The 54,349-nt window shown below is 71.8% G+C and carries 58 protein-coding genes and 2 pseudogenes (1 of these 60 cut by a window edge); 31 read left to right on the top strand and 29 right to left on the bottom strand.

Features of this window, described 5'->3' with window-relative positions; genetic code table 11:
- The 4 genes in view from E1285_RS04880 to E1285_RS04865 are tightly spaced (at most 21 nt apart) and all read left to right on the top strand, a layout consistent with a single transcriptional unit that may run on beyond the window.
- A protein-coding gene (locus tag E1285_RS04880; RefSeq protein ID WP_132148463.1) for a cupin domain-containing protein crosses the window boundary here: on the top strand, window positions 1-107 show its final stretch. It extends 1,048 nt beyond the left edge of the window; the window shows 107 of its 1,155 coding nt (coding positions 1,049-1,155); its start codon lies off the left edge, out of view; the stop codon is at window positions 105-107.
- On the top strand, window positions 107-937 hold the full coding sequence (locus E1285_RS04875) for a fumarylacetoacetate hydrolase family protein (protein ID WP_132148461.1): 831 nt from the start codon (window positions 107-109) through the stop codon (window positions 935-937). The genes E1285_RS04880 and E1285_RS04875 overlap by 1 nt, the downstream gene beginning before the upstream one ends.
- Entirely contained in the window at window positions 937-1,560 is a 624-nt protein-coding gene (locus E1285_RS04870; RefSeq protein WP_132148459.1) for a maleylpyruvate isomerase family mycothiol-dependent enzyme, read from the top strand. The genes E1285_RS04875 and E1285_RS04870 overlap by 1 nt, the downstream gene beginning before the upstream one ends.
- Window positions 1,561-1,581: 21 nt before the next feature.
- Window positions 1,582-2,856, top strand: a complete 1,275-nt coding sequence (locus E1285_RS04865) for an FAD-dependent oxidoreductase (RefSeq protein ID WP_243722563.1) — start codon at window positions 1,582-1,584, stop codon at window positions 2,854-2,856.
- Here the strand turns inward: E1285_RS04865 and E1285_RS04860 are convergent.
- Genes E1285_RS04860 through E1285_RS04850 form a run of 3 tightly spaced genes read right to left on the bottom strand, consistent with a single transcriptional unit; the run spans window position 2,843 to window position 5,380 of the window.
- The gene (locus E1285_RS04860) at window positions 2,843-3,490 is read right to left on the bottom strand and encodes a 3-oxoacid CoA-transferase subunit B (protein ID WP_132148457.1); all 648 of its coding nucleotides are present in this window, start codon (window positions 3,488-3,490) and stop codon (window positions 2,843-2,845) included. The genes E1285_RS04865 and E1285_RS04860 overlap by 14 nt on opposite strands.
- Before the next feature lies 1 nt (window position 3,491).
- Complete coding sequence (locus E1285_RS04855) at window positions 3,492-4,187, bottom strand: 3-oxoacid CoA-transferase subunit A (protein ID WP_132148455.1); 696 nt, start codon at window positions 4,185-4,187, stop codon at window positions 3,492-3,494.
- On the bottom strand, window positions 4,184-5,380 hold the full coding sequence (locus E1285_RS04850; RefSeq protein WP_207946400.1) for a thiolase family protein: 1,197 nt from the start codon (window positions 5,378-5,380) through the stop codon (window positions 4,184-4,186). Before E1285_RS04850 ends, E1285_RS04855 begins: the two co-directional genes overlap by 4 nt.
- 71 nt (window positions 5,381-5,451) lie before the next feature.
- Here E1285_RS04850 and E1285_RS04845 point away from each other — a divergent pair, with 71 nt between their 5' ends.
- Window positions 5,452-6,339 carry a LysR substrate-binding domain-containing protein gene (locus E1285_RS04845; RefSeq protein ID WP_132148451.1) on the top strand — a complete coding sequence of 296 codons (888 nt, stop codon included), beginning with the start codon at window positions 5,452-5,454 and terminating at the stop codon, window positions 6,337-6,339.
- Between the two features lie 31 nt (window positions 6,340-6,370).
- On the opposite strand, the gene E1285_RS04840 is transcribed toward E1285_RS04845, so the two are convergent.
- The 3 genes from E1285_RS04840 to E1285_RS04830 are packed head-to-tail and all read right to left on the bottom strand — an operon-like array spanning window position 6,371 to window position 9,409.
- On the bottom strand, window positions 6,371-7,309 hold the full coding sequence (locus tag E1285_RS04840; protein WP_132148449.1) for an MBL fold metallo-hydrolase: 939 nt from the start codon (window positions 7,307-7,309) through the stop codon (window positions 6,371-6,373).
- Window positions 7,310-7,320: 11 nt separating this feature from the next.
- Window positions 7,321-8,292, bottom strand: a complete 972-nt coding sequence (locus E1285_RS04835; RefSeq protein ID WP_132148447.1) for a DUF5954 family protein — start codon at window positions 8,290-8,292, stop codon at window positions 7,321-7,323.
- Between the two features lie 52 nt (window positions 8,293-8,344).
- The gene (locus E1285_RS04830; RefSeq protein WP_132148445.1) at window positions 8,345-9,409 is read right to left on the bottom strand and encodes a rod shape-determining protein; all 1,065 of its coding nucleotides are present in this window, start codon (window positions 9,407-9,409) and stop codon (window positions 8,345-8,347) included.
- A gap of 312 nt (window positions 9,410-9,721) precedes the next feature.
- Here E1285_RS04830 and E1285_RS04825 point away from each other — a divergent pair, with 312 nt between their 5' ends.
- The 4 genes and pseudogenes from E1285_RS04825 to E1285_RS04815 all read left to right on the top strand — a co-directional run bounded on the left by E1285_RS04825 (window position 9,722) and on the right by E1285_RS04815 (window position 12,899).
- Window positions 9,722-10,528 carry a protein phosphatase 2C domain-containing protein gene (locus tag E1285_RS04825; protein ID WP_207946399.1) on the top strand — a complete coding sequence of 269 codons (807 nt, stop codon included), beginning with the start codon at window positions 9,722-9,724 and terminating at the stop codon, window positions 10,526-10,528.
- 107 nt (window positions 10,529-10,635) lie between these two features.
- A pseudogene (locus E1285_RS48075) lies at window positions 10,636-11,583 on the top strand (N-6 DNA methylase); the annotation flags it as partial.
- 323 nt (window positions 11,584-11,906) lie between these two features.
- Window positions 11,907-12,149, top strand: a pseudogene (locus E1285_RS47125) (NYN domain-containing protein); the annotation flags it as partial.
- A 102-nt stretch (window positions 12,150-12,251) separates the two neighbouring features.
- A complete protein-coding gene (locus E1285_RS04815; protein WP_243722562.1) occupies window positions 12,252-12,899 on the top strand; it encodes a tetratricopeptide repeat protein in 648 nt (215 codons plus the stop codon).
- Window positions 12,900-12,966: 67 nt separating this feature from the next.
- Here the strand turns inward: E1285_RS04815 and E1285_RS04810 are convergent, their stop codons facing one another.
- A complete protein-coding gene (locus E1285_RS04810; protein ID WP_243722561.1) occupies window positions 12,967-13,533 on the bottom strand; it encodes a hypothetical protein in 567 nt (188 codons plus the stop codon).
- The gene (gene tnpB / locus E1285_RS04805) at window positions 13,505-14,824 is read right to left on the bottom strand and encodes an IS607 family element RNA-guided endonuclease TnpB (RefSeq protein WP_243722567.1); all 1,320 of its coding nucleotides are present in this window, start codon (window positions 14,822-14,824) and stop codon (window positions 13,505-13,507) included. Before tnpB ends, E1285_RS04810 begins: the two co-directional genes overlap by 29 nt.
- Window positions 14,825-14,989: 165 nt before the next feature.
- On the opposite strand from tnpB, the gene pyrE reads away from it, so the two are divergent.
- On the top strand, window positions 14,990-15,526 hold the full coding sequence (gene pyrE / locus E1285_RS04800; RefSeq protein ID WP_132148437.1) for an orotate phosphoribosyltransferase: 537 nt from the start codon (window positions 14,990-14,992) through the stop codon (window positions 15,524-15,526).
- A gap of 125 nt (window positions 15,527-15,651) precedes the next feature.
- Here the strand turns inward: pyrE and E1285_RS04795 are convergent, their stop codons facing one another.
- Both E1285_RS04795 and E1285_RS04790 read right to left on the bottom strand, forming a co-directional pair.
- Window positions 15,652-16,044 (bottom strand): RodZ domain-containing protein, encoded by a 393-nt coding sequence (locus E1285_RS04795; RefSeq protein ID WP_243722566.1) that lies wholly within the window; start codon window positions 16,042-16,044, stop codon window positions 15,652-15,654.
- A gap of 105 nt (window positions 16,045-16,149) precedes the next feature.
- Entirely contained in the window at window positions 16,150-16,878 is a 729-nt protein-coding gene (locus E1285_RS04790; protein ID WP_132148433.1) for a DedA family protein, read from the bottom strand.
- Window positions 16,879-17,051: 173 nt separating this feature from the next.
- On the opposite strand from E1285_RS04790, the gene fbaA reads away from it, so the two are divergent.
- The 5 genes from fbaA to E1285_RS45325 all read left to right on the top strand — a co-directional run bounded on the left by fbaA (window position 17,052) and on the right by E1285_RS45325 (window position 20,019).
- Window positions 17,052-18,074, top strand: a complete 1,023-nt coding sequence (fbaA, locus tag E1285_RS04785) for a class II fructose-bisphosphate aldolase (protein ID WP_132148431.1) — start codon at window positions 17,052-17,054, stop codon at window positions 18,072-18,074.
- Between the two features lie 75 nt (window positions 18,075-18,149).
- Window positions 18,150-18,599, top strand: a complete 450-nt coding sequence (locus tag E1285_RS04780; protein ID WP_132148429.1) for a helix-turn-helix domain-containing protein — start codon at window positions 18,150-18,152, stop codon at window positions 18,597-18,599.
- Between the two features lie 86 nt (window positions 18,600-18,685).
- Window positions 18,686-19,231 carry a dihydrofolate reductase family protein gene (locus tag E1285_RS04775; RefSeq protein WP_132148427.1) on the top strand — a complete coding sequence of 182 codons (546 nt, stop codon included), beginning with the start codon at window positions 18,686-18,688 and terminating at the stop codon, window positions 19,229-19,231.
- 50 nt (window positions 19,232-19,281) lie between these two features.
- Window positions 19,282-19,806 (top strand): GNAT family N-acetyltransferase, encoded by a 525-nt coding sequence (locus E1285_RS04770; RefSeq protein WP_132148425.1) that lies wholly within the window; start codon window positions 19,282-19,284, stop codon window positions 19,804-19,806.
- Window positions 19,807-19,881: 75 nt separating this feature from the next.
- A complete protein-coding gene (locus tag E1285_RS45325) occupies window positions 19,882-20,019 on the top strand; it encodes a hypothetical protein (RefSeq protein ID WP_165966458.1) in 138 nt (45 codons plus the stop codon).
- On the opposite strand, the gene E1285_RS04765 is transcribed toward E1285_RS45325, so the two are convergent.
- Window positions 20,006-20,620 carry an isoprenylcysteine carboxylmethyltransferase family protein gene (locus E1285_RS04765; protein ID WP_132148423.1) on the bottom strand — a complete coding sequence of 205 codons (615 nt, stop codon included), beginning with the start codon at window positions 20,618-20,620 and terminating at the stop codon, window positions 20,006-20,008. The genes E1285_RS45325 and E1285_RS04765 overlap by 14 nt on opposite strands.
- A gap of 107 nt (window positions 20,621-20,727) precedes the next feature.
- On the opposite strand from E1285_RS04765, the gene E1285_RS04760 reads away from it, so the two are divergent.
- Together E1285_RS04760 and E1285_RS04755 are read left to right on the top strand one after the other, a co-directional pair.
- On the top strand, window positions 20,728-21,351 hold the full coding sequence (locus E1285_RS04760; protein WP_132148421.1) for a TetR/AcrR family transcriptional regulator: 624 nt from the start codon (window positions 20,728-20,730) through the stop codon (window positions 21,349-21,351).
- A gap of 128 nt (window positions 21,352-21,479) precedes the next feature.
- Window positions 21,480-22,445: an alpha/beta fold hydrolase gene (locus E1285_RS04755; RefSeq protein WP_132148419.1), complete on the top strand. Its 966-nt coding sequence runs from the start codon at window positions 21,480-21,482 to the stop codon at window positions 22,443-22,445.
- Window positions 22,446-22,629: 184 nt separating this feature from the next.
- Here the strand turns inward: E1285_RS04755 and E1285_RS04750 are convergent, their stop codons facing one another.
- Complete coding sequence (locus E1285_RS04750) at window positions 22,630-22,818, bottom strand: DUF397 domain-containing protein (RefSeq protein ID WP_132148417.1); 189 nt, start codon at window positions 22,816-22,818, stop codon at window positions 22,630-22,632.
- Window positions 22,806-23,621, bottom strand: coding sequence for a Scr1 family TA system antitoxin-like transcriptional regulator (locus tag E1285_RS04745; protein WP_165966457.1), 816 nt, complete (start codon window positions 23,619-23,621; stop codon window positions 22,806-22,808). Before E1285_RS04745 ends, E1285_RS04750 begins: the two co-directional genes overlap by 13 nt.
- Window positions 23,622-23,774: 153 nt before the next feature.
- On the opposite strand from E1285_RS04745, the gene E1285_RS04740 reads away from it, so the two are divergent.
- The 3 genes from E1285_RS04740 to E1285_RS04730 are packed head-to-tail and all read left to right on the top strand — an operon-like array spanning window position 23,775 to window position 24,833.
- A complete protein-coding gene (locus E1285_RS04740; protein ID WP_132148413.1) occupies window positions 23,775-24,167 on the top strand; it encodes an ATP-binding protein in 393 nt (130 codons plus the stop codon).
- A gap of 5 nt (window positions 24,168-24,172) precedes the next feature.
- A complete protein-coding gene (locus E1285_RS04735) occupies window positions 24,173-24,385 on the top strand; it encodes a hypothetical protein (RefSeq protein ID WP_132148411.1) in 213 nt (70 codons plus the stop codon).
- 25 nt (window positions 24,386-24,410) lie between these two features.
- A complete protein-coding gene (locus E1285_RS04730) occupies window positions 24,411-24,833 on the top strand; it encodes a DUF3151 domain-containing protein (protein WP_207946398.1) in 423 nt (140 codons plus the stop codon).
- Here E1285_RS04730 and E1285_RS04725 read toward each other — a convergent pair.
- Window positions 24,820-26,250 (bottom strand): FAD/NAD(P)-binding protein, encoded by a 1,431-nt coding sequence (locus tag E1285_RS04725; RefSeq protein ID WP_132148407.1) that lies wholly within the window; start codon window positions 26,248-26,250, stop codon window positions 24,820-24,822. The two genes, E1285_RS04730 and E1285_RS04725, sit on opposite strands and share 14 nt — an antisense overlap.
- 121 nt (window positions 26,251-26,371) lie before the next feature.
- On the opposite strand from E1285_RS04725, the gene E1285_RS04720 reads away from it, so the two are divergent.
- From E1285_RS04720 to E1285_RS04705, 4 genes are all read left to right on the top strand, one after another.
- Window positions 26,372-27,466 carry a helix-turn-helix transcriptional regulator gene (locus E1285_RS04720; protein WP_132148405.1) on the top strand — a complete coding sequence of 365 codons (1,095 nt, stop codon included), beginning with the start codon at window positions 26,372-26,374 and terminating at the stop codon, window positions 27,464-27,466.
- 121 nt (window positions 27,467-27,587) lie between these two features.
- The gene (locus tag E1285_RS04715; protein ID WP_132148403.1) at window positions 27,588-28,871 is read left to right on the top strand and encodes an adenylosuccinate synthase; all 1,284 of its coding nucleotides are present in this window, start codon (window positions 27,588-27,590) and stop codon (window positions 28,869-28,871) included.
- Between the two features lie 2 nt (window positions 28,872-28,873).
- A complete protein-coding gene (locus E1285_RS04710; protein WP_132148401.1) occupies window positions 28,874-29,713 on the top strand; it encodes a glycerophosphodiester phosphodiesterase family protein in 840 nt (279 codons plus the stop codon).
- A 37-nt stretch (window positions 29,714-29,750) separates the two neighbouring features.
- Entirely contained in the window at window positions 29,751-30,545 is a 795-nt protein-coding gene (locus tag E1285_RS04705) for an alpha/beta hydrolase (protein WP_132148399.1), read from the top strand.
- Between the two features lie 3 nt (window positions 30,546-30,548).
- On the opposite strand, the gene E1285_RS04700 is transcribed toward E1285_RS04705, so the two are convergent.
- Complete coding sequence (locus E1285_RS04700; protein WP_132148397.1) at window positions 30,549-31,634, bottom strand: magnesium and cobalt transport protein CorA; 1,086 nt, start codon at window positions 31,632-31,634, stop codon at window positions 30,549-30,551.
- Window positions 31,635-31,967: 333 nt separating this feature from the next.
- On the opposite strand from E1285_RS04700, the gene purD reads away from it, so the two are divergent.
- The 3 genes from purD to E1285_RS04685 are packed head-to-tail and all read left to right on the top strand — an operon-like array spanning window position 31,968 to window position 35,393.
- Entirely contained in the window at window positions 31,968-33,221 is a 1,254-nt protein-coding gene (gene purD / locus E1285_RS04695; protein WP_132148395.1) for a phosphoribosylamine--glycine ligase, read from the top strand.
- A gap of 50 nt (window positions 33,222-33,271) precedes the next feature.
- Window positions 33,272-34,582 (top strand): adenylosuccinate lyase, encoded by a 1,311-nt coding sequence (gene purB / locus E1285_RS04690; protein WP_132148393.1) that lies wholly within the window; start codon window positions 33,272-33,274, stop codon window positions 34,580-34,582.
- A 28-nt stretch (window positions 34,583-34,610) separates the two neighbouring features.
- Window positions 34,611-35,393: an MOSC N-terminal beta barrel domain-containing protein gene (locus E1285_RS04685; RefSeq protein ID WP_132148391.1), complete on the top strand. Its 783-nt coding sequence runs from the start codon at window positions 34,611-34,613 to the stop codon at window positions 35,391-35,393.
- Window position 35,394: 1 nt separating this feature from the next.
- On the opposite strand, the gene E1285_RS04680 is transcribed toward E1285_RS04685, so the two are convergent.
- The gene (locus tag E1285_RS04680) at window positions 35,395-36,438 is read right to left on the bottom strand and encodes a suppressor of fused domain protein (protein WP_132148389.1); all 1,044 of its coding nucleotides are present in this window, start codon (window positions 36,436-36,438) and stop codon (window positions 35,395-35,397) included.
- A gap of 272 nt (window positions 36,439-36,710) precedes the next feature.
- Between E1285_RS04680 and murA the strand changes: the two genes are divergently transcribed.
- Window positions 36,711-37,997 carry a UDP-N-acetylglucosamine 1-carboxyvinyltransferase gene (gene murA / locus E1285_RS04675; protein WP_132148497.1) on the top strand — a complete coding sequence of 429 codons (1,287 nt, stop codon included), beginning with the start codon at window positions 36,711-36,713 and terminating at the stop codon, window positions 37,995-37,997.
- A 652-nt stretch (window positions 37,998-38,649) separates the two neighbouring features.
- Window positions 38,650-39,981 (top strand): transcriptional regulator, encoded by a 1,332-nt coding sequence (locus tag E1285_RS04670; protein WP_132148387.1) that lies wholly within the window; start codon window positions 38,650-38,652, stop codon window positions 39,979-39,981.
- Between the two features lie 57 nt (window positions 39,982-40,038).
- On the opposite strand, the gene hisC is transcribed toward E1285_RS04670, so the two are convergent.
- The 7 genes from hisC to E1285_RS04635 all read right to left on the bottom strand — a co-directional run bounded on the left by hisC (window position 40,039) and on the right by E1285_RS04635 (window position 45,561).
- Window positions 40,039-41,118, bottom strand: a complete 1,080-nt coding sequence (hisC, locus tag E1285_RS04665; RefSeq protein WP_132148385.1) for a histidinol-phosphate transaminase — start codon at window positions 41,116-41,118, stop codon at window positions 40,039-40,041.
- Between the two features lie 101 nt (window positions 41,119-41,219).
- Window positions 41,220-41,501: a DUF6401 family natural product biosynthesis protein gene (locus E1285_RS04660; RefSeq protein ID WP_132148383.1), complete on the bottom strand. Its 282-nt coding sequence runs from the start codon at window positions 41,499-41,501 to the stop codon at window positions 41,220-41,222.
- Between the two features lie 39 nt (window positions 41,502-41,540).
- Window positions 41,541-42,236 carry an NUDIX domain-containing protein gene (locus E1285_RS04655; RefSeq protein WP_132148381.1) on the bottom strand — a complete coding sequence of 232 codons (696 nt, stop codon included), beginning with the start codon at window positions 42,234-42,236 and terminating at the stop codon, window positions 41,541-41,543.
- Between the two features lie 113 nt (window positions 42,237-42,349).
- Complete coding sequence (locus E1285_RS04650) at window positions 42,350-43,699, bottom strand: flotillin family protein (protein ID WP_132148379.1); 1,350 nt, start codon at window positions 43,697-43,699, stop codon at window positions 42,350-42,352.
- A 98-nt stretch (window positions 43,700-43,797) separates the two neighbouring features.
- A complete protein-coding gene (locus tag E1285_RS04645; RefSeq protein ID WP_132148377.1) occupies window positions 43,798-43,998 on the bottom strand; it encodes a hypothetical protein in 201 nt (66 codons plus the stop codon).
- Between the two features lie 98 nt (window positions 43,999-44,096).
- Window positions 44,097-44,792, bottom strand: a complete 696-nt coding sequence (locus tag E1285_RS04640; protein ID WP_132148375.1) for a hypothetical protein — start codon at window positions 44,790-44,792, stop codon at window positions 44,097-44,099.
- 97 nt (window positions 44,793-44,889) lie between these two features.
- A complete protein-coding gene (locus E1285_RS04635) occupies window positions 44,890-45,561 on the bottom strand; it encodes a lysophospholipid acyltransferase family protein (RefSeq protein ID WP_132148495.1) in 672 nt (223 codons plus the stop codon).
- Between the two features lie 371 nt (window positions 45,562-45,932).
- On the opposite strand from E1285_RS04635, the gene E1285_RS04630 reads away from it, so the two are divergent.
- A complete protein-coding gene (locus E1285_RS04630; protein WP_243722559.1) occupies window positions 45,933-46,322 on the top strand; it encodes an STAS domain-containing protein in 390 nt (129 codons plus the stop codon).
- A 55-nt stretch (window positions 46,323-46,377) separates the two neighbouring features.
- Here the strand turns inward: E1285_RS04630 and E1285_RS04625 are convergent, their stop codons facing one another.
- Genes E1285_RS04625 through E1285_RS04600 form a run of 6 tightly spaced genes read right to left on the bottom strand, consistent with a single transcriptional unit; the run spans window position 46,378 to window position 53,947 of the window.
- Window positions 46,378-47,205 (bottom strand): glutamate ABC transporter substrate-binding protein, encoded by an 828-nt coding sequence (locus E1285_RS04625; RefSeq protein ID WP_132148373.1) that lies wholly within the window; start codon window positions 47,203-47,205, stop codon window positions 46,378-46,380.
- 11 nt (window positions 47,206-47,216) lie between these two features.
- Window positions 47,217-48,746: a hypothetical protein gene (locus E1285_RS04620; protein ID WP_243722558.1), complete on the bottom strand. Its 1,530-nt coding sequence runs from the start codon at window positions 48,744-48,746 to the stop codon at window positions 47,217-47,219.
- Window positions 48,743-49,504, bottom strand: a complete 762-nt coding sequence (locus tag E1285_RS04615; RefSeq protein ID WP_132148371.1) for an FHA domain-containing protein — start codon at window positions 49,502-49,504, stop codon at window positions 48,743-48,745. Before E1285_RS04615 ends, E1285_RS04620 begins: the two co-directional genes overlap by 4 nt.
- A gap of 5 nt (window positions 49,505-49,509) precedes the next feature.
- Window positions 49,510-50,868 (bottom strand): VWA domain-containing protein, encoded by a 1,359-nt coding sequence (locus E1285_RS04610; RefSeq protein WP_132148369.1) that lies wholly within the window; start codon window positions 50,866-50,868, stop codon window positions 49,510-49,512.
- On the bottom strand, window positions 50,865-51,890 hold the full coding sequence (locus E1285_RS04605; RefSeq protein ID WP_132148367.1) for a protein phosphatase 2C domain-containing protein: 1,026 nt from the start codon (window positions 51,888-51,890) through the stop codon (window positions 50,865-50,867). The genes E1285_RS04610 and E1285_RS04605 overlap by 4 nt, the downstream gene beginning before the upstream one ends.
- Window positions 51,891-51,892: 2 nt before the next feature.
- Window positions 51,893-53,947 (bottom strand): serine/threonine-protein kinase, encoded by a 2,055-nt coding sequence (locus tag E1285_RS04600; protein ID WP_243722557.1) that lies wholly within the window; start codon window positions 53,945-53,947, stop codon window positions 51,893-51,895.
- On the opposite strand from E1285_RS04600, the gene E1285_RS47120 reads away from it, so the two are divergent.
- Complete coding sequence (locus tag E1285_RS47120; RefSeq protein ID WP_243722568.1) at window positions 53,883-54,212, top strand: hypothetical protein; 330 nt, start codon at window positions 53,883-53,885, stop codon at window positions 54,210-54,212. The two genes, E1285_RS04600 and E1285_RS47120, sit on opposite strands and share 65 nt — an antisense overlap.
- Window positions 54,213-54,349: the final 137 nt, after the last annotated feature.

Here is a 54,349-nt window from a genome sequence, read left to right as displayed (position 1 = left end):
AGGCCGGATCGTCCGACTCCGACTCCGGTGCGCTGGACCTGTTCCGCTTCTGCGACGCGCCGGTCTTCGAAGCCCTCAAGCTCGACCGATACGCCAAGGACGTCTGATGAAGCTCTCCACCGTCCGCACCGCCGGCGGCACCCGCGCCGTCCGTCTCGACGACGGCAGGCTCGTCGACCTCGGCTACCCCGACCTGGGCGCTCTGCTGGCGGAGCCGGACTGGCGGACGAAGGCCGCCGGAGTCTCCGGCGCGGACCACGACGCCGAGGGCGCCGACTTCGCCCCCGTCGTGCCCCGGCCGTCGAAGGTGATCTGTGTCGGCCACAACTACACCGGCCACATCAAGGAGATGGGCCGGGACCTTCCGCAGTACCCCACCCTCTTCCCGAAGTTCGCCGACACCCTGATCGGCGCCAACGACGACATCGTCAAGCCCGCCGAGACCGACGCGCTCGACTGGGAGGTGGAACTCGCCATCGTCATCGGCCAGGAGGTCCGCCGCGCCGATGACGCCCAGGCCGAGGCGGCGATCGCCGGCTTCACCGTCATGAACGACATCTCCGTGCGCGACTGGCAGTCCCGCACCATCGAGTGGACGCAGGGCAAGATCTGGGATTCCTCGGCTCCTGTCGGCCCTTACCTGGTGACGCCCGACGAGGTCGGCGGCGTCCGTCCGGCCCTGCGGGTGAAGACCGTGGTCGACGGTCGGGTGATGCAGTCCGACGACACCGGCACGCTGCTGTTCGACCCCGTCTTCCTGGTCAAGTACATCTCCACGGTCGTCCGGCTGCGTCCCGGCGACCTGATCGCCACCGGCACCCCCGCCGGTGTCGGCCACGCCCGCGACCCCAAGATCTACCTGACCGGCGGCGAGACGGTCGTGACCGAGATCGGGGGACTCGGCGCCTGCACCAACCGCATCGTCAAGGACGCCTGATGGCCCGCACGTCCGCCGACGCCCGCCGCTGGACGCGGGAGGGCACCGCGCTGCTCCTCGACGCCGCCGGCGGCCTGACCGAGCCGGAGTACGACGCCCCGAGCCTGCTGCCCGGCTGGACCCGCAGGCACCTGGCCGCCCACGTCGCGGCGAACGCCGAAGCGCTCGGCAACCTGGTGCACTGGGCGGCCACCGGTGAGGCGACCCCCATGTACGCCTCGCCCGAGGAGCGCGCGGCCGGGATCGAGCGCGGCAGCGGCATGGGCGCCGCGGAACTGACCGCCTGGATGAACCGATCCGCCGCGACGCTGCAGACGTCGATGGACGGCCTGACCGAGCGCCAGTGGCGGGCCGAGGTCGTCACGGCGCAGGGCCGCACCGTGCCCGCTACCGAGGTTCCCTGGCTGCGGGCGCGGGAGGTCTTCGTCCACGCCGTCGACCTGGACCGCGGAGTCTCCTTCGCCGACCTGCCGGACGACTTCCTGGAGGCCCTCGCCGCCGATATCTCCGCCAAGCGGCGGCTGGACGCGCTCCCGGACGGGCCGCTGCCCGAGGTGGCCGCCTGGCTGGCCGGACGCCCGCACACCCTCGGCGGCGCCCCCCTTCTCGGCCCGTGGCTCTGACCCGCCCGAAAGAACGTGATCATGACCAACCCTGATGTGCTCATCGTCGGCGGCGGGATCGGCGGGCTGGGCGCCGCCTACGCGCTGGCCCGCCGGGGCCTCGCGGTCCGGCTGCTCGAGAGGTCCGCCGAGTTCGGCGAGGTCGGCGCCGGCATCCAGCTGGCCCCCAACTGCACGCGCATCCTCGACGACTACGGCCTGCTGGACGAGGCCATGGACCTCGGCGTCGTCCCGGACGCGATGATCATGCGCGACGCCGTCGACGGTTCGGAACTCACCCGCCTCGACCTGCGCGATCTGGAGCGCCGCTACGGCTTCCCCTACCTGGTCATCCACCGCAGCGACCTGCACGCCATGCTGCTGCGCGCCTGCGAGCGCGCCGGGGCCGACCTGGTGACGTCGCAGCGGGCGGTCGCCTACGCCAACATCGCCGGCAGTGCGAACGCGCCCGGCGGCGCCCGCGTGACGCTCGCCGACGGCCACACCGAGGAGGCGCGGGTCGTCATCGCGGCCGACGGGCTGCACTCGGTGGCGCGCAAGCTCATGGCGGACGACCAGCCGGTCTCCTCGGCGTACGTCGCCTACCGCGGCACCGTGCCGACGTCGGGCGGCCGGGGGGCGGGCGTCGACCTCAGCGAGGTCGTCGTGTACGTCGGCCCCCGCTGCCACTTCGTCCACTACGGACTGCGCGGCGGCGAGCTGCTCAACCAGGTCGCCGTCTTCGAGTCGCCCAAGGCGCGCGCCGGCGAGGAGGACTGGGGCACGCCCGACGAACTCGACGCGGCCTTCGAGCAGACCTGCGACTTCGTGCGCGACGGGCTGCCCCACATGTGGCGCGGCAAGTGGTGGCGGATGTACGACCGCGACCCGATCATGAGGTGGGTGGACGGCGCCGTCGCGCTGCTCGGCGACTCCGCCCACCCCCCGCTGCAGTACATCGCCCAGGGCGCGATCATGGCGATCGAGGACGGCTGGGTGCTCGGCGAACACGTCGCCCGGCACCTCGCCGGGGACGGCTCCGTCGACTGGCCGGCCGTCCTCGCGGCCTACCAGGCCGTACGCCCCGAGCACTGCCGCCGCGTCCTCACCACGTCGCGCGCCTGGGGCGAGCTGTGGCACCTCGACGGCCTGCCCCGCCGGCAGCGCAACGTCCTGCTGCGGGAGCGCGACACCCGCGACTACTCGTTCGTGGACTGGCTCTACGGGCCGACCGCGCTGCACCCCTCCGACGAGCCGCCGATGTTCACGCCGGTGCCCCTCGCGTCGGCGAAGGCGGACCCGCTCACGGTGACCTGAGGGGGACGGGCAGCCGGTCGCGGAGCTCTTCGGCCGTGACGCCGAAGGTCTCCCGGATCGCCGCCCCGTCCGGGCCCACGTCGAAGACGGCGACGTCGGTGTAGACCCGGCTGACGCAGCCGACGCCGGTCAGCGGGTAGGTGCAGGCGGGCACGAGCTTGGATCGGCCCTGCTTGTCGAAGAGCGTCATCATCACGAAGACCTGCTTGGCGCCGATCGCCAGATCCATCGCGCCGCCGACGGCCGGGATGGCGCCGGGGGCGCCGGTGCTCCAGTTGGCGAGGTCCCCGGTGGCCGAGACCTGGAACGCGCCCAGCACGCACACGTCGAGATGGCCGCCGCGCATCATGGCGAAGGAGTCCGCGTGGTGGAAGTAGGACGTTCCGGGAAGCTCGGTCACCGGGACCTTGCCGGCGTTGGTGAGATCGGGGTCGATCTGCTCGCCGGCCGCGGCGGGACCCATGTTGAGCATCCCGTTCTCGGTGTGCAGCACGACGCCCGAGTCGCCGGGAAGATGGTCGGCGACCTTGGTGGGACGGCCGATGCCGAGGTTGACGTAGGAGCCGGCCGGGATGTCGCGGGCGACGACCGCGGCCAGCTCGTCCGGGGTCAGAGACCCTGTTGCGGGAGACATGTCAGCGGGCTCCTTGGACGGTGTAGTGCCGTTCCTCGACCCGCACCACGCGGTCGACGAAGATGCCGGGCGTGACGACCGCTTCGGGGTCGATCTCCCCGGCGGGGACGACGCCGCCGACCTGCGCGAGCGTGGTGGTCGCGGCCGTCGCCATGACGGGCCCGAAGTTGCGGGCGGTCTTGCGGTAGACGAGGTTGCCCATGGTGTCGGCCCGATGGGCGCTGATCAGCGCCACGTCCCCCTTGATGGGGTATTCCAGGACGTGGACGCGCCCGTCGATGGTCCGGGTCTCCTTGCCCTCGGCCAGGGGAGTGCCCACGCCGGTCGGGCAGTAGAAGGCGCCGATGCCCGCGCCCGCCGCGCGCATCCGCTCGGCGAGGTTGCCCTGCGGCACGACCTCCAGCTCGATCTTCCCCGTCCGGTAGAGCTCGTCGAAGACGTGGGAGTCGCTCTGCCGGGGGAAGGAGCAGAGCACCTTGCGCACGCGTCCCGTCTTGAGCAGCGCGGCCAGCCCGACTTCTCCGTTCCCGGCGTTGTTGGACACGATGGTGAGGTCCTTCGCGCCCTGCCGGATCAGCCCGTCGATGAGGTCGAACGGCATCCCGGCGAAGCCGAAGCCGCCGACCAGGACGGTGCTGCCGTCCTCGATCCCGCGGACGGCCTCGTCGACGCTCTCCAGAATCTCCGCCCTGCTCATGCTCCGGCCTCCCTGTTCTCCGAGCCCGTGTTCTCCAGGACGACGGCCAGGCCTTGCCCGACGCCGATGCAGATCGTGGCGACGCCCCAGCGCTCGCCGCGCTCGCGGAGCACCTTCGCGAGCGTGCCGAGGACGCGGGCGCCGCTGGCCCCGAGGGGGTGGCCGATCGCTATCGCGCCGCCCCTGGTGTTGACGATCTCCGGATCGATACCCCAGGCGTCGACGCAGGCGAGCGACTGGACGGCGAAGGCCTCGTTGAGTTCGACCGCGCCGACCTCGTCCCAGCCGATCCCGGCCCGCGCGAGGGCGCGGTTCGCCGCCTCGACGGGGGCGTAGCCGAAGTCCTGCGGGTCGAGCGCGAACGCGCCCCGTCCGGCGATGCGCGCGAGGGGTTCGAGGCCGATCCGGTCGCCGGCGGTCGCCGAGCCGAGGAGCAGCGCGGACGCGCCGTCGCTGAGCGGCGAGGCGTTGCCGGCGGTGATGGTGCCGTCCGGGCGGAAGCTCGGCTTGAGCCCGGACAGCTTCTCCAGCGAGGAGTCGGCACGGACGCCCTCGTCGCGCTTCAGTTCGCCGGCGGGGACGACCAGGTCGTCGTAGAAGCCGTCGTCCCAGGCGGCCGCCGCCAACCGGTGGGAACGCAGCGCGAACGCGTCCTGGCGCTCGCGGCCGATGCCGTACCTCTCCTGGAGGAGTTCGTTGGCCTCGCCGAGCGAGACCGTCCACTCCTTCGGCATGCGCGGGTTCACCAGCCGCCAGCCGAGCGTGGTCGAGACCGCGGTGAGGTCACCGGCCGGGAAGCCCTTCGCCGGTTTCGGCAGCACCCACGGCGCCCGCGTCATCGACTCGACCCCGCCGGCCAGGACCAGATCGGCGTCGCCCGTCTCGATCGTCCGGGAGCCGATCATCGCCGCGTCGAGGCTGGAGCCGCACAGCCGGTTGACGGTCGTGCCCGGCACGCCGGTCGGCAGCCCGGCGAGCAGCGCGGCCATCCTGCCGACGTTGCGGTTCTCCTCACCCGCGCCGTTCGCGTTGCCCCAGACGACCTCGCCGATCGCGGCCGGGTCCAGCCGGGGCGCCCGGTCCAGCAGCGCGGTGATCACGCCCGCCGCGAGGTCGTCCGGCCGGACGCCCGACAGGGAGCCGTTGAACCGCCCGAACGGGGTCCGGACGGCGGAGTACAGGAAGGAGCTCATGATCCGAGGCTAGGTGACCACCCTTGATATAATGAAATATCAATATTCGCTCCTATTAAGACGTTCACGATATGGATCTGCGCCACCTGCGGTACTTCGTCGCGGTCGCCGAAGAGCTGCACTTCGGACGTGCCGCCGAGCGCCTCACCATGGCCCAGCCGCCGCTGTCGCAGGCGATCCGCCGGCTGGAGGCAGAGCTGGGCGTGGACCTGTTCCACCGCAGCACGCGCCGCGTCGGCCTCACCGACGCGGGCCGCGGCTACCTGGCACGCGCCCGGAAGATCCTCGGCGAGGTGGACGAGGCGGCGCACGAGGCCCGCCGGGTCGCGGCCGGCGCGGTCGGCCGTCTCGCGATCGGCTGCGTGGGCTCGGCGACCTACAGCCTGCTGCCCGCGATCTCCCGCGGCCTCTCCCTGGAACTGCCCGGCGTCGACTTCTCCTTCCGCGGCGAGATGCTGGTGCCCGACCAGACCGCGGCGCTGCGGGCCGGCGAGATCGACCTGGCACTGCTGCGGCCGCCGATCGAGGACCTCTCGCTCACCGTCCTGCCGCTGCGCCGGGACCGGCTCGTCGTCGCGGTCCCCTCCGGCCACCCCCTGTCCGCACTGCGGGAGGTGGGGGTCACCGACATGGCGGACGCCGACCTCATCGTGCACTCCGCGGACCGCCGCTCGGTGATGTACGGCGTAGTGCTCGGGCTCTTCCGCGACGCCGGCGTAGAGCCCCGGATCCGACACGAGGTCGGCGAGACCTCCACGCTGATCACCCTCGTCGCGGGCGGGCTCGGCGTGGCCGTCGTCCCGGAACCGGTGACGGCCCTGGCCCTCGAAGGCGTCGACTTCCGGCCGATGGTGCGCCCCGCCATGGACATCGACCTCGCGATAGCCCACCGAACCGACCGCACGGAACCGCACCTGGCCCGAGCCGTCTCGGTGATCCAGCAGGTCGTCCTGCGCTGACGGGGCGCCCCGGGCCCGCGCCCCGCCGGGATCAGGCGCGGCAGGTCAGGGGGCGGCCGCCGTTGAAGGTGATCATGTCGCCGATCGCGGAGATCACGTCGATCTCGCCGCCGGGTTCGAGGCCGTCGAGCTCGGCGTACGCGCGGTGCAGGTTGCCGACGAGCCGCTCGGCGTCGGTCAGCTCCGCGAACGGGCCGAGGTCGGCCTCGCGGGCGGCCTCCAGCGGAGTCAGCCCGGCCGGTTTCGCCGCGGCGGCCGTCGTCTGCACGAACCGGAGGTAGCCGGCCACGCGGTCGATCAGCTCCGGGCCGCCGACGGGGCCGTGGCCGGGGACGATCGTCTCCGCGTCCAGCGGCGCGATGACCTCCTCCAGCACCTTGATCGCACCGGAGACCGAGCCTTGCAGCAGGAACGGGGTGCCGCCGTTGAACAGCAGGTCCCCGCAGAACAGCACGCGCCGCTCCGGGATCCACACGATCGAGTCGTTGGTGGTGTGCGCGGGCGTCCCGACGTGCCGGACCTCGCAGCGCAGCTCGTCCACCCACAGGGTCACGCCGTCGGTGTAGGTGAGGAACGGCGGCTCTATCTCGACGTCGCCCCAGTCCACCTTCGTCCAGACCGGCTCGTCGAACGGCTTGCCCCAGGCGAGCGCGCTCGTGCGCGTCTCCTCGTGGCCGATGACCGTCGCGCCGGAGAACAGGTAGTTGCCGAACGTGTGGTCGCCGTGGTGGTGGGTGTTGACCAGCGTCCGGACGGGCCGGTCGGTGACCGACCGGATCGACTCCAGGTAGGCGCGGGTCCTGCGCTCGGTCGAGCAGGCGTCCACGCTCGTCACGCCGCGTTCCCCGACGAGGAAGCCGGTGTTGTTGATCCACCAGGTGCCGTCGGGCTGGACGTAGGCGTACACCCCGTCCGAGACCTCGTGCAGACGCGGGGTTCCGGGACCTTCGCGGTCGGGTGCGTCGCTCATGGGACGAGATACTATTCCGATCTCCGCGGGGGCCGGAGGTCCTCGTCGGAGTGGCGAGCGGGCTCGGGACCGTCGGGGCCGACCCGGATCATCCGGGTGACGCGCACGATCCGGAACCGCCGCCCGCACGCCACGAACTCGATGCCGCCGTCGGTGTCGATGCGGTCGGCGGCCCACGCGTACTCGGCCAGCTCGCCGGGGCTCGGCGGCGCGCAGCCGGCGGGCGTGTCGAGCGGCAGCAGCGCGCGGAAGTAGTGCGCGAGGGAGTCGCGGGCGTCCTGCGGGCCGGTCCCGCCGGTGATCGGCCGCCACTGGTCGTCGCGGTCCTCCATGACGGTGAAGTCCGGGGGCAGCAGCACGACGCCCGGATACGCCTTGACGGCGGTGACGGCCTCGTGGCGCAGCTCGTCCGGGACGGTCCCGGTGGCCGGGACCACGCTCAGCAGCTCCAGCCGGAGCGCCGCGTCGGCCGGGCCGACCGGGGCGGCCGGGTCGATGGGGTGATCGAACAGCGGCCCGTCCTCGCCGTCGGTGACGCGGGCCGGCTCGGGCCCGTCGCCGCCGAACCGGGCGAAGCCCAGCACCCGGACGACCCGGAACCGCAGCGGCCCGGCCGCGCACTCGTTGCCGCCGGCCGCGTCCCCGGCCGCGCCCGGCCCCTCGTCCCCGAGAGCCGCCTCTTCGAGGGCGTCCGCGAGCAGCAGCATCTCCTTGTGCACCGCCGGTTCGTGGTCCGCGGCGATGTCGCGCAGGTGCACCGACAGGTCGATGCGGGCCTCGCCGGGGTCCAGCGCGCCGAGCGACAGGAGCCGCCACGCCCCTCCGGCCTGCTCGGCGCAGCCGAACTCCGGCGGCCCCACGCCGACGAGCTCCGGGTAGGCGCGGCGCCGTTCGGCGGCCTCCTGGTCGCGGACGGCCGCCACCGGCTCCAGGTCCTTGACGACGTTGATCAGGTCGTGTCCCGGCATCCCTTCGAAGGACATGCGTCCATCGTGACGCGCCGCCGCGTCCCGCGCCGTGGAAACGGCCCATGCGTCAGTAATCGAGATCGGGCAGCGTCGTCATCAGGTGCGGGTTCGGCGCGCTGTCGCGGGTGGGCGGCTCCTGCGAGCGGGCCGAGCGCAGCACCTCGCCGGCGCCGAGGACGGCCGCGTCGCCGGTGTCGTCCCCGATCCGCGCCGCGAGGCCCGTCCGGTCGCGGATCAGCCGCTCCAGTCCGGGCAGCCGGGAGCATCCGCCGGTGAGGGTGACGCCGACGCTGAGCAGGTCGCCGGAGATCTCGGGAGAGCAGCCGGTCACCCCGGCGCCGATGGCGTCGACGATCTCGGCGACGGGACCGGCGATCGCCCGGCCGACGTCCACGGTGGTGAGCACGAGCGACCGCGGCATCCCCGAGGCGATGTCGCGCCCGTGCACCACGGTCTGCCGCACCGGCCGCCGCCCGAGCGGCGGAACCGCCCCGACCTCCAGCTTCGCCGCCTCCGCCGCCGACCGAGACAGCGCCACGTGGTGCTCGCTGCGGACGAGATCGACGATCGCGCGGTCCAGCGCCGACCCGCCGACGAGCGTGGTGCGCGAGGTGACGAGACCGCCGAACGCGATGACGCCCACGTCGGTGACGTCCGAGCCGATGTCGGCGACGACCGTGATCTCCGACCGCAGGGACGAGGTCATGCCCATCCCGATGGCGGCCGCGATCGGCGTCGGCACGAGCGTGAGCCGCCGCGCCCCGGCCTGGTAGGCGGAGAACCGCAGCGCCCGGTAGTGGACGGAGGTCAGCCCGCTCGGAACCGTCACGACCAGCCGGGGACGGGCCGTGTAGTGCCGTTTCTGGTGGCGGCGGACGAGCGCCCGCATCATGTACTCCGCCGCGTCGGTCTCGGTCGGCGCGCCCTCGCGCACCGGCCGGACGAGGGTCACGTCCGGGTTGCGTCCCGCCATCGCCTGCGCCGGGCCGCCGAGCGCGAGGATGCGCCCGGTGCGCCGGCAGCGGGCGAGAAGCGACGGTTCCCGGCAGACGACCCCGCGATCCTTGAGGTGCATCCGGACGGTCGCGCTTCCCATGTCGATAGCGGTGTCACGGCCCGCGAAGTCCCACATCGCGTCCCCCAATCACCCGAAGTCGCAAGAGCCCTGTTGATGCCCTCCCGTCCGGTGGCGATGCCCATGCGCGGGTAAGCGAATGGCAAGGTCATGGCGAACACGGATCCGTCATGTCCGGAACGCCGCCCGCCCCTCGCCTCCGGTCCGGCGCGAAATCCCGGGCACCCACCAAGACACCATGTTGGAACGGTCGAGCCCGCGCCTCGCCGCCCGGCCCACCGCCCCCGCGATCCGGCGGCCCGCCGTCCGGCGGCGGCTCGGCCGACCGGATGCTTGTGAATTGTGTTTTAACGTGGTTGCATGGGATGCATGGCTCACCATGTGCTTCGGTTCGCGGCCGGGACGGACATCGGCAAGCGGCGGACGGCGAACGAGGACTCGGCGTTCGCCGGCCCGCGGCTGCTCGCGGTCGCCGACGGGATGGGCGGCCACCCGCACGGCGACGTCGCGAGCCGGACGGCCATCGAGACCATGGCCGGCCTGCCGCTCGACGGCGACCCGGCGGCGGACCTCGCCGCCGGGGTGGCCGAGGTCGCCGCGCGGCTGGACGACCTCGGCCGCGGCGATCCGGAGATGGCGCGGACGGGCACGACGCTGACCGCGATGACCTGGGACGGGACGGGCTTCACGGTCGCGCACATCGGCGACTCCCGCGCCTACGTCCTGCGTGCCGGTGACCTGTACCAGCTGACCCGCGACCACACGATGGTCCAGTCGCTCGTGGACGGCGGAGAGCTCACCCAGGAGGAGGCCGCGCGTCACCCCAAGGGATCGGCGCTGGTCAAGGCGCTGCAGAGCGGGAGCAGCGGCGAGCCCGACGTGTTCCGGTACGACGCGCGTCCCGGTGACCGCTACCTGCTGTGCTCCGACGGCCTCTCCGGGCTCGTCGCGCGGGAGGAGATACGCGAGACGATGGCCCGCGCGGCGAGCCCGGCGGACGCCGTCACGCGCCTCATCGATCTCGCCAACGAGGCCGGCGGCCAGGACAACATCACCTGCGTCGTCGCGGACGTCATCGCGCCCTCGATCGCCCCCCGGCAGGAGCCGCTGATGATCGGCGCCGCCGACGACGCCGGGCCCCTAGCGCGCCTCGGCCGCCGGTTCCGGCGGCCCTGACGTGCCTTCGGGGACGCGTGGCCGACTTCCATCAACTAGTAAATTGACTCAGTTCACAGTCATTCTTCGAGCCGATCGATGTTGCAAAGATCAAGTAGGGTTGCGCCATGAGCGGTGACCCGGGTGTGACCGCCGGCGACATCGCGCGGCTGGCCGGTGTCGGGCGCGCGACGGTCAGCAACTGGCGCCGCCGCCACGGCGACTTCCCGCGCCCGGTCGGCGGCACCGCGACAAGCCCGCTGTTCTCGCTCAGCGACATCGAGGGCTGGCTGCACCGCAACGGCAAGCCGTTCGAGGTGTCGGTGGCCGACCGCCTCTGGCAGCGGCTCCGCGCGTCGGGTGACGACTTCCAGCTCGCCGACCTCGTCGGCTGGGCCGGGCTGCACCTCCTCGAACTGCGCGGGGACCCCGTCAAACTGCCCTGGCCCGGCATAGAACCGGACGACTCCGGCCTGCCCGGCCTGCTCGCCGACCTCGCCGCCGAGCACGGCCACGCCGCCGCGTTCGGGCTGCTCGTCGAGCGCTACGTCCAGGCCCACTCGCGGCGGCTCGTCGTCACGCGCCCGGACGTGGCACGGCTCATGACGCGCCTCGCCTGCCGCGAGGGCGACGTCGTCCTGGACCCGGCCTGCGGGCTCGGCACGCTGCTTCTGGCGACGCCCGGCGCGCGGCTGGCCCTCGGCCAGGACGGCAACGCGGCCGCCGCCCGCATCACCGCGATCAGGCTGCTGATGGCCGGTACGCCCGCCGAGGTCGTCCCCGGGGACTCGCTGCGCGGTGACGGTTTTCCGGGCGAGGTCGCCGACGCCGTCGTGTGCAACCCGCCGTTCGGCGACCGCGCGTGGGGCCACGAGGACCTGGCCGGAGACCCGCGCTGGGAGCACGGCCTGCCGCCGCGCGGCGAACCCGAGCTGGCCTGGGTCCAGCACTGCCTGGCGCATGTGCGGCCCGGCGGCCGCGCCGCCGTGCTGATGCCGTCGGCGGTCGCGAGCCGCCGCCCCGGCCGCCGCGTCCGCGGCAACCTGCTCCGCGCCGGCGCGCTGCGGGCCGTGGTGACGCTGGCGCCCGGCGGGCCCGACCTGTGGCTCCTGCGCCGCCCGGAGCCCGGCGAACGGTCCCCGGCCGGCGTGCTCCTGCTGGACGCCGACGGCGACTTCGCTCGGGCCGAGCTGGAATGGGACCGGTACCCGGACGGCGAGTTCTGCGTTCCGGTCATCGACCTGCTCGACGACGAGGTCGACGTGAGCCCGTCCCGGCACCGTCCCCGCCTCCACCGCCGCAGACGATGCCGCCGGGGCAGCAGGGCCAGCACGGGCAGCAGAACGGCCCCTACACCGGCCCGCAGCAGGTCTCGCACGTCCCCGCGCAGCAGACCCCGACGCTGGCGGACGCGGTCAAGGCCGCCCACCAGGAGGGCCAGGACTTCGGCGAGTCCGTCGCCAGGGACGCGCCCGCGCTGTGGCTGGAGGCCGTCCTGGCCCGCAAGCCGCGCATGCCGTCCGACCTGGAGGCACGTCTCCTTCAGGGCTCCTCGCTGCCCATCGACTTCCTCCTGCACGACGAGGTGCGCCACGCGCTGCGCCGCGGATTCTGGGACGCCCTAGAACGCTCCCGCCGCTGACCTGCGATTTTCCCGCAAGCGGGGTGACGGGTACGCGCCGGTATTCCACGATCATCACCGATTCGGCCGCTTCGGCCGCGCGGCGGCGGGTAGCGTTGAACCGTGACGCATGTGACGGAAGACGATCTCGACGACCTGGAGTTCGACACCCTGCGCACCGGCGATCACATCTCGGCGGCGCGCCGGCTCGCCGAACTGGCCGAGTCGGTGTCCGGCGGGGTGTCACGCGCCAACGTCCTGCTGCGTGCCGGGGAGCAGTGGCAGCACGCGGGCGACCACGACAGGGCGGCCGAGCTGTATCGCAAGGCCCTTGACGACGGCGGAGAGACCTATGGCGACCCGCGCGCCTACCTCGCGGACGCCCTCTTCGAGCTCGACCGCGCCGACGAGGCGCGCACGCTCGTCGAGCAGATCCGCGCGGACAAGCCGCGCGACCCCGAGGTGTACCGCGCCGTGGCCGAGGTCCTGTACGCCCAGGGTGACGCGACCGGCGCCCACGAATGGGCCACCAGCGGCGCCGACGTCGTCCTCGCCCTGCGCGACCGCGTCGTCGGCACCGGGATAGTCGGCGGCCCCGACGAGCCGCCGGTCACGGAAGCGGAGAGCCTCACTCCCGGCCCGGACGACGTCGCCCTGGCCGAGGACAGCCTCGAAGCGCTGCTCCGCCTCCGCTACCGCGCACGCATCGACCTGGGCCGCAGCGAAGACGACTACGACGCGCTCCTGGACGACCTCCTCAAGAACGGCTGACACGAAAGCGGAGCCACATCGCCACGCGGCCATGTGGCGTGACCCGGCCGGCGGGACCGAACAGGCCTTAGAGGACGGCCACCAGTTCGCTCAGGGACTGGGCCACGGCCGCCGGAGGTTCGTGTTCCGTCACGGGCCAGCCGCGCAGGCGAGCCTCTCTGACGGCCTCATCGTGCCCGGAGGAGGCGGAGCGGTCCGATTGGGTCCGGAGGTACCCGCAGGGCGCCTCCGGCCAATCTGGGGGCATCGGGAGCTCTTCGTGGGCCGAGCCTCCGCCGCGGAGGTGCAGTGGGCGCGGCAGGTCGGCGTCCACGAACACGTAGCCGCCCACGGGACGGTGGGCGGCGCGCTGGGCGAGGGCGATGCCGGGCAGCAGGGGCCCGGCGGCGCCGTGCGCGGTGAGGACGAGCGGAGCCACCGGATCGGTCGCCGTGATGATCAGCGAGACGCGGGCGATGTAGCGGTGGCCGGTGCCGTCCGGGACGTCCGGCGCGACCACGTCCAGGCCGTACGAGCGCAGCATCTCCGGCAGGTCGCCCCAGGCGTCCGCGCCGGCGTCCGGCGCGTGCAGCAGAACCAGCGTTCCCGGCGTCATCTCGTCCCCGTTACGCGGAATGTGATCGATGGTGAGCATCGTTCCGAGCAGCCACCGCTTGCGCGGCGGCGGTCCCGGTCTGACCCACAGCAGGTGTGGCGCCGGGTTCCTGTTTCGCGGGCGGTTGCCCGGCGGGGCCGGGTCTTACATCGCCTCCGCAGGCGTTTTGTCTCTCCGCCCCACTGGCGGCGAGGACGAGCAGATTACGGGCAGCGTTGACGTCCCGCCCCAGGACCAAGCCGCAGCCGCAGCGGTAGGTGCGCTCGGACAGGGTGAGGCTTGGCTTTCGCCTCCCGCAGCCCGAGCAAGTCTTGGAGGAGGGGTACCAGCGGTCGGCCACCACCAGGCGGCCGCCCCTCCAGCCGGTCTTGTAGTCCAGCATCCGCCGCGCCTGCCCGAACCCTTGATCGGCCACGGCGCGGGCCAGCCGCTGGTTGCCCAACATGCCGGTCACATTGAGGTCTTCGACCACCACCGTCTCGTACCTTGCGGCCAGCAGGCTGGTGGCCTTGTGCAGGGCGTCGGCGCGAACGTCGGCGACACGGGCGTTGTAGCGGGCCAGCCGCCCGGCCGCCTTAACCCGGTTCGCCGACCCAAGCTGGGCGCGCGAGTGCGCCTTGGCAAGCCTCCGCAGCTTCCGAAGCCCCGCCCGCAGCGCCCTGGAACCCGCGATCTCGATGAGCATGCCCTGGTCGTCCACGGCGGTCAACAGCGTCTTGACGCCCAGGTCGACACCCACCGCCGAGCCAGGGCGGGCATGCCGTCGGGGGACGTGCCGGTCAACCTGCACGGTGAAGCACACGTGCCAACGATGCGCCGTCCGCGACACCGTGGCCGACAGGATCCTCGCCGTACCGTTCTCCAAGCGGCGCGCGAGTTTGCGGGTGGACTCATGCGTGCTGATCGTGCCTAGGCGGGGCAGTGTGACCGTCTTTCCCGTGCAGCGGATCGCGCCGGTGGAGAACCGGAACGCCTCCCGGCAGCGGTCCCGCTTCTTGAACCGGGGAAACCCCAAACGACGCCCCCTGCGGACGCCGTTGCGGGACTCGACGAAGTCGCGCAGCGCGCGGTCCAGATCGCGGAAGGCTTCCTGGTAGACGCACTTGGAGTTCTCGCCCCACCAGCCCAGTGCCGGGTCGGTCTTCTTCACCTGGTTCCACAACCGGTGCAACTCGGTCCCCGACCACCACTTGCCCTCAGCGTCGTAGCGGCGGGCGCAGGCGGCCAAGCCCCAGTTCCACGCGAACCGCGCCGCCCCCGCATGCGAACATAGCGCCCGCCGCTGTGCGGGCGTCGGATCGAGCGCGAACCGGTACGCCTGAGTGACCATCACACTCCGCACCGTAGCGTCCGCCACTGACAATCCACCCGACCCGCTCACAGCCGCGTACGAATGCTCATGTTCAAACGCTCTCACCCAACCGTTGAGAGCCCTCCCGGGCACCGTACATGGGCGGCGGCGGGGGCCGTGCGCGAGGTGAATAGGGTTTCCCGGGTGAGCGATCGCGAAGTGCTGCTGCAGATGATCAAGGACAAGGCCGTGGTGCACGGGGACTTCGTGCTGTCCTCGGGCAAGCGGGCGTCCTGGTACGTGGACCTGCGCCGGGTCACGCTGGACGGGTCCGCGGCACCGCTGGTGGGCCGGGTCATGCTGGACGAGACCGCCGACCTCGGCTACGACGCCGTCGGGGGTCTCACGCTGGGCGCCGACCCGGTAGCCGGCGCGATGCTGCACGCGGCCGCGGCCCGGGGACGTGCGCTGGACGCGTTCGTCGTCCGCAAGGCGGGCAAGGCCCACGGCTTGCAGCGGCGCATCGAGGGACCGGACGTCGAGGGACGCCGGGTGCTCGCCGTCGAGGACACCTCCACCACGGGCGGCTCCGTCCTCACGGCGGTGGAGGCGCTGCGGGAGGCGGGCGCGGAGGTCGTGGCGGTCGCGACGATCCTGGAGCGGGGCGCGGCCGGACGCCTCGCCGAAGAGGGCCTCACCTACCGCCACCCGTACGACGCCGCGGATCTCGGCATGGGCTAGGACGCAGCAAGGGCCAAGGCACCGTGAGGGCGCTCTGTGTCGTGAGGGCGCTGCCCTGGGTCGTGAGGGCGCTTGCCTGGGTCGTGAGGGCGCTGCCCGGAAGGTTGGGAGTGGTCGCCGACGGGTCAGGACTGGTCGCCGACGAACCATTGGCCGCGTTGCCCGTTCGGCTTCTGCGGCTGCGGCTCGCCGTAGATGGTGACCTGGAGCGAGCCGCCGTTGGAGGCGACGACCTGGAGGGGGGCCTCGTCGTACTGGAGCGTGTCTCCGGTGTCGAGCCGTCCGTTGGTGAGTACCTTGCCCTGGGCGTCCGCGACCCGGACGACCACGGTGGTGGGCTGTCCGGTCACGCGGATCACCAGTGGGATGGACTCCGCAGGTGAGGCCGCGTTGCCGGTGGGCGTGGCGGGCGCGCTCTCGCCGCCGCCTCCGCCGCCTCCGTCGTCGCTGGTGGGCGAGGCGGACGTGACGGGTCCCTTCTGGTCGGATTCGCCCGAAATCGCGTTGACCAGTGCCATGGCGCCCACGACCAAGAGGGCAAGGGCGGCCGCCACGGCGACAACCGCGATCAGTATGCGCGCGAGACCCCTAGGGTCCGACCGATGACGTCCCACATGGGGAGGTTAGCGATAAGTGTCACCGCTGAGCGACGGACGTGACTCTTCGGGGCCATTCTTATTCGGACCCTGGTCCGCTTTGGGCCTGCCCTTCATCATCTCCCGGACGATCGGAATCAGGCAGAGCACGACGATGACCGCGATACCGGGAAGGATGTAGGACTCGATCTCCGGCACCGTCGAACCGAGGAAGTGCCCGAGCAGGAACAGGGATTCCGTCCAGAGCAGGGCACCGACCGCGTTCCAGACGAAGAACCTGCGGGCGTCCATGCCGACCATCCCGGCGAGGGGGTTGATGAACGTCCGCACGATCGGGATGAACCGGGCCAGCACGATGGCCTTGGCCGGGCCGAACCGGTTGAAGTAGTACTCGGCCTTGTCCACCCACTCCCGCCTGAAGATCCTGGAGTCGGGACGGTCGAAGAGCCTGCGGCCGTAGCGGGCGCCGAGCCAGTGACCGGTCTGGGCACCGGCGATCGCCGCGATCGGGCCGCCGATCATCAGCCACGGCAGCGACAGCGGCTGGAACTCCTGCCCGTTCACGGTCGACACCGCCGTGAGGATCCCCGCCGAGAAGAGCAGCGAGTCGCCCGGCAGCAGGCAGCCGAACAGCAGCCCCGTCTCGGCGAAGATGATGGCGATCACCCCGGCCGTCGCGAACGCGCCGAAGAGCTGCAGCCACGCCGCCGGATGCAGCCACTCGGTGATACTGAGAGGCAGGGCCGTGAGTACCACTCCGCGAGCGTACCTTTCCACGCGCTCCGAGTAGGCGAGATACTGGGGGCGGACGGCATGCCCGACCCGGAAACCGTTTGCCCAGGGCTCCTCACCCGGGTACCCGGTCCTCCGGGTGCTACCGCCCGGCCGGATGCCCGCTGGCACCGACCTATGTGAAAGGACGCTGATCAATGCCCATCGCAACGCCCGAGGTCTACGCGGAGATGCTCGACCGCGCGAAGCAGAGCGGCTTCGCCTTCCCCGCGATCAACGTGACGTCCAGCCAGACGCTGAACGCCGCGCTGCGAGGTTTCGCGGAGGCCGAGAGCGACGGGATCGTGCAGGTGTCCACCGGAGGCGCCGAGTACCTGTCCGGCTCCACGGTCAAGGACATGGTCATCGGCTCGACCGCCCTCGCGGAGTACGCCCGGGTCGTCGCCGCCAAGTACCCGGTGAACATCGCCCTGCACACCGACCACTGCCCGAAGGACAAGCTGGACGGCTTCATGCGTCCGCTCATCAAGATCTCGCAGGAGCGGGTGGCGCGCGGCGAGGAGCCGCTGTTCCAGTCCCACATGTGGGACGGGTCGGCGGTCGAACTGCACGAGAACCTGCGCATCGCCGAAGAGCTCCTGGACCAGTGCGCCAAGGCGCGGATCATCATGGAGATGGAGATCGGCGTCGTCGGCGGCGAGGAGGACGGCGTCGCCAACGAGATCAACGAGAAGCTCTACACGACGCCGGGTGACGCGCTCGCGACCGCCGAGGCCGTCGGCGTGGGCGAGAAGGGCCGCTACATCCTCGCGGCGACGTTCGGGAACGTGCACGGCGTCTACAAGCCGGGCTCGGTCAAGCTGCGTCCCGAGGTGCTCAAGGACATCCAGGACGCGGTCGGCGCAAAGCACGGCAAGGACAAGCCGTTCGACCTGGTGTTCCACGGCGGCTCGGGCTCCACGCTGGAGGAGATCCGGGAGGCGGTGTCGTACGGCGTCATCAAGATGAACATCGACACCGACACGCAGTACGCGTTCACCCGCCCGGTCGCCGAGCACATGTTCCGCAACTACGACGGCGTGCTGAAGGTCGACGGCGAGGTCGGCAACAAGAAGCAGTACGACCCGCGCTCGTGGGGCAAGGCGGCCGAGACCGCCATGGCCACCCGCATCGTCGAGGCGTGCGAGAGCCTCCAGTCCGCGGGCCAGAAGCTCAAGTAACGCCGGCACGGGCCGGGCGGTCTCCGGCCGCCCGGCCTCCGCGTTGCCTGACGAAACCCGGGTAGGCTCGACCCTGTGGCACTGCCCCGCACCTACGAGTCGCAGAACTGCTCGATCGCCCGCTCACTGGAGGTCATCGGCGATCGCTGGACGCTGCTGGTGATACGCAGCGCGTTCGAGGGCATCCGGCGCTTCGACGACTTCCAGGACGCTCTGGGCGTGGCCCGCAACGTCCTCACGGACCGGCTCAACCGGCTGTGCGACGAGGGCATCATGCGCCGCGTCCCGTACCAGGAGCGCCCGGAGCGGTACGAGTACCGCCTCACCCGCAAGGGCGTCGAACTGTGGCCCGCGATGATGACCCTCCTGATGTGGGGCGACCGCCACTATGCCCCCGAAGGCCCACCCCTGATCATCGCCCACCTGGGCTGCGACGGCACCCTGACTCCCCACTTCACGTGCTCCGCCTGCGGCACCCCGCTCGGCCCGTCCGACGTGGAACCCCGCCCCGGCCCAGGCACCTGACCCGCAACGCGCGATGACTTTCCCCGTCGGCACCGGTCAGTAGGGGTATCGCAGTTGCGGCAACACCTGGCAAAGGAGTTATCGACATGGCCACCATCGCAGTACACGAGTTCATCTCCCTCGACGGCGTTTTCGAGGACCCGAGCTGGACCTTCGACTACGGCTTCGACCCGCAGATGGGCGAGACCATCGGCGCGCTCACCGGCGACGCGACCGCGATCCTGCTGGGACGGACGACGTACGAGATGTTCGCGCCGGCCTGGCGCGACCGCACCCCCGAGGACGACCCGGGCGCTCCGTTCTTCAACGAGACGCGGAAGTACGTCGTCGGCGCTCAGCCCCTCGTCGAGGAATGGGCGAACACCACCGCGCTCGGCGCCTACGACGCCGACGCGATCCGCGAGCTCAAGGACGAGCACGACGGCAAGATCTACATCTCCGGCAGCGGGCGGCTGGTGCGCGGGCTGCTCGCCGACGGCCTGATCGACGAGCTGCACCTGTTCGTCTTCCCGGTCGCACTCGGCAAGGGCGACCGGCTCTGGCGCGAGGACGAGACCCGGCTGGCCCTGCAGACCCACGACGTCTACGCCAACGGCGTCGTCCACCTCTCCTACGCCCCGGCGGCGAAGTAGACGTCGCCCTCGGGTTGCTTCACGCAACTTTCTGCGATCCAATAAGTTTCATGAAGCAACTCGATGTGCGCACCGCCGCCCACATTGACCTGGACGACGTCCGTATCCGCCCGTACGGGATCACCGACCGCGACCGCGTCCACCGGATGTCGGAGCAGCTCTCCTCCGCAAGCCTCTACACGCGCTTCTTCTCCGGCACGCCCCGCATCCCCGACCACTACCTCGGCCTGCTCGACAACGTGGACCACTGGGACCGCGACGCCCTGGTGGCCCTGGACGGCGACGAGGTCATCGGGACCGCCGAGTACATCCGCAACAGGAAGCGGCCCTGGTGCGCCGACTTGGCCCTCCTGATCACCGACCCCTGGCAGCGCCGCGGCCTGGGCTCCGTCCTGGTGACCTACCTGGCCCGACTCGCGGAACGCCGCGGCATCACCGAGTTCGACGCGGACGTCGTCCTCACCAACCGGCCGGCGCTCCACTTCATCCACCACGGCTGGCCCACCGCCCACCCGACCCGCGATGGCAACGCCGCCCACTTCCACCTACCACTCACCAGTGCGCCCATCCGCTGAGGCCAGCGACGGCGCCGACCTGGTCCTCGCATTCACCGAGGCACTGCCGGATGATCTGCGAAGATCCGGAGGCGGATGCGGCAGCACGACGCCAAGGCGACCGCACGCCAGGAGAAGGAGGGATTGATGAGCACCCACTGGTTCGAGCTTGAGATCGGCCCGGTCAGCGACCCTGGTGGGGCGGCGGCGGCGCTGCGGTTCAGCTGTGGCTGAGGTCGTGGCGGCCGATGCCGGGGAGGAATCGGCCGACGGTCGCGGCGTACCGTGCGTAGGCGTCGCCGTGGACGCGTCGCAGGTACGGCTCCTCGACGGCGCGGACCTGCAGCTCGATCGCCACGACCGTCACGGCCAGGCCGCCCAGCGCCACCGGGTTGGGCACCATCGCGGTCAGGCCCGCGACCGTGACGATCATCGCGGTGAAGATCGGGTTCCGGGCCAGCGCGAACACTCCGGCCGTGACCAGTTCGGTGCGTTCGGCCTCGTCGACGCCGACCCGCCAGGACGCGCCCATCGACAGCTGCGCCGCCACCGTGCCGGCCGCACCGCCGAGCGCGACCACGGCCCCGCCGCCCCGTACGAAGGCGTGGTCCAGGACGGTGACGGCCTCCATGCCCGCGAGGGCCGCCATCGGTCCCGCGGCGCCGAGCACGAAACCGGCCACGACCAGGACGCCTGCCCACCAGTGCACGGCGCCAGGCGCCCATCCGATGCCGCGAAAACCCGCATCGCCGGTGCGACGCCATTGGATCCAGCCGCGCAGCCCGAAGGCCAGCAGAGCCCAGACCACCCAGATCGCCAGTGCGAAGACGGCCACGAGTACCTCCAGAGAAGGGGGACGAGGTTGACGGCCAGGCCTGGCTTGCCACAATTGTGAGCAATTGCTCGGCTTGCTGGCTACTCGCTTTTCCGGAGGTCGTGACGGTGGCGGACAAGAGGCTGCGGCCCAGGAAGCAGCCAGGACAGCAGCGGGCGCTCGACACCCGGGAGCGGCTGCTGGCGGCGGCTGCTCGCGTTTTCTCCGAGTACGGGTACGCCGCGGGCACCACCAACCGCATCGCCGAGGCCGCCGGTCACTCGATCGGCTCGCTCTACCAGTACTTCCCGAACAAGGACGCCATCCTGGTCGAGCTGGCCACCGCGCACGCCCGCGAGGGGATCGCCGCCGTCCAGCAACACATGGACGGCGTCCCCCTGCCGGAGTCCCTCGAAGGCAAGATCCGGCTGTTCGTCCGCGCCGCCGCCGACAACCATCGCGACGACCCGGCCTTGCACCGCGTCCTGTTCGAGCAGGCGCCCCGCCCGCCCGAGCTGCTGGAGTTCCTGCACACCGCCGAGCAGAACGCCATCACCGCCGCGACCGCACTGCTCACCGCCGACCCCGAGGTCACCGTCACCGACATCCCCATGGCCGCCCGCCTGGTGGTGAACACCATCGAGTCCCTCGTCCACCGCGTCTACGTCAACGGACCCCCCGAGGACTCCGACCGCTTCGAAAACGAACTCGTCAACATGCTCACCCGCTACCTGACCATGGGGCAGGGGTGAGACGCTGCGGCTGCCCGGGAGCACCTGGTGCGGGCGTTGGCCAAGAAGTACCGGGTGCATCGTCGGACGGTTCGTGGGACGTTGGCCTGGCGCGGGCTCCTGCTCATCAACGAAGTGGAGGAGGAAGTATGCGCCAGGCCGACTGGGGGGTGCTGTCCCCGCGGTGGGCCGGGATCCGCAGCCAGGAGATCGACGTCTGCGGAACCAGCGTGCACTATCTGAGCACCGACGCCGGCCAGGCGGGGCCCACCCATCTGCTGATCCACCCGATGGCGGGCAGCGCGTCGATGTTGCTGGACCTCATCGCGCCGCTGAGGACGCTCGGGCCGGTCGTCGCCCCCGATCTGCCGGGAACGTTGTTCGGCCACACCGTCTCGCCCCACCCTCGGGCGGCCAAGGCCGCGCCGAACGCACGCTTCCTGAGAGCCTTCGCCGCCCGGCTGGGCGTCCAGGACGCGGTCGTCCATGGTTGGTCCATGGGTGCGCTGGTGGCGGTGCTGTTCGCCGGTTCGGCCCCCGAACGGGTCGGACGGGTCGTGCTCGCGGCTCCCGCACTGCCCGGTCCGCTGCCCGCCGACGAGGTGCTGTTCTGGCGCACCGCGGGCAGGCTGGGCCTGGCAATCGGGCCTCCGGCCGCGCGGGCAGTGCTGCGCCTGACCGGTCGACGCCTGCTCGACCTCAAGTTGAAAATGGTCACCGAGTCGGGCGACCGGCCGGGTGGCACGTCCGCCGGTGGCGACCTGTCGTGGTTGTCACCGGAAATGACCGCACTGCTGAGCGCCGAAGTGCGCAGCGCGCAACCGCAGCGGCTCGGGGATGCCGTCACCGCCTTCGCCTCGGTGATATCGGCCTTGTTCATCGACCAGCGGCCCATCCACCAGGCGATCGCCGACATGAGCGCGCCCGCGCTGCTGCTCTGGGGTGACCAGGACCCCCTCATCCCCCAAAGCACGATCGACGAACTGGCCAGACGCCGACCCGACTGGGAACGGTGCGTATTCGCGACGGCCGGGCATCTTCTGCCGCTGGAAGCGTCCGGCGGCTACGTCACGGCGGTCGGCCAGTGGCTGGCCGCTGCGGAAGACTCGCCCTGATCATTCGTGTTCGGCCGGTCTGCAGGGGCCCTGCCCGTGGCGGATCAGCACCACCGCGAAACCGTCCTCGTCGACCTGCTCGGCCGTCACCCGCGGCTCATCGTGCGGGACGAGTCCTGGGCACCGGGCCCCGGCGGCTTGGGTGCCTTCAGCCCGATTCCACGGTAGTCATGCGGAAACCGAGTCAGCGCTTCAGGTCCGCCACCAATGCACGGAAGGCAGCCCGACCGACGACCAGCTTCGGGCCGTCCGGGTCCTTGCTGTCACGGATGCCAACAGCCTTGCCCAGCTCGGCCAGTTCGATGCAGTGGTCTCCCTGCGAGCTGCTGTAGGTGCTCTTACGCCATGCGAGGCGGGGGGTCATGGCTTCCATAGTTCGTCTGCGATCTCCCTGATCAGCACCGCCGACAGCTCGGCCGGAAGCGCGTATGTGGCGATGTCCGCGAACCGCTCGTGCAGTCGTTCGAGGTCGGACCGCCCATCCAGAATCCTGCCGCGCGGCTCGGACGAAGTGTAGGCGATCCGCGAGTCTCCGGGCAGGGTCGCGAGGACGAACGCTCCCGAGTTGCCCGGATGGGGAGCGCCGTCCGGAATCACCTGGACGGACAGGCGCGGCGACACGGCGTCGGCAAGCCGGTGAAGCTGTTCGTACATCACCTCGGCGGTACCGACCCGTGAGCGCAGTACCCGTTCCGGGAGTAGGTAGATCAGCCTCGGTGGCGACGGTTCATTCCTGGTGAGAACGACCTGCCGGTCCATCCGGCCCTGTACGGCTTGCTCGTCGCCGTACAGGAGTACTTCGGCATAGCCCGGCGTCTGGAGCAGGCCGTCGACCACGAGCGGCTGATAGGCCCGCAGGGTTTCGGCCTGGGTTTCGTAGTCGGGCCACCCCGCGAAGAACTCCGGGAACGCGGCGGAGCGGCCGTCGAAGAGGCCGTCGTGGAGGTGGGCGAGGGCGTCGCGGGTGTCCAGGACTCGATCGCATTCCTCGGCGAACACGCGGTCGCAGCCCGACTCGCCTCGTTCGATGTCGCCGATCGTGGACGCGGCGAACGGGATCTGGTCAGCGAGTTGGGCCAGCGACAGGCCCGTCATCTGCCGGTAGCGCCGCACCTCCGACCCGAACAGGTCCAGGGGGCCGCGCGAGGGGGTCAGGCGCTTGGGGGGTTGCGGCATGTCGTCTCCTCCGACCGACGATGACCGAACGATGAACGATGGTGAACGCAGAGTCGCAATGATGCCCGCGACCATGCGTTTTACCTCATCCGGAATCATCCCGCAGGGGACTCTCGGCTTCAGGCAATCGCAGAGTTCCCCGAGGTGATCCTTATGTTCCCTCCGGCCCTCGCTCCGGAGACCCCGACGCTCGTCCTCGACCCCACCGACCAGGCGCCCCGGCTGGCGCGGAGGTTCCTCTCCGAGCTGTTCGCCGAGTGGGGTATCGCCGACGACTACGTGGGGCGGCTCGTGGTCTGCGAGCTGGTCACCAACAGCTTCAGGCACGGGGAGGGCCCGATCGTCGTGCGGGTGTTCCGGGACGAGCACGACGGGCGGGTGGTCGTGGAGGTGCAGGACGACGGGGAGGGGCGGCCGGTGATCGGGCCGGAGAACTACGCCGCCACGTCCGGACGTGGGCTGGCGCTCTTGGCCGAGCTGGTGAGCGGGTGGGGCGTCCGTCCTCTCGACGAGGGCGGCAAGGCGACGTGGGCCAAGCTGCATTGACGGGCATGAGGGACGAGCCTGTCGCGATGCTGCTGCTTCAGCACCTCTTCCCGCAGTGGTCGATCACGCGGGACGAGCGCGGGCTGTGGAGGGCGACGGTCTCGGCCTCGTCCGTGGACGGGCTGCTCGACGTGCTCGCGGCGGCCGACCCCCAGGGCGCGCGGCGGGCCGCCTGCCTGCTCAAGGAGCGCAGGTCCGCCGGGCGCGACCCGGGTTGATGCGGATGCGACATGGCTGCTTACGATGGCTCGCATGACCCAGAACCTGCTCGGCGGCCCTCCTCCGACCGAACTGCCGGACAACACCGAGGCCCGCACGGCCCTGGAGAACGGCGTCGACCCGTTCGAAGTCGCCGCGCGCCACCCCGACTACCCCGGCGCGTGGGCCGAGCTGGCCGACCGCGCTTTCATGGCGGGCAGCGTCATCGACTCCTATGCCTTCGCCCGCACCGGCTACCACCGCGGCCTCGACCACCTCCGCCGCGCCGGCTGGAAGGGCCACGGTCCCGTCCCGTGGGAGCACGAGGCCAACCGCGGCTTCCTGCGCGCCCTTCACGCCCTCGGCCGCGCCGCCGCCGCCATCGGCGAGGACGACGAAGCCGAGCGTTGCAAGACGTTCCTCCGCGACAGCAGCCCCACCGCCGCCGAGACCCTCAACGGGGAGTAGCGCCGAGCGACCGGGCCGTCCGGTGCGCCTGGGCGGCCACGCCGGGGATGCCCGAGGTGAGGAACGGCCCGCCGCCCGCGAGGTCGCCGACCACGTACAGGCACGGGTCAGGCCGTCCGCCGACCAGGAGGCGGCCGGTGTCGGGGTCGGCGGCGAGTCCGCCGTGCGGGTGCCGCGTCGCGCCTTGGCCGAGCAGGGACGAGACGAGCGACCCGGCGGCGCTCGGGATCGCGTGCGGCGGCGGGTTGACCGCGTTGATCACGACGTCGGCGGTGTGCGTGCCCGCGGCGTGCTTGATCCGGAAGCCGCGGGCGGCCTCGATCTTCTCGATGCCCGGGAATATCCGCAGCCCTCCGGCGTCGAACAGGTCGAGGAGGGCCGCGGCGTTGTGGGGCACCATCGGTGAGGCCAGGCCGGTGATCGTGCGGAAATGGCCGGAGCGGAGCCGCGCCCGGTCGGCTTCGGGGAGGAGCCGCCAGGCGACCGGGCCGGCGGTGTGCGCGGCCTCCTGGATGATCCGGCGGCCGAGCAGGGGCGTGTCCACCATGCCGAGTTGCTCGCGCAGGTTCGTGACGGGGTCCGCCTCCGCGGTCGCGGCGATCCGGGCGGCGAGCTCGTCCCAGTCCTCTCCGTGCTCCGCGAGCTCCGTGCGGATCAGGCCGATCAGGCGGTCCAGCGTCACCGGCCCACGCAGCGACCCCACCCCTGCGGGCGTCAGGTGGCGGACGGCGGTCTCGACGGGACGCTGCCAGACGTACGGGAGCGTCCCGCTCCGCGACACCAGGCTGATCCCGCCGGTGTGCCCGCGTGCGGCCAGGGACACCACGATGTCGACGGCGGTCAGGCCCGCCCCGACGACCGCCACGTGCCGTCCGGGCGGGATCTCTGCGAGGGTCCGTTCGAGCGGGTACGGATCGGCCACGAAGCCCGGCGCGCCCGTGAGGCCGTAGTGGTCGAGGGGGGTGCCGCCGCCCACGCAGAGCGCGATCCGGTCGGCGGCGTACCGTCGCCCGTCCACGGTCCGCACGGTCAGGCGCTCGCCCGGCGATACGTCCGTCACGGCCGCCCGGACGACCTGGGCGCGGCCGAATCGGGCGAGGGCCTCCTCCGCCGTGTCCTCCAGGTACCTCCCGTAAACGGCGCGCGGCGGGATCGGCTGTCCGAGCCGCTCGTCCCGGTAGGCGCCGGGCGCGTGCCGCTCCAGCCAGCGCGCGTAATGGGCGCGGTCGCCGAACCGGATCGACATGATCTCCGGAGGGACGTTGACGAGCACGGAATCCAGGTCGGGCTGGTAGGGGCGGCCGCGCCACGGTAGCGGCGCGGGCTCGAGCACGGTCACGGAGTCCACTGCCTCGGGGGCGAGGGCGTCCAGCAGCCCGACGGCCGCGGCTCCCGCCCCGATGATCGCGATGTCCATGGCGTCGAGCCTCGCCGCGCGGTTCGTCCGGCCCCATCCCGCCGGTTCGGGGACCCCGCCGGGCCCCGACCCCCCATCTGAGGGGGTTCGGACGGTCCCGGCCCAGGGGCAGACTGGACGGATGATCGATCAGCGCGAGCGGCGGGCCCTCCTCGACGGCGCCGAACGCGCACGCGACGCGGCCGAGCTGTTCGCGGGCGCGTCCGCACGGCTCCGCCGGATGATCGGTTTCCAGGGCGCGGCCTGGTCGGCGACCGACCCTGGCACCGGGCTGATCACCGCGCCGATGCGGGTGGAGGAGCTCGGCCGCCGCGAGGACTGCTTCACCTACTGGGAGTGCGCTCTCCTGGAGGAGGACGTCATCCCGTTCCGGGAGTTGGCTCGCGCGGCCGTCCCCGCCGCGGGGCTGCGCGCCAGCACCGACGACCTGCCCGCGCGCAGCGCGCAGTACCGCAAGCTTCTCAGCCGCCAGGGAGTCGGCGACGAGCTGAGAGCCGTGTTCCGGGCAGGAGGCCGGCCGTGGGCGGTGGTCAGCCTGTTCCGCGAGAAGGGCCGCGAGCCGTTCGGGCCTTCCGAGATCTCCTTGATCGCGGGCCTGTCGGCGCCGCTGGCCGACCGGCTGCGCGTCCTGACCCGGCCCACGCCGCGTCCCGGGACGGCGGTGCCGGGCGGTCCCGGGCTGGTGCTGTTCGACCCGTCCGGCGCGGCGGTCTCCGTCAACGACGAGGCACGCGGCTACCTGGACCGGCTACCGGAGGGCCCGTCCAGCCCGTCCGCCGCCGGGCCGACGCTGCCGATCTGGCTGATCGGCGCGGCCGCGCAGGCGCGGGCCGTCGCCGCCGAACGCGACCGCGGCGCCGCGCGGCTGCGGATCCGGACCACGGACGGCCAGTGGCTGGTCTGCCACGCCTCGTGCCTGCACGGCCCGGACGGCGCACCGGGGCCGACGGCGATGGTCATCCAGCCGGCCGCCGGTTCCGACATGGCGCCGATCATCGCTGAGGCGTACGGGCTGTCCGCCCGCGAGCTGGAGATCACCCAGCTCGTCGCCCGGGGGCTGTCCACCGGCGACATCGCAGCCGAACTGGTCATCTCCCCACACACCGTCCGCGACCATCTCAAGACCGTGTTCGGCAAGACGCGCGTCTCCAGCCGGGGCGGACTCGTCGCGCGGCTGTTCGCGGAGAACCACTGGCCGCGCCGCACCGGCCCCTGACCAGCGGACGGGGCCCGGCTCCCGGTTTCCTTGCCGCCTCCGGGCAGGTAGGCTTTGATCGCAAGAGGCCCCATCGCTACTTGCGGCGACCGGGGCCTTCGTCGTGGGAAGGAAAAGTGGCATGCCTGCCATCGTTCTTGTCGGAGCGCAGTGGGGAGACGAGGGCAAGGGCAAGGCCACAGACCTGCTCGGCGGGGACGTCGACTACGTCGTCCGCTACCAGGGCGGCAACAACGCGGGCCACACCGTGGTCATCGGCGACAAGAGCTACGCGCTCCACCTGCTGCCGTCCGGGGTGCTGTCGCCCGACGTCGTGCCCGTGATCGGCAACGGCGTGGTGATCGACCCGGCCGTGCTGCTCGGGGAGATCGACGGCCTGCGGGACCGCGGCATCGGGTGCGAACGCCTGCTGATCTCGGGGAACGCGCACCTGATCATGCCGCACCACCGGGCCCTCGACAAGGTGACCGAGCGGTACCTCGGCAAGGCCCGGATCGGCACCACCGGGCGCGGCATCGGCCCCGCCTACGCCGACAAGATCAACCGGATGGGCATCCGCGTCCAGGACCTGTTCGACCCGAACATCCTCACGCAGAAGCTCGATCTGGCGCTGCGCGAGAAGAACCAGGTCCTCACCAAGGTCTACAACCGGCGGCGCATCGACACGGGGCCGATCGTCCAGGAGTACCTGGAGTACGGGGAGGGTCTGCGGCCGTTCGTCGCCGACACCGCGCTCGTCCTGAACAAGGCCCTGGAGGACGACAAGGTCGTCCTCCTGGAGGGCGCCCAGGGCACGCTGCTGGACATCGACCACGGCACCTACCCGTTCGTGACGTCGTCCAGCCCGACGGCGGGCGGCGCGTGCGCGGGCTCCGGCGTCGGGCCCACGAAGATCAACCGCGTGATCGGCATCATCAAGGCCTACACGACGCGGGTCGGGTCCGGGCCGTTCCCCACCGAGCTGCTGGGCGAGGAGGGCGAGTACCTGCGCAAGACCGGCGGCGAGTACGGGGTGACCACGGGACGCGACCGGCGCTGCGGCTGGTTCGACGCCGTCATCGCCCGCTACGCCACCCGCGTCAACGGCGTCACCGACTACTTCCTGACGAAGCTGGACGTCCTGTCCGGGCTGGAGCGCGTCCCGGTGTGCGTCGCCTACGAGATCGACGGTGAGCGCGTGGAGGAGCTTCCCACGACTCAGACGGAGTTCCACCACGCCAAGCCCATCCTGGAGTACCTGGACGGCTGGCAGGAGGACATCACCGGCGCCAAGACGTTCGACGACCTCCCCGGGAACGCGCAGGCGTACGTCCGCGCCCTGGAGGAGATGTCCGGCTGCCAGATCTCCGCGATCGGCGTCGGCCCCGGGCGCGACCAGACGCTGTCCCTCCGCTCGCTGGTCTGACGATGGTGGAAGTCCACGGTCATCGGGGAGCGCGCGGCCTCCGCCCGGAGAACACCCTCCCCGGCTTCGCCCACGCCCTCGAACTGGGTGTGGACGCGATCGAACTCGACGTGGGCATGTCCGCCGACGGGGTGGTCGTCCTCAACCACGACCAGGCGCTCTCTCCGGTGAACCTGGCCGACACCGTCCCCGCCCTGCCCGACGATCCCGCGTTCCCTTACGTCGGCAAGCGGATCCGGGATCTGACGTTCGATCAGCTCCGCACGATCGACGCGGGCGTCCGGTGCCATGAGGCGTTCACCCAGACGGCCGTCCCGGGCACCCGCATCCCGACCCTCGCCGAGGCGTGCGCCCAGCTGGCCCCCACGGGCGTCACACTCGCCGTGGAGCTCAAGACCGACCCCACGTGGCCGATCGAGGACGTGCGACGCCTCACGGCCGCCGTGGTGGACATCCTGACGTCCGCCGGCGTGAACGGCCGGTCGCGTCTGCTGGCCTTCGACTGGCGCGTCCTGGCCGAGGCCCGCCGCAGCTATCCGGAGTTCCCCCGCGTGGCCCTGGTCGAGCGCAAGACGCTCGTCCCGGACACCCCCTGGCTCGCCGGCCTCCCGCCGGACGACCCGGTGTCCGCCGCCGCGACGATCGGTGCCGGCTTCCTGTCACCCGAGCACCCCCTGACCACACCCGAACTGGTGGAACGCGCCCACGCCCAGGGCCTCAAGGTCGCCGTCTGGACGGTCAACACCGCCGAAGAGATGGCCCGCTTCATCAAGTACGGCGCCGACGCCATCATCACCGACTACCCCGACCGTTTCCGCGAGGTCTCCTACCTCGGCGTGTAGGCACCAGCGAGGGCGAGCGCGTCCAACGGAGACAAAGGTGATCGAGAATTTCGCGTCCGTCCGGGGACTGCGGCTGGCCTGGCTGGACGGCGGCCCTGAAGGGGCCACGCCGATCCTGGCGCTGCACGGGCACTTCGGCCGCGCCAGGTGCTTCGCGCCGCTCGCCGCCGCGCTCGCGCCCGGCCACCGGATGATCGCGCTGGAGCAGCGAGGCCACGGCCGCAGCGACCGGGCCGACGACTACGGCCCGGACGCCTACGTGGCCGACGCCGCCGAGTTCCTGCGCGGGCTCGAGCTAGGCCCGGTAGTGGTGCTCGGCCATTCGATGGGCGGGGTCGTCGCGTTCCGGCTGGCCGCCCGCCATCCGGAACTCGTCCGGGCCCTGGTCGTGGAGGAGGGCGGCGCCTACAACCGGCCACCCGAGGTTCCGCACCCGGTGCTGGACGTCAGCGGCTGGCCCCGCCGGTCCGCGACCCTGGGCGCGCTGCGCCGTGACATCGAGGCGCAGGGCATCCCCGACGCCGGCTACTTCCTGGAGAGCGCCGTCGAACGTCCCGACGGCTGGGGCCTGCTCTTCGACCACGACGACATGGTGGCCTCGCAGCGGGCCCTCGTAGGCGACTGGTGGGCCGACTGGCTGGGCTCCACGTGCCCGGCCCTGCTCGTGCACGGACTGGACAGCTTCGTCCTGCCCACCGCGATGGCCAGGGAGATGGCCGCGCGCCGGCCCGGGACCGTCCTGCGCGAACTCGCGGGCTGCGGCCACTGGGCGCACGACGACGATCCCGCGGCCTTCGCCCGCGCCGTGCGGGACTTCCTCGCCACGCTGTGACGCTCAGAGCCAGCCGTTGCGGCGGAAGCCTCTGTGGAGGGAGAAGCAGGCCAGGGCGATGACGCAGAGGATCAGCGGGTAGCCGTAGCGCCACTGGGTTTCGGGCATGAAGTCGAAGTTCATGCCGTAGACACCGGCGATGGCGGTGGGAACCATGAAGATGGCGCCCCAAGAGGAGATCTTCCGCATGTCCTTGTTGTCGGCCACGGTGACCTGGGTCATGTGGGCCTGGAGGATGGGATTGAGGAGTTCGTCGTAGGACTCGACCTGCTCGCGGACGCGGGTGAGGTGGTCCTCGACGTCGCGGAGGTACTCCTTGATCTCGGTGGGCACGAAGCGGCGCCCGGACAGGCTCCGCAGAGGCCCGGCCAGCGGGCCGACGGCCCGCTTGAGCTGGATGACCTCGCGCTTGAGCCGGTAGATGCGGCGCGACTCGTCGGTGCGCTCAGGGGAGAAGACGGCCTCTTCGACCTCGTCGATGTCCTCCATGACGGCGTCCGCGACGCAGACGTAGCCGTCGACGACACGGTCGGCGACCGCGTGCAGGACGGCGGCGGGGCCGAGGGCGAGGCGCTCGGGCTGCTTCTCCAGGTCCCGGCGGACGGGCGTGAGCTCGCCGTGGGTGCCGTGCCGGACGGTGACGACGAAGTCGGGGCCGCAGAAGATCATGATCTCGCCGGTCTCGACGACCTCGGCGCCGCCGGGGCCGCTGGCGACGTAGCCGACGGTCTTCATGACGACGAAGTGGACGTCGTCGTAGCGCTCCAGCTTGGGACGCTGGTGGGCGTGGATGGCGTCCTCGACGGCGAGCGGGTGCAGGCCGAAGACCTCGGCGAGTTCGGCGAGTTCGGTGGCGGACGGCTCGTGGAGGCCGACCCAGACGTAGCCGGCGCTGTCGCCGTCCATGGTGAGGCGGCCGTCCCGGATGAGGCGGACGGCGTCGGCGACGGTGTCGGTGGAGACGCGGTGGCCGTCGATGTAGGCGGCCCAGTCGATCACGGCGGAGCCGCGGTGCGGCGCCTGGACGCCGGTCGGGCGGCCGCGCGGCTTGAACAGGGCGCGGGTGGGCCGGACTCGTGTCATGGCCATGGGGTGCTCCTAACCCGCCGGCCACGCGCGCAGCGGCGCGCTCGACCCAGGCCGGTCAGCGAGGGGAGCGCGCGAATGCGGTGGCCGGGCGCCAGATGGAGGCGGACGGTCGGTCAGCCCGAACAGTTCTGTCCGGACTGTGAGGGTTTTCCGGCGAACTGCAAGGATCACCAGGAATCATCCCGACCACCTCCTTTCACACCTCGGCAAAGCCTGTGGCAGCCTACCAGTCGACATTTGGGACGCCGCCCACATCGGTGATGTTCGCCTGTCGGCGGCGTGATGCCCGCCACTTGACGTCCATCCCCCCGGCTCCCAGTAAGCTCGCGTGACGTGCGAGTACTCGTCCTTGGATCGGGTGGCCGCGAGCATGCGCTCGCCCGCGCCCTGCACCGCGACCCTTCCGTCACCGCCCTCCACTGCGCTCCGGGCAATCCGGGCACGGCCGAGATCGCGGCCAACCATCAGCTCGATCCGACCGACCCGGTGGCGGTGACGGAGCTGGCCGGGCGGCTGCGGGCCGATCTCGTGGTCGTGGGCCCGGAGGCCGTCCTGGTGGCGGGGGTCGGCGACGCTCTTCGCCGGGCCGGGTTCCCGTGCTTCGGGCCCGACCGCGCCGCCGCCCGCATCGAGGCGTCCAAGGCGTTCGCGAAGGAGGTCATGGCGAAGGCGGCGGTCCCGACCGCCGACGCGCGGATCTGCGACACGACCGCGGAGGCGGAGGAGGCGCTGGACGCGTTCGGCCCGCCCTACGTGGTGAAGGACGACGGCCTGGCGGCGGGCAAGGGCGTCGTCGTCACCGAGGACCGCGCCGCCGCGTCCGAGCACGCCACCGTCTGCGGGCGGGTCGTGATCGAGGAGTTCCTGGACGGCCCCGAAGTCTCCCTGTTCGCCCTGTCCGACGGCGAGCACGCCGTTCCGCTGCTGCCCGCGCAGGACTTCAAGCGCGCGTACGACGGCGACGCGGGCCCCAACACGGGCGGCATGGGCGCCTACACGCCGCTCCCCTGGGCGCCGCCCGATCTGGTAAACGAGGTCATGTCCACGGTCGTCCAGCCCGCCGTGGACGAGCTGCGCCGCCGCCAGATCCCGTACGTCGGCGTCCTGTACGCGGGTGTCGCGCTGACGTCCAAGGGCGTGCGCGTAGTGGAGTTCAACGCCCGCTTCGGCGACCCTGAGACCCAGGTCGTCCTCGACCGTCTGGCCACCCCGCTCGCGAAGCTGCTCCAAGCCTGCGCGATCGGCGGCCTCGATCCCACGTTCCGCCCAGAGTGGCATCCGGGCGCCGCCGTCACGGTCGTGGTGGCCGCCGAGGGGTACCCGGCCGCCCCGGTGAAGGGCGACGAGATCAGCGGCCTGGACGAGGCGTCCAAGGTCGACGGCGCCTACATCCTCCACGCCGGCACGAAGCTGGACGCGGATGGACGCCTCATCACGAACGGCGGACGCGTCCTCAACGTGGTCGGCACAGGCCCAGACCTGCCCACCGCCCGCGCCGCCGCCTACGAGGCCGTCTCCAAAATCACCCTCCGCGCCTCCCACCACCGCACCGACATCGCTCTCAAGGCCGCTGAAGGTTCGGCCTGATCACACGCCCTGCGCGCTCGTGAGGACGAGCGGCCTGGGACAATAGGCCCGTGATTGAGCGATACACGCTTCCGGCTATGGGGCGCGTCTGGAGTGACGCGCACAAGTACGAGCTGTGGTGCCAGGTGGAGGTCCTCGTCGTCGAGGCCCACGCCGAGGCCGGCACGATTCCGCCGGAGGTGGTGGAGCCGGTGCGCAAGGCGCCGCCGCCGACGCCGGAGGCGGTGCACGAGATCGAGGCGGTCACGCAGCACGACGTGATCGCCTTTCTCTCGGCGTGGGCGGACAACACCGAGCCCCGCGAGGCGGCACGGTACGTCCACTTCGGCATGACGTCGTCCGACCTGCTCGACACCGCGCTGGCGCTGCAGCTCGTCGAGGCGACGGACATCCTGCTGGAGAAGGCCGACGCGCTCGTCGCGACGCTGCGCGACCACGCTCTGGCGCACAGGGCGACGCTGCGGGTCGGCCGGACGCACGGCATCCACGGCGAGCCGGACGTGTGGGGCCACCGCGTCGCCGACTTCGCGTTCGCCATGGCCCGCTCCCGCGACCGGCTCCGGCGCGCCCGGGAGGCCGTCGGGGTGATGGCGATATCCGGCGCGGTCGGGACGTACTCCAACATCGACCCGGCCGTCGAGCTGCATGTCGCGCGCAAGCTCGGGCTGAACAGCGCGGACGTCTCGACGCAGGTCGTCATGCGCGACGGGATCTCCGAGTGGGTGTCGTCCCTGGCCATCATGGCGACGGTGTGCGAGGCGGTCGCGCTGGAGGTCCGGCACGGGCAGCGGACCGAGGTGCGGGAGCTGTGGGAGCCGTTCGGCAAGGGCCAGAAGGGCTCGTCGGCGATGCCGCACAAGAAGAACCCGATCATCTCCGAGCGGCTGGCGGGGATGGCGCGGATCGTGCGGGCCCAGATCGTCCCGGTTCTGGAGGGCATCCCGCTCTGGCACGAGCGCGACATCTCGCATTCGTCGACGGAGCGGATCGCGCTGCCGGACGCGTCCATCGCGCTCGACTACATGCTGAACCTGACGAACCGCCTCATGTCCGGGCTTGTCGTGGACGAGGCGCAGATGCTGGCCAACCTGGAGTCGACCGGCGGCCTCATCTACACCTCGACCGTCCTGCTGGAGCTGGTCGAGGCCGGGATGTCGCGCGACGACGAGGCGTACCCGCTCGTCCAGAAGGCCGCGATGGAGACGTGGGAGAGCGGCACGCCGTTCCGGGAGACGCTGCGCAAGCACGCCAGCGAGGCGTCCCTGACGCTGGACGAGGCGCGCCTGGATGAAGTGTGCCGTCCCGAGCGTTTCGTCGAACGCCTGGGCCCGGTCTTCGACCGCCTGGGCGAACTCCAATGAATCATGAGCGGGCCCCACAGGAGGGACCTTGACGGCGACCCTGATCGAGCTGAACAGCTACCCCCTCAAGAGCGGCGGCGGAACCCAGCTGCCCAGCGCCGAACTCACCGCCAGGGGCTTGCCGTTCGACCGCGAGTTCATGCTGGCCACTCCCGAGGGCCGCTTCCTGTCGCAGCGGGATCTGGCGCAGATGGCGCTGCTGCGCCCGTCCTACGACGGCGAGATCCTCACCGTGAACGCTCCGGGCGTCCCGGCGCTCGTCCACAAGGCCGACGGCGACGGCGAGGTCCGGGACGTCGTCGTCCACCGGACGGAATGCCGGGGCGTCGACCAGGGCGACGAGGCCGCCGCGTGGTTCTCGTCCCTGCTCGACCAGGACTGCCGGCTGGTGCGCTTCACCGGCCACCGGTCCACGTCGCGCGGCGGCGGTGAGCTGATGTTCGCCGACGGCTACCCGCTGCTGCTCATCTCCGCCGAGTCCCTCGCCGACCTGAACGCGCGCCTGGACGAACCGCTGCCGATGGACCGGTTCCGTCCCAGCCTCGTCGTCGAGGGCCTCGGCGCGTTCGGCGAGGACTCCGCGCGCCTGCTGCGCATCGGCGAGGCCGTCATCGAGACGGTCAAGCCGTGCAGCCGCTGCGTCATCACCACGACCGACCAGCGGACCGCCGAACGCGGGCGCGAGCCGCTGCGGACGCTCGCCACCTACCGCACCCGCGACCGCGGCATCCAGTTCGGCCAGAACTGCGTCCCCCGCACTCTCGGCACGCTCAGGCCGGGGGACCCGGTCGAGGTGCTGGAGGCCCGCTGAATCAGCCGACGACCTCGCCGGTCTCGTTGCCGTAGCGGTCCTTCATGGCGGTCGGGACGATCTCCACGGTGAGGCCCGGCAGGGACGGTACGGCGCTGCTCCCGGCGGTGGGACGGATAGCGGCCTTGAGGTCGTCCAGCGCGGCCAGAGGGACGTGGACGTCCAGGACGCCCTCAAGCGGCTCCTCGACGGCGAACGCGTCACCGGGAAGGAACGTGAGCCTCGTCTGGTCGGTCTGCAGGATCAGCTCGCGCCCGAACGGGAGGCGGCCCGAGAGTGCGTCGGCGATCGCCGGGGCCTGCAGCGCGCCGATCCGCAGCGTCGTCGATCCGGCGCCGCGCACCCAGTCGGCCTTGGTCACGTAGAGGAAGCCGCCGCTGGAGCCCTCCTGCGAGGCGCCCTCCTCGACGGCGCGGGCGATCCGCGGATCGGCCAGCAGCGAGCGGCGGTCGATGTCGGTGACGAACACCGGGAGGTGCGGCGCGAGAACCTGCATCAGGCCGTCGGCGTTCCACCGGCGCAGCGCCTCGTACTCCTCGCTCGCGAGCCCGACGACCTGGAGGAACAGGACCCGGCCGTGGGGCGTCGAGATCTCCCCGAGCTCCGGGTCGGTGACGAACGTCACCGCGCGGATCTCCGAGTCCTCCCGGTCGGTGTTGATCGGCCCGTTGGCGTTCATGTGGTGGCCGGGCCCGAACGTGTTGCCGGAGTTGAACACGTACCGGCCGAGGTTCTGCAGCAGGTTCGGCGCCCACATCGGCGGCTCCTGCTCCGCCGGGCCCCGGGCGACACGGAGCGTGAACTCGAAACCCCAGCCCGACTCGTCCAGGTTCTCGGATTCCTTGGTGTACAGCTCGGTCATGCCGTATGTGACGAAATGCCAGTGCGGGACGGGCTCGGACCGCGGGTAGACGCTGATCCCGTCGATCGGATCAGGGCCGCCGAGCGACCATTTGAGCATCGTTCCGAGGTGGAACGGGTTCGTGTCTCCGTAGAGGGGCCGGAGCGCGCTGTCGATGGCGTCCCAGCCGGGTGATTCGTCCATGAATGATCACCATAGAGGCCGACGCGGCGGCGCGCCGCCCCTACGCTCACCTTGGGAATTTCCCGTGGGAGTGCGAACCTTCCGAGTGGTTCGGGTGTCTCAACGAGCAGAACCGACGCCATCGTGGCGCGGGCGGGACACCACACGCCCGAGCCGGTGGTTTACTGGGGTCGCGTTCGCGCAAAGGGGGACACCGTTCGGCGCGCTCGGCCCTCGTGCTCCCACTTGCAGGCACGTATCCCGCATTCACGAAGGAGTCAGGCGGCATGAGCATGGGCCACGAGGTTCGCTATCGCGTGCGCGGCGGCCGGCAGTTGCACGGCACCGTCTTCGTCCAAGGGGCGAAGAACGCCGTCCTGCCGATGATCGGCGCCTCGCTGATGGCCGCCAAGGGACGGACCGTCCTGCGCAACGTCCCGATCATCGAGGACGTGCGGCGGGCGGTGGAGCTCGCGCGGGTCATCGGGGCCAAGGCCGAGCTGCACGAGACCGAGCGCACACTGGTGATCGACGCGTCCTCGCTGAACAACCCGGTCCTGCCGGCCGAGATCGCGTCCCGGTTCCGCGGCTCGTTCCTGTTCGTCCCGGCGCTGCTGCACCGCCTCGGCGAGGCGGTCATCGAGGGCGTCGGCGGCTGCAACCTCGGCAGCCGCAACCTGGACTTCCACTACAACGGCTTCAAGCGGATGGGCGCGACGGTCACCGAGCACGTGGCCGACAACGGCGACGGCATCATCCACATCAAGGCCGGCGACCTGCGCGGCGGAACGCTCTACTGCGACACCCCGTCGCACACCGGCACCGAGAACCTGATCATGGCTGCGGCGCTGGCGCAGGGCACCACGTTGATCAAGAACGCGGCGCTGGAGCCGGAGGTCCTGGACAACATCAAGATCCTCCAGGCGATGGGCGCCAAGATCGGCGGCGGCGGCACCGGGTTCGTCACCGTCGAGGGCGTGGACGAGCTGACCGCCGTCGAGCACACCGTGATGCCCGACCGCATCGACGCCGGCGTGTTCGTGATGGCCGCCGCGATCACCGGCGGCGACCTCAGCCTCGTCGGCGCCACCCTCGAGCACCTCGGCGTCGCCGCCGACAAGCTTGAGCAGATGGGCGTGGAGTTCCACCAGCAGGGCGCGGTGCTCCAGGTGCGCCGCGAGCGGACGCTGCGTCCGATCAACGTCATCACCGACGAGTACCCCGGGTTCGCCACCGACCTGCAGTCGCCGATCATGGCGCTGTCGTGCCTGGCCGAGGGCCCGTCCTACGTCTACGAGCGGATCTTCGACGGGCGGTTCAAGCTGGCCGACGAGCTCGGCAAGATGGGCGCCGACATCGAGGTGGACGGCAACCGCGCGAAGGTGAACGGGCCGCGCGCCCTGCGCGGCGCCGAGGTCGAGGCGCACGACCTGCGCTGCGGCAGCGCGCTCGTGCTGGCCGGCCTGGCGGCCGAGGGCGAGACGACGATCACCTCGGCCTACTATCTCGACCGCGGTCACGCGCACACGGCCGAGCGCCTGTCGCAACTCGGCGCCGAGATCGTCCGCGAGGCCGACTAGGCGCCCCAGAGGGCGCATCGGCCGATTGTGGCCCTGTCCTGACCAACTCCGGAGTGACGCCTGACGGGCACTGTAACGCAGCGTCGTGAATCGGTTGGGCAGTGCGTTACCGATCAGTTACGGACCGCTGTCATGGTCCGACTCCCAGGCCGACCTGGACAACCCGCTGAGCTGGGAAATAAAGGCGTGGAACGGTCCGCGAGGGCCGGGCCGTAACGCGGTAAAAGATCACTGAGCTGCGGTGTCGCGCCACGAACACCGGATCACTCGTCTTTCCCGGCGGCACGGCATCGGGACGGACGAGTTACGGCCCGCAGGTAAACCAAACGGACACCACAGGGGTCTTCCCAGTGCGCAACAGCGCCAGGGGAGGCCCCTGCGCGTGTTTTCGGGTCTTGTTTTTCAACTTCGGACGCCCGAAGATGCAGGATCAAGGCTGGCCGAATGGTGACAAATTACTGTCCAGGGGGTCCCGTAGGTTACTTTTTCGCCGCACTCTTGATTCGATTTCGCGTCTGGGCGGGAACTGCGGTGCTGGGGTCAGAAGGCAGAGGCGACAAGCCATGAGTCAACCGTTGGGCGGAGCGTGCGCGAACGCGTGGTCGGGGTCGGACCCCCGCCGGGAGGATGGACCGGAAGAGAGCGATCATCTATGACGGCCGCACGGACGGGGTCGGTCACACCCGACCTCACGATCGGCGTCGTAGGCCCGCATGACCTGGTCGAACGGGTCATGCTGATGGGCCACGGCCCCACGCCGGTACCGAGCCGGCTGGTGGCCGCCGCATACCGAGACGAACAGGAGGCCGCCGACAAGGTCGTGCGGCTGGGATCGGGCGTGGACGTGTGCCTGTTCGCCAGCCCCGTCCCCTACGACTTCGCACGCAAGGCCGGCGTGCTCACCATGCCCGCCACCTACGTCCCGCTGAACGGCGCCGCCCTTCAGGGCGCGCTGCTGCGGGCCTCCCTCGACGAACGCTTCGACCCCGCACGGGTCAGCATCGACGTCCTCGGCCGCGCCGAGGTCGAGGAGGCCTACTCAGAGATCAGCCTCGGCACCGAGCAGGTGCACCTGCGCGAGGAGGCCGCGGGCCCCGGCACGCTCGCCGCCTTCCACGAGCGGCTGTGGCGCCGCGGCGCCACCACGGTCGCGATGACCTGCGTGCACGCCACCGCCGAACGGATGGAGATGGCCGGCGTGCCGACGCTGCGGGTCCGCCCGACCGGCGCGGCGATCCGCAGCTCCCTCCAGACGGCGGCGCTGCTCGGCGCGCACCACCGGCTGGAGGAGTCGCAGCTCGTCGTGGTCCTGGTGGACGTGCCGACGCTGCGCGAGACGCCCCGCCGCGTCACCCCGCGCTACTGGCGGGACGAGCTGAAGCTCGCGCTGCACCGGGTGCTGCTGCAGGAGGCGCACCGGATGAACGCGTCCGTATGGCCCCTGGACGACCACAGCTACCTCGTCATCGCGACGCGCGGCTCGGTCACCGCGTCCACCGAGGGGTTCCGGACACCGCCGTTCGTCGAGCGGGTCCGCGAGGAACTCGGCCTCGCGATCGAGGTCGGCATCGGCATGGGCCGCACGGCGCACGAGGCGGAGAACCACGCCCGCGCCGCGCTGGCCCGCTCGCAGAGTTCCCAGCGCGCCCAGGGCTTCGCCCTGGACCGCGACGGCCGGGCCCTCGTCCCCGCGCCGCGCACCCCGCCGCGGACGCCGCCGCAGCCCAAGCCCAAGGGCCTGGAGATCCTCGCGCGCCTGGCCGACAAGCTCGGCGACCAGGAGCAGCCACTGATCGTCGACGCGGAGAACGCCGGCAAGATGCTAGGCGTCACCCCCCGCACCGCCCGCCGCCTCCTGCGCACCCTCGTGGAGGAAGGCCTGGCCTGGCCCCTCCCCCCGAACCGCACCCCGCAGCCGGGCCGCCCGAGACAGCTCTACCGCCTGATCGTCGAAAAACTAGGCCCGACGGCCAAAACCAGCTGACGAGAGAGCGGCAGTGCCGCCCCTGGACGCACAGATTCAGGGGCGGCGGGCGCGGCCTCAGTTGCGGTGGGGGAAGTTCCTGGCTATGGCTAGGAGGGCGTCGTTCTCCTCGGTGGAGCCGATGGAGATGCGGACGCCTTCGCCGTCGAAGGGGCGGACGCTCACGCCCTGGGCGTCGCACGCCTCGGAGAACTCCATCGTCCGGGCGCCGAGGCGCAGCCAGACGAAGTTGGCCTCGGTCGGCGGGACCGTCCAGCCGTCGGCGAGCAGCGCGCCGCGGACGCGGTCGCGTTCCTTGACCGTCCCCTCGACGCGTTCCAGCAGCTCATCGGTCGCCTCCAGGGACGCGACGCCCGCCGCCTGCGCGACGGAGTTCACGCTGAAGGGCAGGAAAGTCTTGCGAATCGCGCCGGCCACCAGCGGGTGCGCGACGAGGAACCCGATGCGCAGACCGGCGAGCCCGTAGGCCTTGGAGAACGTCCGCAGGATCGCCAGGTTCGGGCGGTCGCCGTAGAGGGTGAGGCCGTCGGGGACCTCGTCGTCGCGGATGTACTCGCGGTACGCCTCGTCCAGGACGACCAGGCAGTCGGCGGGGACGCGGTCCAGGAACGCCTCCAGCTCCGCGCGGCGGACGACCGTGCCCGTCGGGTTGTTCGGGTTGCAGACGAAGACCACCCGCGTCCTCTCGGTGATCGCGTCGGCCATCGCGGCCAGGTCGTGGGTCTCGTCCCGCAGCGGCACCTGGACGGCCGTCGCGCCCGACAGCGACACCAATAGCGGGTACGCCTCGAACGACCGCCACGCGTACACCACCTCGGCGCCCGGCTCCGCGACGGCCTCCAGGAGCATCTGGGTCACGCCGACCGAGCCGCAGCCCACCGCGACATGGTCGGCGGGGACGCCGCAGAACGACGCGATCGCCTCGGTCAGCGCGGTGGCGTTGTTGTCGGGGTAGCGGTTGACGTTCCTCGCCGCCTCGCCGATCGCGTCCACGACCGACGGCAACGGGCCGTGCGGCGACTCGTTGGACGACAGCTTGAACGAGCGGCCCTCGGGCGACACCACGACCTTGCCGGGCTTGTAAGCCACGAACCGGTCGAGGACGGAGCGGAAGCGCGGAGTGTTTGCCTCGGACACCGTTGTCCTCCAGGTTGCACAGGGATGACGTGGGCCCAGCCTACGCAGCGCCCTCGTCACGCGGTACGCCGTCCTGCGGTACGCCGTCCTGCTGTGCGCCGTTACGCGGTGCGCCGCATCATCCAGCAGACCGCCACGATGCGGACGAACTCCCAGTCCTGGGTGTTGTCCGGCCACCAGCCCCGCCTGAAGGCGTCCTCGGCGAATCTGCGCAGGTAGCCCATCAGCTCCTGCTCGCCGGGCGTGCCCAGCTCCTCCCTGAGGCTGGCCACGTGCTGGTCGACGGCCGCCGCGAGACCCGGGGAACCGGCCATCTCCGCGACACCGGCCTCCCCGATGTCCCGCACGAGCAGACCGAGGGCTTCGGGCGAGTCACCGTCCATAGCGTGCGAAACTAGCAACCGTCCCGCGACACCACGAAATCACCCCTGCTCAAGGTAGGCGGAAGCGCGCGGGCGCAGCATCGGCGGGCGCAGCTGCTGGGCGTCGCCGCGCCGGTACAGCCGCGCCGGACGGCCGCCGTCGCGCGTCGTCGTCCGCTCGGTCGGGATGAGGAAGCGGTCGGCGCCGGTGACCTTCCGGTGGAAGTTGCGCGGGTCCAGGCTCGTCCCCCACACGATCTCGTAGACGCGGCGCAGCTCCGCGACGGTGAACTCGGACGGGCAGAACGCGGCGGCCAGCGAGGTGTACTCCAGCTTGGCCCGCGCCCGCTCCATCCCGTCGCACAGGATCCGCCGGTGGTCGAACGCGGCCCGGTCCTGGTGGACGAGGTCGTCCACGGCCGTCCACAGCACCTGAGCGCGGCTGGACGCGGGCAGGTCGGGCGCCAGCCCCAGATACGCGACGCTGACCACGCGCTGCCGCGGGTCACGGTCGGGATACCCGTAGGTGGCGAGCTGTTCGAGGTGGATCCGCACGTCCGCGAGCCCCGCCCGCTCCGCCATCAACCGGGACGCGGCGGCGGGCAGGTCCTCGTCGAGCTGGATGAACCCGCCGGGCAGCGACCACGCCCCGTCGTACGGCGGCCGGTCACGCCGCCACCGCAGCGCGCACAGGCGCTGCTCCCGCACGGTCAGCACGACGAGATCGACGGAAACGGCGAGGCGCGGGACGGGCATGGGAACGAACCTAACCCGAGTCACCCACCGTTAGCGCCCGTACCGGCCACACCGTCCCCAAAGATCACGAAGGCCCGGCCGGAATCCGGCCGGGCCTCGCTTTCCGCGGGGTGTCAGTCCTCCTTGGGGCCCTCGACAGGGACGGTCGGGGCGGCCGCGGGGGCCGAACCGTTGGAGCCGGTGCCGTGGCCGTTCTGGACGTTCATGTTGCCGAGCAGCTGGCGGGCGACGCCGAGGCCGGTGCCGCCGAGCGTGAGCGCCTTGGCCAGCATGTCCTCGACGCCCTCGGCGCCGTTGAGCACGACCATGTTGTCGACGTTGCCGAACACGCCCGCACCGGCCTCGACGATCTGCGGCCACTGCTCGGCGAGCTGCTGGGCGATGACGGCGTCGGTGTTCTCGGCCAGCGCGACCGCGCGGGCCTTGATCGCCTCGGCCTCGGCGAGGCCCTTCTGGCGGGTCGCGTCGGCCTCGGCCTCACCGAGGAGCCGGATGGCCTCGGACTCGCGCTCCGCCTTCAGCTGGACCTCGGTCGCCGCGGCCTGCGCGTAGGAGATGCGCTCGTCGCGCTCGGCCTCGGCCAGCTTGATCTGCTCGTACGCCTTGGCGTCCGCGGGCCTGCGGACCTCGCTCTCGAGCCGCTTCTCGGTCCGCTCGGCCTCCAGTTCGGCGTTGCGGGTCTCCTTGAGGATGACCTCCTGGCGGGCCTGCTGCGCGGCCTGCTGCACCTGGCCCTCGTACTCGGCCTTCTTCATCTCGGTGTCCCGGATGACCGCGGCGTTCTGCCGCTCGGTCTCCTGCTCGCGCTCGGTGGCCTCCTGGTTGCGCTCGGCCTCGGCGATGCGGGCGGAGGAGGCGACCTTGGCGGCGTGCGGGCGGCCGAGGTTGGTGATGTAGTCGGTCTCGTCGTCGATCTCCTGGATCTGCAGCGAGTCGACGACCAGGCCCAGCTTGCTCATCTCGTCGGCGGCGGAGATGCGGGTCTCGCTGGTGAGACGCTCGCGGTTGAGGATGAGGTCCTCGACGGTGAGGTTGCCGATGATCGAGCGCAGGTGGCCGGTGAACAGCTCGTGGATCGCGCCGTCCATGGAGGCCTGCTGCTCCAGGAAGCGCCGCGCCGCGTTGGCGATCGAGACCAGGTCGTCGCCGACCTTGTAGATGACCACGCCGCGGACCGCGACCGGGATCCCCTGCTGGGTCACGCAGTTGACCTCGAGGTTGGCGGCCCGGCTGTCGAGCCGCAGCCGCCGGGAGACCTGGAAGCCGGGCAGGACGGCGGTGCCCTTGCCCGTCACTATCTTGAATCCGAGGCTGTCCATGCCGCTCACCGGCTTGGACTTGGCGCCGAGGCCGGAGATGATCAGCGCCTCGTTCGGCTCGGCGACGCGCCAGACCAGCTTGAACAAGATGATCAATACGATGATTGCGACGACGGCTGCGATCGCTACGGCGAGCACGGACATGCGACCTCCTCTTCATTTGTGGGCGGCCGACCTCGGGAGGCGCGTGCCGCGGAGTTTCCCAGTAGACGCGGGAAACGGGTATTCGGTTCAGTCCATCATTAACCGAACGCCGCCGCCACATAGACGGTCCGGGGCGGCTGATGCTCGATCACCACGACGATCGTCCCGACGGCGAACTCCTCGCGAGGATCCACGGGGTGGGCGTAGAACGCCTCGACCCCACCGCGGATCGGGATCATCACCTCCCCGACGAGCCCAGGCCCGATCTTGCCGGTGACTCGCCCCTCCCTGCCGATCAAGCACACCCCCAGCTGGTCCAATCCGCCCGGAGCCACTCTCCGCACGCAAAGCGAACGCTATCCCTTGCACCCCCGCCCTCGCACCGCCCGGTCAATGACTACGGGAGGATGCGGGCGGCTTGGGTCAAGGAGCGGCGGGCCAGGTTCTCGGCTTCGGTCCGGGTGGCTTTGGGGCCGAAGACGGTGATCGTGGTGAGGTAGTGGCGGCCGCGGAAGACCACGTACCAGGTGCGGGTTCGGGTGTCGCCGCTGGTGGTGACGACGCCGACGGTGCGGGAGCCCTCGCCGATCGCGCCCCTGGGCTCCTCCGCCACGCGGTGCTCCGACCACTGGGAGCCGACCTTGGTGCGGAACCTCAGGCAGCCGGCGGGGACGCGGGCGTCCACCTGCTTCTCGGCGTCGGCGGCGGACATGCCCATCATGGTCTGGGTGACGGTCTGGCCCTGCTTGGCGAACGTGACCAGGGCCGCGGGAACGTCGGCGGGCACGGTGCCGCCGCCGGGACGGCCCGTCCCGCAGCGGGGCTTGTCCAGGACCGCCTGCCGCTGGAGCCTGGCGGCGTTCTGGATGGCCTTGAGCGTGCCGTAGGAGCCCGAATCGGGCTCTCCGGCCTTCTGGTAGCCGGGCAGCTCGGCGAGGAGCGCCTGGGCGAGCTGGTCGGAGGTGTAGCCGACGCCCGCGACCTCGGCGGGGGCGGTGCCGTGGACGGGGCGCGCGCTTTCCCCGCCGCCGCCGCACGCGGACACCGCCGCGGCCGCCGACATCAGGACGATCGGGAGGAGCCTGTGCGCCATGGCCGTGACCCTACGGCGCGGAGGGTGCGGGCCGCCCGGGACGACACGCGTTCCGGGCGAACCGGGCCGTTCCGGGGGCGTCCCTCAGGCGGGACGGTCAGGCTTCTCCGGCGCGGTCGTTGTACTCCTCCGCGTACTCCTGGCCGGACATCTTCTGGATCGTCTCGACGATCTCGTCGGCGATGGCGCGGCGGGCCTTGGCGGGCGGCAGGTCGCGGTAGTGGGAGAAGTCCATCGGGGGCCCGATCCGCACGGTGGGACGGGGGCCGAACACGCGCGGCATGGACGCGCCGATCGGCTGGATCTTCTCGGTGCCCTCCAGCGCGACGGGCAGGACGCGGGCGCCGCTCTCCAGGGCCAGCCAGCCGACGCCGGTGCGGCCGCGGTAGAGCCGCCCGTCCGGGGAGCGGGTGCCCTCCGGGTAGATCGCGAACGCGCCGGCGTGGTCGAGGACCTCGGCGGCCTGCTCCAGCGCGCCCATCGCGGCGCGCCGGGCGCCGCGCCGGACCGGGACGTGGCCCAGGTTGGTGAGGAACCAGCGGACGAAGCGCTTCTTGATGCCGCCGCCCTCGAAGTAGTCCGCCTTGGCGATGTAGGTGACCGGACGCGGCACCGCCAAGGGGATGATGAAGCTGTCGATGAACGACAGGTGGTTGCTCGCCACGATGAGCGGCCCGTAGCTCGGCACGTTCTCCCCGCCCACGACCCGCGGACGGAAAAGCAGCCAGAGGATCGGACGCACCACGCGCGTCATGAACGTGTAGAACACCCAGCCTCCTGAATTCGCCACCGACACTGTAACCTCTGCGCCGATCCGCGCCTCGGTCAGCGTCGGCCTTTCCGCTCGCCGGTCGGGTCGAGAATTGCCCAACAGCAGGTCAAGACCGGTGCGGGCGGCCTTATCCGCCATTTCTTACTAAGCAGTAAGTTTCTCTTCGGTAAGTTATTGCCCCGTTTCCCGGAGGTCCCGGGACGCGGCCGGACGCTCCGGACGATCCGTCGGGTAGGGTCTACAGAGCAGACCGGACGGCCGTCTCGGGCATGTTACGGTCCGGGGCACACCGGCGGGCGACCTGGTCCTTTTCCCGGGATGTGCTTGGAATGCGGGCACGGGTGCGCAATCCTGAGGAGTCACCTGAGATGGCCGGGGACCACCGGATGGGGCGTGAGGTGACCATGGACTTCGACATCAACCTGATGCGCGACGACCGGTGCACCCTCGTACGCGTGCACGGCGACATCGACGTGGTGTCCCGCACGCGCTTCGAGGAGACGCTCTTCGAGGTCGTGGACTCCGGCGAGCCCCTGGTCGTCGACATGCGCGAGGTCACGTTCTGCGACTCCACGGGCCTCAACGCGATCGTCGCCGCGAACCGCCGCGCGGGCGAGCACGGCACCGTCGTCGCGCTCGTCGCGTTGCCGCCGCGCGTCCAGCGGGTCTTCCGCATCACCGGGCTCGACAAGTTCATCCCGATCTACGACACCCTCCGCGAGGCGATCGTCGCGCTCCCCTCGACCACGACCCCCTGACGTCTAACCCGCAGCGAGGTCTCACCTACAGCGACGTCTCACCCGCAGCGACGTCTCACTTGCAGCCCTCGAACTGGGGGACGCTGGTCGTCAGCTTCAGGCCCGAGTCGCCGAACCACTTGTCCAGCAGGCGCTTGGCCGTGCCGTCCTGGTACATGGCGGTGATCGCGCGGTTGATCTCCTCGCAGCCCTGCAGGTCCCCCTTCTTGATGCCGACGCCGTACTTCTCGTCCGTGAACGGCGCGTTGATCATCCGGCCGGGGCGGCCGGCGGCGAATCCGGCGAGGATCAGGTCGTCGGTCGACACGGCGTCGAGCTTCCCGGCGGCGAGCGCGTCCACGCAGGCCCCGTAGGTGTCGACGGTGACGGGCTCGGCGGCGACCTTGCGCTCCTCGATGACGCGGCGCCAGGAGTTGGAGCCGGTCACCTCGCAGATCCGCTTGCCCTTCAGATCGCGCACGTCGTTGATCGAGGTGTCGTCGGCGCGGACGAACGTGTCCTGGTGCGCGACGTAGTACGGGCCCGCGAAGGTGACCTTCATCTTGCGCGTCGCCGTGATCGAGTACGTCGCGACGATGATGTCCACGGTGCCGTTGGCCAGCGCCTCCTCCCGGACGGACGAGTTCGTCGTCCGGAACGTGAGGCCGCGCTCGGGGACGCCCAGCTTCCCCGCGATGTAGGTGGCGACATCGACGTCGAAGCCCTTGTACGTCCCGTCCGGGCCCTTCACGCCGAGGGCGGGCTGGTCCTCCTTGACGCCGATGACCAGGGTCTCCTTGTCGGCGACGGTCTCTTCCTCGGTTCCGCCGAGGCCGCAGGCCGACAGCCCGGTCGCGGCGGCCAGGAACGCGGCGACCGCCGCGGCGGTACGGGTGACGCGCATGCTCGTCTCCTTCAGCGGAACTCGGCCAGCCGGGGACGGACCCCCGCGAAAATCAGCAGGGCGATGGCGGCCGCACCGGCGGCCGGGACGGCGTTCCAGCCGCGCAGCCCGCCGTCGGCGTCCCCGACCGCGTCGTCGAACGCGTCCTGGTGGACGGCGGTCAGCTCGCCCAGCGCCTTGTCGTAGACGCCGAAGTCGCGGATGGCGTTGGAGGCCATCCGCGCGTCGACGGCCCCGGCCCGGTCGCCGGACGACGCGAGCTCCCTGATGCGCGCGTCGTTGCGCTGGACGGTCCGGTAGGCCAGCAGCGTCTTCTGCAGGGCGTCCGCCTCGCGGCCGGGCTCCACGGTGCGCGCCTCGTCCCCGAAGAAGCCGAGGAACGGGACGTCCCCCTCACCGGCCTTGTACGGGCCGACCTTCTCCTCAAGGCCCGCGTAGTAGTTCTCCAGGTTCACCGGCTTGTCGCCCAGGTCCGGCTGGATCACCGACAGCGACTTGTCGAGGTAGGTCTGCTCGTAGGTGTCGGCGCGTCCCGGGTCGAGGAGGTAGCGGCTCTCATCGGCGAACGCGCTGTGGCTGATCGCGCGGGCCCTGGACAGCTGGAGAATCGAGTCGAAGCCGTCCTCCTTGGCCTTCTGCATGTGCCCGGCCTGGGCGGTCAGCATGCCCGCCCCGACGCCGCCGAGGGCCAGCGTCGCGAGCGTCGCCAGGACCAGCGCCGGGTTGAGGACGCGGCGGAACGTCCGCGCGAGGTAGAGCTGCGTCGCGATCAGGAGCAGCAGCACGACGAGGCCCGTCACGGCGACCCACGTGCGACCCGACAGCACCGCCGACCGCTTCTCCTCGTACTCCTGCCGGACCTGCGCGCCGGTGTCGAGCGTGATGTTGTACGCCTTGGGCAGGAGCTGGAGCTTCATCAGGTCGGTCGCCTGCCGGTAGGCGTCGACGACCTGCTGCGGCAGCTGGCCCGGCGGGTGGCCGGCCTGCGCGTCGAGCTCCATGGCGCGCCCGACGAGCCGCTCGTACTCGCCGAGGCCGTCCAGCACCTCCTGGACGGTGCGGCGCAGCGCCTCGTCGCCGCCGGCGAGCTGCGCGGCCTGCACCGCGGCCGCGTCGGCCTCCGAGCGGCGCTGCTCGTACACCCGCAGCGAACGGTCGTGGCCGATGCCGAGGTCGTGGTCGCGGCCGATCAGCAGGATGTTGGAGACCTGCGCGTCCATGTCGCTGAGCGCGAAGTACAGGGTTCCGGTCGCGACGACCTGCGGGCCGGCGTCGTGGCCGATGGTCTGGACGGAGTCGCGCGCGTTCCCGATCGACACGGTCAGGACGGCCAGCAGCGCCACGATGGCGGCCAGGCACAGCACGACGTGGATGCCGATGCGGCCCGGGATCGTGCGGAGCCACCGGCCGCGCACGAACGTGCTCAGGCGTCCTCCACGGGGCCGCTCGGTGTCCGCGGGCGGACGGGGTGCCGGGGCGGGCGGCCGCGGCGCCGGTGGCGCGGGACCCGATGACGAGCTTCTGGGGGGAGTCATCGTCATGGCGGGCCCTCCTGAAGAGACAGCGTGATGGTCGTCCAGGCGCCGACATGGATGCGGTCGCCGTCGGCCATCGGCACCGGCGTGTTCACCGCGATCGGCTCCGTGCCGCCGTTCACCGTGGTGCCGTTGGTCGAACCGGGGTCGACCAGGTTCCAGGTGCCGTCCGGCTGCGCGAGCAGGACTGCGTGCAGGTGCGAGACGCCGGGGTCCTCGGGCGGGACGCTCAGGTCGATCTCCGGGAGGATCGCGCGGGACGTGCTGCGCCGCCCGATCCGGGCCTGGTCGCCGATCAGCGGGACGCGGCGCTCCGCGGTGTACGGCGGGAACGCCAGTCCCGCCGCGTCCGGGCCCATCTGCGCGACCACGGTGTCGAAGTAGGCGCGGTCGGCGAAGATCAGCGCGGACGGTCCGGACGGGGCCATGCGCGGGCTGCTCGTCCGCGGTGACGGCACCAGTGGCCTCGACCGGGAGGCGGCGGCGCGGGCGGCCGCCAGCTGGGGGCTGTGGACGGCGCCGGTGTCGAAGTCGTACCCGTCCACTTCGCAGAAGCGGCCGGACCGGGGCGTCCTGCACTGCGGGCAGACGGCCGCGTCCTCCGGCCCGGCCTGCGCCTCCGGCGTGGGGGCCGGGGCAGGCGCGGCGGCCGGGGCGTGGGAGGGCTCGGCGAACTCGGCGCGCTGCGCGCCGTCCATGAGGTCACCGCACACGTCGCAGTAGTCGGTGGCCTCGGACGTGTGCCCGCTCGGGCAGACCGGCATCGGGCTCAGCCTCCTCCCGCCTCGTCGCCGTGGCGGGTCCGCACGGTCCGGACGGAACGGGTGTCGAGCGACATCTCGTCCGCCTTGGCGATCTCCCGCTTCAGCCGCACCGTCCCCTGGACCGGGTCGACGACGTCGACGATCCGGTCCAGCAGGCCGGAGATCTGGTCGTTGCCGACCTCCCGCGCCAGCACGACGGCGCGGCCGAGCCTGGCCGTCGCGGTGTCCTCGTCGCCCTCCCGCCTCGCCTCCAGGCCCTGCTGGATCGCCTCGGCCAGCTCGGACTGCCCGGTGTGGATCGAGACCCGGCCGTTGATGTGCGTCGACCTGGCCTCGTCGTCGGTCCACTCGGCCAGGACGTTCCCGGACGCGAGGACCCGGTCGCCGGCCAGGAGCTTCACCCACGCGGCCCGCATCTGGCGTCCGACGTCGCCGGGCTTCACGTCGACGCACAGGTGGTACTCGCGGTTCTCGTTCCCCCACGCGCCGAGCGGGTAGTCGCCCGTCTGCGGCCCCGACTCGACGCGCCTGCCGGTGAGGTCCTCCACGGCCGGCACCATCTGCTTGACGAACCGCAACTCCGCCTGCTGCGGCGTCCACACGCGCAGCGACACGTCCGCGACCTGCTTGCTCATCGAGGTCCGCGTCATCGCCAGGAAGTCGGCCTCCAGGTCCGCCGGGTCGGGGACGTCCAGGAACCCGCCCAGCAGCGCCGAGGTGATCTTGCGGACCTCGGAGACGTCCCAGTCGGTGCCGACGCCGCGCGCGTCGCACTGGAAGTGGCCCGAGCACTGCCGCAGCGCCGCGTCCAGTTCCTCGGCCGACTCGTGCTGGTTCTTGCCGTCGGTCAGCAGGATCGCGTGCTTGACGGCGTCCTCGTAGCCGGTGAACAGCCGGTCGGCGAGCCGCAGCCACGACCCGATCGCGGTCCCGCCGGCCGCCTCCAGCCGCCCCACCGCCTGCACGGCGCTCCGCCGGGACGTCTCGTTCGCCTCTGCGAGCCGCTCCCCCTGCGGGTAGATCATGCGGGGCTGGTTCGCGCCCGCGACCACCGCGAACCGGACCCCGTCGCGCAGCACGTTCACCGCCGCCCGCGCCGCCCGTTTGGCGGCGGTCATCTTGCCCCGGTACGACATCGAACCCGAGGTGTCGATGATGATGATCTGCGCGGCCGGCGCCCGCCCGGCGGCGCCCGCCCCGGCACCCGTTCCCGCATCTGTTCCGGCGCCTGTTCCCGCGCCTGTTCCCGCACTGGCGCCGGACGAGGTCGCCTCCACGGTCACGATCGCGTGCATCTCCCGTCCGCCGTCCGGGAGGTAGGGGTTCTGGTCCACGCGGATCGTGAACTCGGGGAAATCGCTCATCTGACCGGCTCCCTGCTCGTTTCCCTGCTCGATTCCGGCGGCGGGCAGGGGATCACCGCCACCGTGACGTTGTCGTGCCCGCCCGCGCCGAGCGCCGCCCGCAGCAGCCTCCGCACCGCGCCCAGCGGCCCGTCCGGCCCGCCCGTGCCGTCCAGCGCCACCGCCGCGAGCTCCGCCGCCTCCGGCAGGTGGTTCCACAGCCCGTCGCTGCATATCAGCACAAGTCCGGGGGCGGCGGGACGGAACGCCGCGAGCCGCGGCCGCGCCGTGCCCCCGTCCGCGCCCAGCCACGCGGTCAGCAGATGCGCCCGCCGGTCGGCCCACGCGTCCGCCGCGCTCATCTCCCCCCGCTCGACCATCTCCGCGGCCCACGAGTCGTCCCGCGTCAGCAAGCACGAGCCCCCTGCCGAAAGCCAGTAGGCGCGGCTGTCCCCGATCCACCCGACCGTGACGTCCGGGCCGTCCACGACCGCCGAGACGAACGTGCACGCGGGCGCGTCGTCCGGGCCGGCGGCGAGCCGCGCCACGACCTCGCCCGCCCGTTCCGCCGCCTCGCGGGTGGCGTCCCCCGGGTCCGCGCCCGCCGGGACGCGGTCCGCGAGGACGGCCGCCGCGGCGTCGGCGGCCAGCCGTGACGCCTCCTCCGACCCCGGCGCCGTGGCCACGCCGTCGCACACCACCGCGCAGGCCCCGCCGGGCAGCGCCGCGAGCGCGAAAGCGTCCTCGTTCCGGCCGCGCCGCAGCCCGAGGTCGCTCACCGCCGCCGCGGCCCCGCCCAGCTCCGCCTCGACGTGCTCCCGCCCGCTCGGCTGCCGCAGCCCGCACATCCCGCAGTACCCGTCCGCCCCGACGTCGCGCCCCCCGCAGTCCGTGCAGACTCCCCGCGTCGTGGGGGCGGGTGTCGGGTCGTCGGCGGTCGTCGGGTCGGGGCGGCCGCACTCTTCGCAGAAACGGTCGTGCTCGTTGACGGGCTCGCCGCAGGTGCAGTAGAGCCCGGCGTGGATGTCCTGGTCCGCGTCCATCGTCAGAACAGCGTCCTCGGACGTACGGCGTTGGCCCGTCTGACCATGGCGTGCCGGTGTCCGGCGCCGTCGGCGAGCTTGGCCAGGACGCGGTAGGTCTCCTCCAGCCTCGCGCGGAGGGACGCCTCGTCGAGGTCGGTGTCGAGGACCCGGTAGCCGGAGCCGGAAGGCGCCTGCGCGCGGCCGGCGCGGACCCAGCCGAGAGCGGCCTCCAGCACCTCGGCGGAGAACGCGGCGGTCCGTTCGGTGTCCAGGCGCAGGGACGACAGGCGGCGGCCGGTCTCGATCAGCGTGGCGGCGGTCAGCTCGCCGGGGTCGCGGCCGCGGACGGCGGTCGCGACGGCCGCGAGCTGCGCGGCGAGGTAGTGGCTGGAGACGCGGGGGACCGAGTCCAGCACGCGTCCGGCGGCCTCCCGGTCACCGGCGGCCAGGCGGGTGCGGGCCAGGCCGAACGCGGCGCTCACGTGGATGGGGTCGGTGCGCCAGACCGCCTCGTAGAAGCGGTCGGCCTGCGCCATGTCGCCCAGGATCTCGTGGCAGAACGCGAGCGCCAGCTTGGGCGCCCGCTCCCCCGGCGCGAGGTCGTACAGGTCGTTGAAGACGGCCACGGCCTCCGGTCCGCGCCCGCCGGCGAGGGCGCGGACGCCGCGGTACCAGTCGACGCGCCAGTCGTCGGCGGCCTCGGCGGCGAGCTCTTCGAGGAGGCGCCGGGCGCCGTCCAGGTCGTCCAGCTCGATCCAGACCCGGACCAGCGCGAACCGGACCTCCCGCGACCCCACCGGCGCGGAGCTCAGCGCGGCGGCCAGGTCGCCCGGGTCGCGGGCGGTGAGCCCGGCCAGGAACGCGGCGGCCGGGTCGGAGCCGGACACCAGCGGGACGGGCAGCGCCGCGGCGGCGGCCGCCGGCTCCAACGGCGCGAGGATGGGCGGGGCCGCGCCGCCCGCCGGGGTGCCGTCCCGGTCGGTCGGCGCGGTGATCTCGGCTCCGGCCGTGTGCTGCTCGGCGCCGAACAGCGGCGACGGCGCGGGCCGCGGGCGGCCGTCCTCGGCCGACAGGACCTCGCGCAGGACGCCGGTCAGCTGCTCGGCCATCTCCGCGGCGCTCTGGAAGCGGCGCGCGGGGTCCGGGTGCGTGGCGCGGCGCAGCAGCCGGTGGTACGACTCGTGCCGCTGGAAGAGCGGTACCTCCTCGCGCGGCGGCAGGCTGCGCAGATGCCGTCCGGTGTAGCCGCGGAACGGGAAGCTCAGCACCGCGAGCGTCCGGCCCACCGTGTACAGGTCGGACGTGACCGACGGGCCCTGCGAGCCGATTTCCGGGGCCTGGTAGCCGGGCGTGCCGAAGATCGGGCTGTTGACGTCGAACGCGCGGCGCACCCCGCCGAGGTCGATCAGCTTGAGCTGCTCCTCGGACTGGATGGCGTTGTCCGGCTTGAAGTCGCAGTACAGCAGCCCGACGCCGTGCAGGTAGCCGAGCGCGCTCAGCACCTCCAGCCCGTACGCGATCACCTGGGGCAGGGGCAGCGCGACCGTGTCGCCGTGGTCGCGGCGGGCGCTCAGCAGGATTTCCTTCAGCGACGTCCCGCCGACGTACTCCATCACGATGTAGCCGGAGCCCTCGTGCCGGACGAAGTTGTAGATCTTGACGATGTTGGGGTGCTCGACCTCGGCGAGGAACGCGCGCTCGGCGGTCGCGGCGGCCAGCGAGTCGGCGTCCCCGGTGTCCAGCAGGCCCTTGAGCACGACCCACCGCTCGCTGACGTTGTGGTCGCGGGCCAGGTAGACCCAGCCGAGCCCGCCGTGCGCCAGGCACCCGAGGACCTCGTACTGCCCGCCGAGCATCTCGCCGGGCCGGAGCTTCGGCGTGAACGAGAACGGGTGCCCGCAGTTGCGGCAGAACCCCTCGGTGCGCCCGGGACGGCCGCCGCGGCTCCGCCCCACCTTCTCGTCGCACTTGCTGCAGTAGCGCCGGTTCTCCGGCACCTCGGGCTTCTCCATGATCGCCGAGGCCGGGTCGCGGGCCGGGACCGGCGGCACCTCCACGAGCCCGGCGCCGAGCATCCCGCGCCTGGTGGACCCGCTGGAGCCCGTCCCGCGGGTGCCGCCCCGCGACGCCGTCCGCCCGGACCCGACGGTCCCCCGTCCGCTGCCCGCCGAGCCGCGCGACGAACCACCGGACGCCGAGCCCGGACCACTCTGGCCGCTCTGCCCGCTCTGCCCGCTCGGGCGCGACGGGCCGGACGAGCCCGGCTGCCTGGTGGTCGGCGGCGCCGGGGCGGGCCCCGGCGCCGCGCCTGCCCCGGCAGGGGTCGGCGGGGGCACGTAGGGCCCGCGCGGCGCGGGCGGTGCGGGCGGCGTGGCGGGCCGCACCGTGTGGATGGACCTCTCGACCCCGAAGTCCGGTCGCTGCCCCGCTGACCGGTCGGCACGGGCGGGCTGCGGCGGCTGGGCAGGAAGAGAGGC

The organism is Actinomadura sp. 7K507 (assembly GCF_004348425.1).
Classification (GTDB): Bacteria; Actinomycetota; Actinomycetes; order Streptosporangiales; family Streptosporangiaceae; genus Spirillospora.
The sequence above is the reverse complement of the archived record's forward strand: the minus strand, read 5'-3'. Positions and strand labels throughout refer to the sequence as shown.

Excerpts from the sequence above, each read along its gene's own strand:
- E1285_RS04775 (WP_132148427.1), top strand. The coding sequence starts at position 18,686 with ATGGCCACCATCGCAGTACACGAGTTCATCTCCCTCGACGGCGTTTTC.
- E1285_RS47120 (WP_243722568.1), top strand. The coding sequence starts at position 53,883 with ATGATCGCCGAGGCCGGGTCGCGGGCCGGGACCGGCGGCACCTCCACG.
- E1285_RS04715 (WP_132148403.1), top strand. The coding sequence starts at position 27,588 with ATGCCTGCCATCGTTCTTGTCGGAGCGCAGTGGGGAGACGAGGGCAAG.
- E1285_RS04630 (WP_243722559.1), top strand. The coding sequence starts at position 45,933 with ATGGCCGGGGACCACCGGATGGGGCGTGAGGTGACCATGGACTTCGAC.
- E1285_RS04830 (WP_132148445.1), bottom strand. The coding sequence starts at position 9,409 with ATGTGGGACTTCGCGGGCCGTGACACCGCTATCGACATGGGAAGCGCG.
- E1285_RS04605 (WP_132148367.1), bottom strand. The coding sequence starts at position 51,890 with ATGGACGCGGACCAGGACATCCACGCCGGGCTCTACTGCACCTGCGGC.
- E1285_RS04615 (WP_132148371.1), bottom strand. The coding sequence starts at position 49,504 with ATGCCGGTCTGCCCGAGCGGGCACACGTCCGAGGCCACCGACTACTGC.
- murA (WP_132148497.1), top strand. The coding sequence starts at position 36,711 with ATGGGCCACGAGGTTCGCTATCGCGTGCGCGGCGGCCGGCAGTTGCAC.
- E1285_RS04720 (WP_132148405.1), top strand. The coding sequence starts at position 26,372 with ATGATCGATCAGCGCGAGCGGCGGGCCCTCCTCGACGGCGCCGAACGC.
- E1285_RS04660 (WP_132148383.1), bottom strand. The coding sequence starts at position 41,501 with ATGGACGGTGACTCGCCCGAAGCCCTCGGTCTGCTCGTGCGGGACATC.
- E1285_RS04840 (WP_132148449.1), bottom strand. The coding sequence starts at position 7,309 with ATGAGCGACGCACCCGACCGCGAAGGTCCCGGAACCCCGCGTCTGCAC.
- E1285_RS04870 (WP_132148459.1), top strand. The coding sequence starts at position 937 with ATGGCCCGCACGTCCGCCGACGCCCGCCGCTGGACGCGGGAGGGCACC.
- E1285_RS04700 (WP_132148397.1), bottom strand. The coding sequence starts at position 31,634 with ATGGCCATGACACGAGTCCGGCCCACCCGCGCCCTGTTCAAGCCGCGC.
- E1285_RS04600 (WP_243722557.1), bottom strand. The coding sequence starts at position 53,947 with ATGCTCGGCGCCGGGCTCGTGGAGGTGCCGCCGGTCCCGGCCCGCGAC.
- E1285_RS04620 (WP_243722558.1), bottom strand. The coding sequence starts at position 48,746 with ATGACGATGACTCCCCCCAGAAGCTCGTCATCGGGTCCCGCGCCACCG.
- E1285_RS04855 (WP_132148455.1), bottom strand. The coding sequence starts at position 4,187 with ATGAGCAGGGCGGAGATTCTGGAGAGCGTCGACGAGGCCGTCCGCGGG.
- E1285_RS04650 (WP_132148379.1), bottom strand. The coding sequence starts at position 43,699 with ATGTCCGTGCTCGCCGTAGCGATCGCAGCCGTCGTCGCAATCATCGTA.
- E1285_RS04725 (WP_132148407.1), bottom strand. The coding sequence starts at position 26,250 with ATGGACATCGCGATCATCGGGGCGGGAGCCGCGGCCGTCGGGCTGCTG.
- E1285_RS04865 (WP_243722563.1), top strand. The coding sequence starts at position 1,582 with ATGACCAACCCTGATGTGCTCATCGTCGGCGGCGGGATCGGCGGGCTG.
- tnpB (WP_243722567.1), bottom strand. The coding sequence starts at position 14,824 with ATGGTCACTCAGGCGTACCGGTTCGCGCTCGATCCGACGCCCGCACAG.
- E1285_RS04730 (WP_207946398.1), top strand. The coding sequence starts at position 24,411 with ATGGCTCGCATGACCCAGAACCTGCTCGGCGGCCCTCCTCCGACCGAA.
- E1285_RS04860 (WP_132148457.1), bottom strand. The coding sequence starts at position 3,490 with ATGTCTCCCGCAACAGGGTCTCTGACCCCGGACGAGCTGGCCGCGGTC.
- E1285_RS04710 (WP_132148401.1), top strand. The coding sequence starts at position 28,874 with ATGGTGGAAGTCCACGGTCATCGGGGAGCGCGCGGCCTCCGCCCGGAG.
- E1285_RS04610 (WP_132148369.1), bottom strand. The coding sequence starts at position 50,868 with ATGAGCGATTTCCCCGAGTTCACGATCCGCGTGGACCAGAACCCCTAC.
- E1285_RS04770 (WP_132148425.1), top strand. The coding sequence starts at position 19,282 with ATGAAGCAACTCGATGTGCGCACCGCCGCCCACATTGACCTGGACGAC.
- E1285_RS04875 (WP_132148461.1), top strand. The coding sequence starts at position 107 with ATGAAGCTCTCCACCGTCCGCACCGCCGGCGGCACCCGCGCCGTCCGT.
- E1285_RS04825 (WP_207946399.1), top strand. The coding sequence starts at position 9,722 with ATGGCTCACCATGTGCTTCGGTTCGCGGCCGGGACGGACATCGGCAAG.
- E1285_RS04795 (WP_243722566.1), bottom strand. The coding sequence starts at position 16,044 with ATGGCACTGGTCAACGCGATTTCGGGCGAATCCGACCAGAAGGGACCC.
- E1285_RS04845 (WP_132148451.1), top strand. The coding sequence starts at position 5,452 with ATGGATCTGCGCCACCTGCGGTACTTCGTCGCGGTCGCCGAAGAGCTG.
- E1285_RS04850 (WP_207946400.1), bottom strand. The coding sequence starts at position 5,380 with ATGAGCTCCTTCCTGTACTCCGCCGTCCGGACCCCGTTCGGGCGGTTC.
- E1285_RS04680 (WP_132148389.1), bottom strand. The coding sequence starts at position 36,438 with ATGGACGAATCACCCGGCTGGGACGCCATCGACAGCGCGCTCCGGCCC.
- E1285_RS04745 (WP_165966457.1), bottom strand. The coding sequence starts at position 23,621 with ATGCCGCAACCCCCCAAGCGCCTGACCCCCTCGCGCGGCCCCCTGGAC.
- E1285_RS04640 (WP_132148375.1), bottom strand. The coding sequence starts at position 44,792 with ATGGCGCACAGGCTCCTCCCGATCGTCCTGATGTCGGCGGCCGCGGCG.
- E1285_RS04740 (WP_132148413.1), top strand. The coding sequence starts at position 23,775 with ATGTTCCCTCCGGCCCTCGCTCCGGAGACCCCGACGCTCGTCCTCGAC.
- E1285_RS04750 (WP_132148417.1), bottom strand. The coding sequence starts at position 22,818 with ATGGAAGCCATGACCCCCCGCCTCGCATGGCGTAAGAGCACCTACAGC.
- E1285_RS04810 (WP_243722561.1), bottom strand. The coding sequence starts at position 13,533 with ATGCTCACCATCGATCACATTCCGCGTAACGGGGACGAGATGACGCCG.
- E1285_RS45325 (WP_165966458.1), top strand. The coding sequence starts at position 19,882 with ATGCGGCAGCACGACGCCAAGGCGACCGCACGCCAGGAGAAGGAGGGA.
- fbaA (WP_132148431.1), top strand. The coding sequence starts at position 17,052 with ATGCCCATCGCAACGCCCGAGGTCTACGCGGAGATGCTCGACCGCGCG.
- E1285_RS04835 (WP_132148447.1), bottom strand. The coding sequence starts at position 8,292 with ATGTCCTTCGAAGGGATGCCGGGACACGACCTGATCAACGTCGTCAAG.
- E1285_RS04755 (WP_132148419.1), top strand. The coding sequence starts at position 21,480 with ATGCGCCAGGCCGACTGGGGGGTGCTGTCCCCGCGGTGGGCCGGGATC.
- E1285_RS04670 (WP_132148387.1), top strand. The coding sequence starts at position 38,650 with ATGACGGCCGCACGGACGGGGTCGGTCACACCCGACCTCACGATCGGC.
- E1285_RS04655 (WP_132148381.1), bottom strand. The coding sequence starts at position 42,236 with ATGCCCGTCCCGCGCCTCGCCGTTTCCGTCGATCTCGTCGTGCTGACC.
- E1285_RS04735 (WP_132148411.1), top strand. The coding sequence starts at position 24,173 with ATGAGGGACGAGCCTGTCGCGATGCTGCTGCTTCAGCACCTCTTCCCG.
- E1285_RS04625 (WP_132148373.1), bottom strand. The coding sequence starts at position 47,205 with ATGCGCGTCACCCGTACCGCCGCGGCGGTCGCCGCGTTCCTGGCCGCC.